The organism is Allochromatium warmingii (assembly GCF_900107145.1).
Classification (GTDB): domain Bacteria; phylum Pseudomonadota; class Gammaproteobacteria; order Chromatiales; family Chromatiaceae; genus Thermochromatium; species Thermochromatium warmingii.
Window position 1 is genome coordinate 114,167 of record NZ_FNOW01000001.1, and the last position, 41,717, is coordinate 155,883.

Sequence of the window (41,717 nt, forward strand, 5' to 3'; positions counted from 1 at the left end):
TCAAAAACTGATCGCCGCTTTTGCCGCGCCAGCCGGCCAAAAAGCCGATGCCCGATCCCGGCGAGGTCTCGTAATTGACGATGAAATCGGGGTAGTTGCGATATTTGCGACTGCCGTCGGCATTGGTGAACGCTGGCAGCTTGAGCCGCGAGCCAAGTTCAACCAGCACCTCTTGAAACGGCTTGCATTCGCCCTTCGGTGGCAGCACTGGAATCCGCACCGAATCAACTGGGCCGTCAAATTCCGAGATCGGGCGGTCGAGCATCGACAGCACATCATGGCGCTCCAGATAGCTGGTATCCGGCAGCACTAAATCGGCAAAGGCGACGGTCTCGGAGGCGAAGGTATCGCACACCACGAGGAATGGAATCTTGTATTCGCCGTTCGGGTGCTTATCGACCAGCATCTTGCGCACCTCGACCGTGTTCATGGTCGAGTTCCACGCCATATTCGCCATAAACAGCAACAGCGTATCAATTGGATAGGGATCGCCGCGCCAGGCATTGGTAATGACGTTGTGCATCAGGCCATGCACCGACAGCGGATATTCCCACGAAAATGCTTTATCCAGCCGCAGTGGTTCGCCCGCTTCATCGACGAACAGATCTTCCGGCTTCGATGGCCAGCCGAGCGGCATGCCGTCGAGCGGGGTATTCGGCTGCACTGCTTCCGGGCCGTGCGGTGGTTTTGGGCACGGTGGAATCGGGCGCGGATAGGGCGCTTTATGCCGAAAACCGCCCGGACGGTCGATGGTGCCGAGCACGGTCATCAACACGCCGAGGGCGCGGATGGTCTGAAAACCGTTAGAGTGCGCCGCCAGTCCGCGCATCGCATGAAACGCGACCGGATTGCCAGTCACGGATTCGTGTTCATCATCCCAGCAATCCGTCCACTTGATCGGCAGTTCGATTTTCTGATCGCGGGCGGTCACGCCCATTTCATGCGCCAAGCGGCGGATGGTCTCAGCCGGAATGCCGGTAATCGGTGCCGCCCACTCCGGGGTATATTGCTCCAGACGTTCCTTGAGCAATTGGAACGACGGTTTGACCGGCGTGCCGTCGGGTAGAACATAGCTGCCCATCAGGCGCGGATCGACGCCGGGCGTATGGGTACTGATCGGGCCGTCGATGTCACGATCCCACCACAGCTTGTTCTGCGGATCGAAGCAATCCGGCTCAACGTGCATCTCGGCGCGATAAAACAGGCCATGATCGTCGCGGCTCGGATCGTCGATCACCAGCTCGGCGGCATTGGTGTAACGCACCAGAAAATCGCGGTCGAACAAGCCTTTATCGAGAATTTCGCGGGTGATAGCTAAAATCAGCGCCCCGTCGGTGCCGGGCTTGATCGGCACCCATTCGTCGGCGATGGCTGAATAGCCAGTGCGCACCGGATTGATCGAAATAAACCGCCCGCCGCGCCGTTTGAACTCAGAAATAGCGATTTTGAGCGGATTAGAATGATGATCTTCAGCGGTGCCGATCATCACGAACAGCTTGGCGCGTTCCAGATCCGGGCCGCCGAACTCCCAGAACGAACCGCCGATGGTGTAAATCAGCCCGGCGGCCATATTGACCGAGCAAAAGCCGCCATGCGCGGCATAGTTGGGCGTGCCGTACTGCTTGGCGAACAGACCGGTGAGCGCCTGCATCTGGTCGCGGCCGGTAAAGAGGGCGAATTTTTTCGGATCTTCAGCGCGTAATTTGGCCAGCCGCTCTTCGAGCAGCTTAAAAGCGTCATCCCACGAGATCACCTCAAAGGCACTCTCGCCGCGTTCGGCATTGGCCTTGCGGCGCAGCGGTTGCGTGAGCCGCCCGGGGGAATACTGCTTCATAATCCCCGAACTGCCTTTGGCGCAGATCACGCCCTTATTGAGCGGATGCTTGGGGTTGCCGTCGATATAGCGCACCTCGCCATCACGCAGATGCACGCGGATCCCACAGCGGCACGCGCACATATAACAGGTCGTCTCCTTGACCTCGACGCGACCGACGAGGCTATCCGAATGACTGGCTGGATCCTGCATGGGGGGCACCTTTCGCGGGGAATGACGGAAAGACAATCACAGCATTCTAATCGCCACTGGCCCGCGCTTTCAAACCCGTTCAATGCTCTGCATTAAGAATTCGCAATAAAAAGGCCGCGCATGGCGGCCTGTTTCGAGCAGAGCAGAGCGAAGCGGGAGAGCAGATCAGGCGGCGCGGTACTCGACCGGCAGCCAGGCGCTCAGACGCTCGCGCTCCTGCTTGACATCGACAGTAAAAAAGTGATTGAGGACTTCGAGTGCTTCCGTCAAATCCTGACACGGCCACTCGCTGGTGACGGTGCGGCAGTTCCAATCTTCGACATGGAAGCAGTAGTGACCGCCTTTTGCGGCTCCTTCGACGTCAAAACGGAGTTGATAACCGGTAGAGGTTTCGGGATCCCATTTATAGCGGATCGTATTAGCGTTGGACTCGAACATATCCTGGCCTGCAATAGATAAAATGAATGATGAAATGCGGTCGATGGCGGCTAACCAGAGGCGTTAACTCGAAGATGAGTCATACGCGCAACAGCGTTTGTCTCATTTCGTCTGCATATAGCCGTCTTATGGCTGTATTCTAGTACATGGATGCAACATACAACAACTGTTGTTGGTGCGAATTTTGTGCAAAAAACGTGATCTCTTGGGCAATTCTGAAAATCGGCACGCGCTGTGGGGGATTTGTCGTGTGCCGACGCGGGGCGGTGTGCCTGTGCGATTTGCACAACATCGTACAGACAGGGCTGATTATCGCGAGCAGATTAGCTGTGGTAGAAAGCGGACGCTTGCGGGGGTGGGTTTCAAGCTCAAGAAGTTGGTGCTTCGTGACTAGAAAAAACCGCCCCTCGGAGAGCTATCAGATAGTGTTAAATTTTTTGGTAGTGCCCTGATTCGTAGGATCAATTGAGCCAGTGGATGGCTATCTAGCTAAATTGAACGCATCTTAAATCCTTTAGATTGGGGCATTACCCCCAAGCGCATTGAAACCATTTTTGACCAGTTGTTTAGCGTAGCAGTTTGGACAATGCATTGAGACAAACCTCTTGAGCGTCAGATTTGATACAGTCTATCGCAATCAATAATTCCTATCGATTAAGGCACTACCAAAATTCGCTGATGAACACCTCCCCTCTACTTGCCTCACTCAACGCTGCCCAACGCGAAGCCGTTGCCGCTGCACCCGGTCATCTGCTGATTCTCGCTGGTGCGGGATCGGGCAAAACCCGCGTTCTCGTGCATCGCATCGCGTGGTTGATGCAGGAACAACAGCTGCCAGCCGGATCGATTTTGGCCGTCACCTTCACTAATAAAGCCGCCCGCGAGATGCGAGCGCGGCTCGATGCCATGCTCGGCGCTCCAGTCAGTGGGATGTGGGTCGGCACCTTTCACGGTCTCACCCATCGCTTATTACGTGCCCATTGGCGCGAAGCGCGGCTGCCGCAACAATTCCAAATTCTCGATTCCGACGATCAGGTGCGACTGATTAAACGCTTGCTGAAAGACCTACAACTTGATGAAGCGCGTTTTCCACCGCGTCAGATTCAGGGCTTTATCAATCGGCATAAAGATAATGGCTTACGCCCGCAACATCTGACCGAAACCGGTGATTTTGTTGGCGACCGAATGCTCGCGGTTTATCGTGAATACGAAGCAGCCAGAACGCGCACAGGTTCACTCGATTTTGCTGATTTATTGTTGTGTGCGCTAGAATTACTCCGCGACCGTGCCGATCTGCTTGAGTATTATCAGCATCGCTTTCGGCATATTCTGGTTGATGAATTTCAGGACACCAACGCGATTCAATATGCGTGGTTGCGATTGCTCGCCGGTCAACACAATGATTTATTTGTCGTTGGTGACGACGATCAATCAATTTATGGCTGGCGCGGAGCGAAGGTCGAAAATATTCAATCCTTTCAAATTGATTATCCGACAACCCGCACGATTCGCTTAGAACAAAATTATCGCTCAACCGGCACCATTCTCGCCGCTGCCAATGCGCTGATTGCGAATAATCCGACCCGCTTAGGAAAACAGCTATGGACGCAGGATGGTGCGGGCGAGCCAATTTGCGTTTACACCGCATTTAATGAAGTCGATGAAGCGCGATTTGTCGTCGAGCGTATTCGTCAATTTATTGCGACTGGGCAGCGGCGCGATGCGTGCGCGATTCTGTATCGCACGACGGCGCAATCGCGGCTTTTTGAAGAGGCGTTGATTCAAGCTGCTATTCCATATCGTGTTTATGGTGGATTGCGCTTTTTTGAACGCGCTGAAATCCGCGATGCGCTGGCGTATCTGCGCTTGATGGCCAATCCCGACGATGACGCGGCGTTTGAGCGTGTGGTCAATTTGCCGACACGCGGTATCGGTGAACGCACCGTCGATTTGCTCCGCGAGCAAGCGCGGGCGGCGGGTGTTTCGCTGTGGCGAGCGGCGCAGGAACTCAGTAGCAGCGGCGCACTCAGCCCCCGCGCCAGCACTGCGCTACGCGGCTTTTTGACCCTGATTGACGCGCAGCGCACCGCCCGCGCTGGGCAGTCGTTGAGTGCATTGACTGAGGGCGTGATTGCGGCGATTGGCTTGATTGAGCATTTCAAGCACAGCAAGGACGGCAAGGGTCAGGATCGTATTGAGAACCTAGAGCAGCTCATCGAGACGGTTGCGCGGTTTGAGCAGGATCTACGCGACGATGACGGCGATCCGCTCGGCATCTTTCTCGCTCATGCGGCGCTGGAGGCCGGTGACGCTGAGGCCGATCCGTTCGAGGACAGTGTGCAACTGATGACGCTACACAGTGCGAAAGGGCTGGAATTTCCGCTGGTATTTTTGGCGGGATTGGAAGATGGACTGTTTCCGCATAGTCTGTCACTCGATGATCCGGCGCGGCTGGAGGAAGAGCGGCGGCTGTGTTATGTCGGCATGACCCGCGCTATGCGGCAACTCTATCTCACGCACGCCGAAAGTCGGCGGCTGTATGGACGCGAGGAATACACCACGCCGTCGCGGTTTTTGCGCGAAGTTCCAGCGGAGTTGCTGGAGAATGTGCGCGGCGGTGGCGTCGCTCGCCGGTCGTTCACCGCTCCGGCTAAAACTGCGCCCGCGTCGATCACTGACCCGCCGCGTCGTCAACATCCGACCGCCGCGAAAGCGCCCGACGGCTTCACCCTCGGCCAGCGTGTGCGGCATCCGAAATTCGGCATCGGTGTCGTGCGCAACAGCGAGGGACGCGGCGCCCAGACGCGCATTGAAATCGAGTTTTCCGGCGGGATTGGCAAAAAATGGCTGGTATTGGCCTATGCGCGGCTGGAAGCGGTTTAACTGCGGTCAGCGTCTCAGGGGCCACCCGCAACAATGGCGTATAATGCCCGTCTCACCTTTCGCTCGATAGCGAGCGGCGCGTTTCTCTCACCTTGCGAACGAATCAAGATCCCATGACCTACGACTCCACGAACATCAAAGTGCTGCGCGGACTGGATGCAGTGCGCAAGCGTCCGGGCATGTACATCGGCGATACCGACGATGGCACCGGCCTGCATCACATGGTTTTCGAGGTTGTGGATAATTCCATTGACGAGGCGCTCGCCGGTTACTGCACTACCGTCTCAGTAACGTTGCACGCCGATGGCTCCGTCTCGGTGCTCGATGACGGGCGCGGCATTCCGGTCGATATTCACGCCGAAGAGAACCGCTCCGCCGCTGAGGTTATTCTCACCGTGCTCCACGCGGGCGGTAAGTTCGATGACAATTCGTATAAAGTCTCGGGCGGTCTGCATGGCGTCGGTGTTTCTGTCGTCAACGCGCTTTCCGAACGGTTGTATTTGCGCATCCGCCGTGGTGGTCATCTTTATGAGCAGGAATATCATCTCGGCGAGCCGCTCTATCCGCTGCGCGTCATCGGCGAGGCTGCAACAACCGGCACCGAGATTCGCTTTTATCCGTCGGGTGAGATTTTCACCAATCTCGATTTCCATTACGACATTCTGGCCAAGCGTCTGCGCGAGCTGTCATTTTTAAATTCTGGCGTGCGCATCGCGCTCACCGATGAAGCCAGCGGGCGGCAGGATGTGTTCGAGTACGAGGGCGGCATTCGCGCCTTTGTCGAGAATCTCAATCAGAATAAAGAGCCGGTTCATCCGACGGTGATTTATTTCAGCACTGAGCGGCAGGATATCGGCGTTGAGCTGGCGATTCAGTGGAACAGCAGCTATCAGGAAACCATTTTTTGCTACACCAATACCATTCCGCAGCGCGATGGCGGCACGCATTTAGCCGGTTTGCGGGCGGCGTTGACGCGCACGCTCAACGGTTATATCGAGCGTGAGGGGCTGGATAAAAACCAGAAGGTTCGTCCCATCGGCGACGATGCCCGCGAAGGGTTGACGGCGGTGCTGTCAGTGAAGGTGCCGGATCCGAAGTTTTCCTCGCAGACGAAAGATAAGCTGGTGTCCTCGGAGGTTAAGGGCGTCGTCGAGTCGCTGGTGGTCGAGCAGTTGAGCACCTTTTTGGAAGAGCAGCCCAACGAGGCGAAGGTCATCGCTAACAAGATGCTCGAAGCGGCGCGGGCGCGTGAGGCAGCGCGTAAAGCGCGTGAGATGACGCGGCGCAAGGGTGTGCTCGATATCGCCGGTTTGCCGGGCAAGCTCGCCGATTGTCAGGAAAAAGATCCCGCTAAATCCGAGTTGTATCTGGTCGAGGGTGATTCGGCAGGCGGTTCAGCAAAGCAGGGCCGCGACCGCGCATTTCAGGCGATTTTGCCGCTCAAGGGCAAGATTCTGAATGTCGAAAAAGCGCGGTTTGACAAGATGCTGGCGTCGGCTGAGGTCGGCACGCTGATTACCGCGCTCGGCTGTGGCATCGGGCGCGAGGAATATAACCCGGATAATCTGCGTTATCATCGCGTGATTATTATGAGCGTTGACGCGGAAGAGCATGTTTTTGTGCGCGATCCGGGCGGTCAGGTGCGCATGACCCGTATTGGGGATTTTATCGACGCGGCGCTCCCCGAATCCGCCGCTGAGGATTATTGCAAACGCGCCGATGCCGAGTTAGGCGAGGTGTTGTGTTTCGGCATGGCGGATCGGCTGACTCGGTTTCGTCCGATCAAGGCCGTGATCCGGCATCCGCTCCACGAGCCACTGTTTGAGGTCAAATCCGCCTATGGTCGTTCGGTGCGGGTGACGGCTAGTCACAGCGTTTTTGTCTATGAAAATCAGCAGATTCAGCTTAAACGCGGCGATGAATTGCGCGAAGGTGATCGGATTGTCGCCCCGCGTTCGCTGGCATTTCCGGTGACTGCGCCGGAGCGTTTGGATGTTTTAACAGCATTGCACGCGATTCCAGATGCGGCGGTGCAGAGCTGGGCGCGTGATGTAGCAGTCGCTGAGGACGCCAAATGCGTCGCGCTGCCGGTTGCGGTCGGGGCCGAGATCGCGCAAGCCGCACGGATGCCCTACGCTGACCGAGGCATGACCCGCTTTATCACAGTCAATGCCGATCTGCTCTGGTTGCTGGGCTTTTATCTGGCTGAAGGTTCGTGTTCTGAGCGCGGCGGTATCCGCTTTGCCATCGGTGCCCGCAATCAGACTATCTTGCCGGAACTGCGCCGCGTGTTAGAGCAAACCTTTGGTCTGCAAGCACAGGTGTATACCAGTCACAATCGTGTCACCGAATTGCGGCTAACCAATCGCGTCGCGGTGCTGGCGTGGCGGCATCTGTTCGATTTCACGAATATCAACGCGATTGATAAAGCGATTCCCGATCTGGTGTTCAATGTCGCTGAACCGCTGCGCCTAGCCTTTATTCGTGGCTATTTGATGGGCGACGGCACGCTCGCCAGCGGACGGCTCGGCTTTGCCACTTCGTCGCGTGAGATCGCCAGCGGCTTGTCTTATCTGTTGTCGTCATTCGGTGTTGTGGCCTCGATGTCGCACTATGAACCGGATGGTGTAGTGCGCGAGATTCGCGGTCAGCCGTGTGTGACCCGTCATCCGCACTGGACGCTGACTGTCAGCGCCCGCGAGGATTTAGCGCGGTTGCGGGCAGTTTGGGCCGATCTGCCGGGTGCTGCGGCGTTGGAAGCACGCTTGCTCAGTACCGCGCCCTCGGTCAATCGCCGTTTCGAGACGCTCGACGGCGATCTGATCGCGCTGCCGATTGAGTCGATCACGCCGGTGGCCGCTAGTAACGGTCAGGTTTATGACTTTTCGGTTGAACATGATGAGAATTTCATCGCCGGTTTGGGTGGACTCTGTTGTCACAATACCGACGCCGACGTAGACGGAGCGCATATCCGTACCCTGCTTCTGACTTTCTTTTACCGTCAAATGCCGGAATTGGTCGAGCGCGGGCATATTTATATCGCCCAGCCGCCGCTGTATAAGCTCAAAAAAGGCAAGCAAGAAGATTATTTGCTCGATGAAGCGGCGCTGAATGCGGCCATGCTGCAAGCGGCGCTCGATGGGGCAGAATTGCATGTCACCGCTGATGCTCCGCCATTAGCGGCTACCGCGTTGGAAGCATTGGCGAAAGATTATCAACTCACCGTCAATATCGGGCGGCGGCTGGCTTCGCGTTATGACGCAAGCTTTTTGGATGAGCTGGTGCGTACGCCGCCGCTCGATGTCGCAATGTTGAGCGATGTCGAGCGGCTCACCGCTTGGTGTCAGGTGATGGAAGCGCGGCTGAATGCGGCTGAATCGGTCTCGCTACATTATGTGTTGCGTGTCAGTGCGGCGACCGAAGGCCAGTCACGCGGCTTGGAATTGATCCGGTTGATTCATGGCATCCCCGAGACGCGCCGGATTCCGCTCGATTTCTTTCAGACCGCTGATTATGCCCGTCTGCGTGAGTTTGGTTTGAAGCTTGATGGGTTGATTCAGTCTGGTGCGTTTATTCAGCGCGGCGAGAAGCGTAAGGAGATTAACGATCTTGGTGAAGGGATTCGCTGGTTGCTCGCTGAAGCGCAGCGCGGGTATAGCATTCAGCGTTATAAAGGCTTGGGTGAGATGAATCCTGAGCAGTTGTGGGAGACGACGATGAATCCTGAGATGCGCCGTTTGTTGAAGGTGACGATTGAGGATGCAGTCGCCGCCGATCAGATTTTTACGACGCTGATGGGCGATCAAGTCGAGCCGCGCCGCGAGTTTATTGAACGCAATGCGCTGAATGTCGGCAATCTTGATATTTGAATCTGCGGTCGTTTTAATCAGCCGCTGAAAACGCGGAATGACGCTGAAAATAAAACAACAATAAAAAATAGGCGCTTCCATCAGTGTTGTATTTAATCTATCAGTCTCATGGAGCTGGTTATGATGCGTGTGTTAGTGCCGCTTGCTCAGGGCTGCGAAGAACTCGAAGCCGTGACGATCATCGATCTATTGCGCCGCGCTGAGATTGAAGTCGTCACCGCCGGGTTGACCGATGGGCCAGTCACCGCCAGTCGCGGCACTGTGTTGGTGCCGGATACGACGCTGGCCGCTGTCGTCGATCAGATGTTCGAGATGATCGTGCTGCCCGGTGGTCTGCCGGGGGCGCAGTATCTCGAAGAGGATTCCCGTCTGTACACGATGCTCCGCCGTCATGCCGAGCAGGGCGCGTACACTGCGGCGATCTGTGCGGCCCCGAAGGTTTTAGCCGTTGCCGGAGTGCTCGATGATCGGCAGGCGACCTGTTATCCGGGCTGTGTCGCGCCGGATGCCTTTCCGCGTCTGACGCTGATTGATGCACCAGTCGTCACGGATGGGCGCGTGATTACCGGACGCGGCCCGGGCGCAGCAATGGATTTTGCCCTTGAACTCATCGCCGCGCTGGTCGGGCCGGAGCGCCGTGATCAGGTCGAAGCGGCGCTGATTCGCTCGCACTGAGTCGCGGCGCATGGCGATAGCGGCGCTGCTGACCAGTGTCGGAGCGAGCTTGTTCGCGCTGGCGCTCAGTTTGAGCCTAACGCGCTGGTTAGCCTCCCGCGCTGGCTCAACCCTCGGGCCGCTCGATCATCCTAACGCCCGTTCGCTCCATAACACGCCGGTGCCGCGTTCCGGTGGGCTGGGTGTGCTCGCTGGGGTCGCGCTGGTGTGGCTGGTCGCGCTGCTTTGGGGCGATGCCAGCGCGGAATTGATCTGGATCGGCGCGGCCTTGTTGGTCGTCGCGGTGGTATCGTTTCTCGACGATCTGCGCACGCTGTCACCGCTGACACGTCTCGCAGTGCATGGACTCGCCGCCGGATTGTTAATCAGCGGCGGTCTGCGCTGGACACAGTTCGATCTGCCTGGTTTATTTTGGACGCTGCCGACGGCGCTGGCACTGCTACTGACACTGCTATTCGTGGTGTGGATGATTAACCTCTATAACTTCATGGACGGCATAGACGGACTGGCCGGCGGTATGGCGGTCTGCGGATTTCTGGCGCTCGCTTGGCTGGGCTGGCGCGGAGATGCGCCGCTCTATACCGCGATCTGTCTTGGCGTGGCGGCAGCGGCTGCGGGGTTTTTGGTCAGCAATCTGCCACCGGCCCGCATCTTTTTAGGCGATGTCGGCTCATCAAGCTTAGGGTTTTTAGCAGCGGCGCTGGCGCTCTGGGGCGTAAAACTCGGCCTCTTTGCGCTCTGGGTAGCATGGTTGATCTTCTCGCCGTTTATTGTCGATGCGACTTGGACGCTGCTGGCGCGGCTGGCACGCGGCGAACGGGTGTGGGAAGCGCATCGCTCGCATCATTATCAGCGCGTGATTCTCGCCGGCTGGACACAACGCGAAACCTTGACACGCGCCTATGCGCTCATGGGCGCAGTGACTGTATGCGCGGTCTCGGCTCCGCGTCTCACCGTCATCGAACAATGGGGACTGTTAGCAGGTTGGGCGGTGGTGTATGGGTTGATTCATGTCAAGGTGATGCGACTCGAACGCGAACCCTAGCCGGAGTGTATTCATGCGCCGATCCCGCCATACCGATATTCCCTACCACAGTCTGAAACCACTGTTATGGCTATTGTTTTTATCCAGCTTGGGATTAACACTCTGGAGTCACTGGAAAAAAGATCAATTCCCGCCGCCCGCATTTTATGACCTCGAACGGCTAATTGAGCCGCGCCAAACCCGTACCCTCACCGATCCATTTGAAATCGAAGCCGAAGGCATCCGCTATCAAATTACGCCACAGTTTGATTATGAACTCGACGGCGTCGTCGTCAGCCTGCATGACAGTGATGTTTTTTGGGATATTTACCATACCAAGGATTGGCAAGACTTTATCAATATCCGCGATCTCTGCGTCGTATGGGGCAAAAATATCGCCAGCGATGCCTTTCGCGCCATGCACTATAAAAACACCACCTGGACTTGCTGGATTGCCACCGATAATCAACAGGCAGCACAGGCATTTACTTGGAATCAGCTTTCTAATAATCATCTGCTCAGTCATGTTGAATACGTGCAGCGAGCAATTAAATCAGCCGAAATCGGCGATCAAATTTATCTGCGCGGTCAACTCGCGCACTACGCGCACGGCGGCGGATTTCAACGTGGCACCAGCATCACTCGCAACGATACCGGAAACGGTGCGTGCGAAACGATTCATGTCGAAGATTTTCAAATCGTGCGCAAAGCGAATACCGGTTGGCGATTAACGTATCGGCTGGCATTCGCTGCAACGGCGATTAGTTTGCTCGGTTTAATAGGGATGTTTTTGTTTGCACCATATCGGCGCGGATGATTTATCTCTAGTGTGTTTGACCAGATAACAATATGCACAATGCAAAGCATCTCCCAATAGCTTAACGAGGATCACCTAATGGACTTAAAACGCGCCCTAGAGCAATTACTTAATGCGTTGGTTGAAAAAAAAGGTTCCGACCTTTTTATTACCGCTGGCTGGCCACCAACAATCAAAATTAACGGCACACTTTATCCAGCCACCAAACAACCGCTCACCACCGACCAAACACGCGGCATGGCCTATGAAATTATGAATGAGCGCCAACGCGCCGAATTTGACGATACTAAAGAATGTCAATTTGCCCTCGACCGCGCTCCAGTCGGACGGTTTCGCGTGAGTGCCTTTGTGCAGCGCGATGCGGTTGGTATGGTGCTTCGACGCATTGAAACTCGCATCCCGACACTTGAAGAATTAAAACTGCCTTCCACACTGCGCGATCTCGCTATGACGAAACGCGGATTAGTGGTGTTTGTTGGCGCGACCGGCACTGGCAAATCCACTTCACTCGCCGCTTTAATCGGCTATCGCAATCACCACAGTTCAGGACATATCATCACAGTTGAAGATCCGATTGAATATATTCACGATCATGACGGCTGCATTATTACGCAACGCGAAGTTGGCGTTGATACAGAATCGTTTGAAGTTGCCTTGCGCAATACCCTGCGCCAAGCACCGGATGTGATTTTGATTGGCGAAATTCGCACCCGTCAAACAATGGAATATGCGATCAACTTTGCCGAAACAGGCCACTTGGTGTTAGCGACTCTGCACGCTAATAATGCTAATCAAGCGATGGATCGGATTATCAACTTTTTCCCTGAAGAATCGCGGAATCAATTGCTGATGGATTTATCGCTGAATCTCAAGGGTATTGTCGCGCAACAACTGATTCCACGCAAAAACGGTCAAGGTCGTCGCGCCGTGATTGAAGTGCTGCTTAATACGCCGCTTGCTGCCGATTTGATTCGCACCGGCGAAGTCAATAAGCTCAAGGATTTAATGAAACGTTCGGGTGAGCAAGGCATGATTACCTTCGATCAGGCATTGTATAACCTGTATCAGGAAGGTGAAATCAGTTATGAAGATGCGCTGAAATATGCTGATTCAGCGAATGAAGTGCGGCTGATGATTAAATTGCAGGAATCGATGGCACCGCAAGCGGATGATGAGGATATGACGAGCGGGATGAGTTTAGTGCGGAATGATGATCGGCCTAAGCGTTAGTAGTTTTTATGTTGAACCGCGCAGGCGCACAGGACGCAAAGTGATTGAATGCTTTAAGAATTAGACAGGATTAACAGGATATTTCAGGATTAACAAGATTATTTAATAAATGTTATAATTAATAATTTTTTCAGTAAATAATCTTAAAATCTTGTTAATTCTAAAACATCCTGTTAATCCTGTCTAAATATTTAAAAAACTGTGTGTTCTTTGCGCCTTTGCGGTTCAAACTCTAACACTGCAACATTAAACCGGCGGATCGGCAAAGCGTTCGCGGATATGTAAAATCTCTGGCACCAGCCCTAAAAACACTTCCGTTAAACGCGGATCAAAATGCTTGCCCGCTTGTGTTCTAATCCAATCCAGCGCCGCATTCACGTCCCACGCTGGTTTATAGGGACGCACCGATGTCAGCGCATCAAATACATCTGCCAGCGCCACAATGCGCCCCGATTCGGGAATCTCTTCCGCCACTAAACCCAGCGGATAACCGCTGCCATCCCATTTTTCATGATGGGACAGCGCAATTTCACGCGCCAGCTTAAGCAATTCTGAATCATCGCCGCTCAAAATATCGCCGCCAATGGTGCTATGCGTTTGCATGATTTTCCATTCATCCGGCGTCAGCGGCCCGGGTTTCAGCAATATGCTATCAGGAATCCCAATTTTGCCTAAATCGTGCATAGGACTGGCGTGTAACATAATTTCGCATTGCTCATCCGACCAGCCGACATGCTTGGCCAGCAACGTCGAAGTGTGACTCATGCGCAAAATATGCTGTCCCGTTTCATTATCGCGATATTCCGCCGCTCGGCCTAAACGCTGCACCACCTGTAATCGCGTTTCGCGGATTTCACGAGTGCGTTCATAAACAATTTGTTCGAGCACATCTTTTTGATCATGCGCCATGCGATGCGCTAATTGCACATCGAGCATATTGCGCACGCGGGCCGCAACCTCAGCTTGATCGAATGGCTTGCCGATAAAATCACTGGCTCCAGCTTCTAATGCTCTGAGGCGACAATCACGGGTACGTAGTGAGGTTAATACCAAAATCGGCGGCGTGAGTGGATCTTGTAGCGCCGCTAATTGCTCAATCAGCTCAAATCCAGTGATGCCCGGCATTTCAATATCAAGCAAAATTAAATCCGTCGGTGCTTGACGATAAATCGCCATAAATTGCTGCGGATCTTGAATCAGCACGATATTGGCGTAGCCGGATGCTTGAAGCAGGCGCTCCATTAAGATGAGACTGACGCGCTCATCATCGACCACCAGAATGCGTGCGGTTTTGCGGCACAGCGTGTCAACTCTTGCCATAGGCTGCGGCATCCCATAGAGAGAAGAAAAAGGCGTCGGCATCATCGGCTACTCTAGGGTTTTGACTGGTGGCAGAGAACGCTGATATCAAGTGGTAATTCCATCACCGCGACATCATCGGTTGGTTCGGTGCCGACGCAGTGGGTATCAAAGGCGTCCATGAGCGTCGGCAAAATCGCCGCGCCATGTTGCCACTGTTGGAGGCAGGTGCTAAAACCAGCTTCAATAAACATCTGGCCAGCCGTGTCAGGTGCTTCCAGCAGGCCGTCGCTCATCAGCAACAGTCGATCACCGGCCGTGATTGGTAACGCCCGCAAACTGACATCTTGCAGCTCGGGCACAATACCGAGCGGCAGTCCAAAAGACGATAATTCAACCCGTTCCGTTGCGGTGCGCACATAAGCTGTCGGCATCCCGCCATTCCACCACCACAGCGTATGACCCGATGATGGCAGCGAAATTAAATACGCTGCCATAAACCGCTCAGTGGGCAGAAAATGATAGAGCTTTAAATTGATTTCAGTTAGCAATTCGCTGTCGCTAAAGCCTTTCGTTGTCATGGCATGAAAGGTCTCAGAAACCGGCAGTGTGCCAATGGTGGCCGATAAGCCATGCCCAGTAAAATCACCTAATAAAATGCGCAATCCGCCATCAGGTAAATAGCCAATCAGCACTAAATCGCCATTAAAAATGGTCGCAGGTCGTTCAATTAAACCAATTGCCGGAATCTGCGCATTGTGATGCTTCACCGCTTGCGTCCACACGCGCTCGGCGAGTTGTTTTTCTTCTTGATCGCGTTCTAACAGGGTTTCAAGCATGGTTTGCTTGGCAGCAAGTGCGCGTTGCAAATTGCGCACCCGTTCCATCGCCAAAATCCGCGCTTTGAGCCGCGTGACGCTAAACGGCTTGGCAAGAAAATCATCGCCACCTGCTTCAATGCAGCGCAACAGCGCTTGCTCGTCTTTGAGCGCGGTGAGAAAGATCACCGGAATAAAGGTGTCGCCGATACGTTGCTTGATCTGAAGCGTCGCCTCCAGTCCGTCCATTTCGGGCATGACCACATCCATGAACACAATGTCCGGCTGTTCACGATCAAACAGCTCCAGCGCCTCACAGCCGTTGCTGGCTTCCTGCGTGCGGAAACCTTCGCGGATCAGCATCAAACTGAGCAGTCGCCGATTCGATGGCTCGTCATCGACAATCAGCGCCAACCCACGTTCGCCCACGCTCATCGGCGTGGTGGCGAACGCGAGCGCGGCGCGTTCGGATGCGGGTTGGCTCACAATCCGACCTGCGTTGACGGTGCAACATGCGCCTCACGCAGCTGGAATGCGACTAAAATTCTGCCCATTCGTCATTATCCGTCGCCGGGAGTGGTGGCTTGGCTGACCCGCTTTTGGGCCGCTGTTGGCTGGTGGGTTTGTGGCTTGATTTCGCCCCGCTCGAGGACTTATGCGCGGGTGCAGCAGCACGCGCCGGCAGACGTGCAGTTCCGACTCCGGCCCCTTCGGAACCGACCTTGAATACCGACACCACACCGGCCAGCGTCCGCGCCTGATCTTCCAGTGCTTCCGCCGCCGCTGCCGCTTCTTCGACCAAGGCCGCGTTTTGCTGCGTAACCTCGTCCATCTGGGTGATGGCCTGATTGACCTGTTCAATGCCGGTGGACTGTTCAACCGACGCGGCGGAAATCTCCGCCATGATGCTGGTCACACGGTTGATCGACTCAACGATCTCGGTCATGCGCATTCCAGCTTCATTGACCTGCGCCGTGCCCGAATCAACTTTCGACACGCTATCGGTAATCAGCGTCTTGATCTCTTTTGCGGCATTCGCCGAGCGTTGCGCCAAACTGCGTACCTCAGCAGCAACCACCGCAAAGCCGCGCCCTTGCTCACCAGCGCGGGCCGCTTCAACCGCCGCATTAAGCGCAAGAATATTGGTCTGGAAAGCGATCCCGTCTATGACCCCAATGATGTCGGCAATCTTCTTACTCGACTCAGAAATATCGGCCATCGTTTGCACCGACGCCCCGACCACCGCGCCACCTTTGACGGCAACATCAGCGGCAGAAATCGCCAGTTGATTGGCCTGCCGCGCATTGTCCGCATTCTGCTTAACGGTGCTGGTTAGCTCTTCCATCGAGCTGGCGGTTTCTTCCAATGAGCTGGCCTGTTCTTCGGTACGCTGGCTTAAATCCTGATTGCCGGTCGCAATTTCACCCGAAGCGGTATTGATGGTATCGACCGCTTCGCGGATGCGGAATACTAAATCTTTTAGATTATTGACGGTCGCATTAACACCGGCTTTGGTCTCGCCAAATAACCCAGGATAGTCTTTCGTAATCGTCTGGGTTAAATCGCCATCAGCAAGGGCTTGCGAGACGCGCATCACATCTTTTAAGCCAGTCTCAGTGGTATCAGAAAGCTGATTGAGCAATTGCCCGATATCGCGGGCAAATCCCTGTTTGCTATTCAGATCCAGCTTGATGCTGAAATCACCGCGATTGGCAGCATCAACAATGCGGCGGATTTCATCAACCACGTTTGTCAGTGCTTTAACGGTGCCATTGACGCCGTTTTTGGTCTCACCAAATAATCCGGGATAATCGCGGGTGATGGCTTGCGATAGATCACCAGCCGCGAGCGCATTCGCCACGCGGGTGACATCTTTGAGACCAATTTCCGTGACTTCGGCTAATTGATTTAAGCCAGTGCCAATGTCTTTGCCAAATCCCTGTTTGCCATTCAGATCAATGCGACGACTGAAATCACCGCGATTGGCTGCTTGAACGATAGTGGCAATTTCACCGACTAACTGCTTGAGCGTCTCTTGCATGGTTTTGAGTGATGCCAGCAGACTAGTTTGATCGCCGGATTCCGTTTTAATTGTGTGTCCTAAATCGCCACTGGCCACCGCCAGCACCATCGCTGCCGCATAATCCGGCTCACCACCAAGCTGACGCAGCAGACTGCGAGCAATCCAGAAGCCAACACCAATCCCCATCAACAGCGCCAGCAGCGTGAGTAACACTAATTGCCAGGTTGCCGCATCCGCTGTTTTACCAGCTTGATCGCCATTTTTGTTCATTAACTCGACTTGAAAATCAATCAGCGCATTGACCACTTTAAAATAAGCGATTTGACGTTCGCGCACTGATCCGAGTAATAGGGCTTTTGCCTCGCTTTGGCGACCTTCACTAATTAAGGTAATGAAATTAGTTTGCAGCGCAATATAGGCTGTACGCGCATCTTTAACAGCCGTTAGACGTTCAATCCCTTGCGGAGAGCGAATAGTTTTTTCGAGTTCATTGATCGCATTGAGAATCGCAACTCGCGCCTGTTCAACACGTTCGACTTCAGCACGAATAGAATTAACATCATCAAGAATCAGCATATTGCGCATAGCACGCGCAATAATACCTAGATTATCAATGATATGATTTGCCTGAACGGTCTTGGGGAAATTATCCTCAACGACGGTATGAATCGCTGTATTGATTTGGTTGATCCGAAGTACCCCAATCAGCGCAACCACCCCTAACAGTACCAAAACAGCGCCAAACCCTAATCCCAGTCGTGTCGAAACCTTCAAATTGCCCATAGTATTATTCTCGGCGAGTGTGTGGATTCGGTCATGCGTTACGCACTGAACGCAGCGTTATGGATGCGGCATCCAGTCAAGCAAAAGGGTCTGCAACCCGGCAAATTCTTGCTCCATGCACTGCGTTAGGCGCTCGGCTTCCGCCGTCGCGTCGGCGCACTCAGCAATGTCTTCGAGCTTGGCCGCCAACCCGTGCAGACGAGGTGCCGAGACATTGGCCGCCAAGCCCGCCAAACTATGCGCTTTGCGCCGCACGCTCACGCGGTCAGCGGCAGTGAGCGCGGCGCGTAACTCGCGCAACCGCTCGGCGGCGTCAAGTTGAAATTGCGCAATCACCTCGCAGGCAATACTGCGCTCGCCCATGACGCGCCCGAGCATATCTTCGGCATCAAACGACACGAGCGCGGTTTCAATTTCAGCCGCTTCAGCAGTGTCGAATGCTGCGAATCCCTCGGCCTCGGGTAGCGACGATAGCCGCTGCCCCTCAGTGCTGGCAGCGCGTGCGTGATCGTTCCGCCGCAACTGCTCGGCGATAATCTGGCGTAATTCCTGAGGTCGAACGGGTTTAGAAATATAGGCATCCATCCCCGCTTCCAGACAGCGGCGCACATCGCCTGGCATCACCAGTGCCGTCATCGCAATGATGGGAACCTGCCGATCAAGCACCCCAACAGCACCATCGCGGATGAAACGTGCGGTTTCAAATCCGTCGAGTTCCGGCATCTGACCGTCCATTAGCACTAAATCATAGCGTGTGCGAGCGAGTGCCTCCAACGCCTCTAAACCATTGCTGGCGACATCTGGAGTAGGATAACCGAGTTTTTCGAGGATGCCACGCGCAACAATTTGATTTGTCGCGTTATCGTCCACAAGCAAAATACGCGCCTGTGGATATTCTAACGGCTGAGCATCAAGCCAGGGATCGGCAACAACCGGCAGCGCGGGCGCGGCAGCGCGTCCGAGTAACCGCTGCAAACAGGCCCGTAGCAGATGCTGGCGCAGTGGTTTGGTGACATAGCCGGTAAAATCAGCCGATTCCAGACGCGCCGCATCTTCGCGCTTGGCTAACGCTGTGAGCAACACTAACTGCGTGTCACGAATCGTCCATTCTTGCTTAATCAGCCGCGCCAGTTGCAAACCATTGGGGTCAGGCATCCGCAAGTCGATCAGCGCCACATCAAAGGGCGCACCGGCTTGCGCCGCTTGATGCAAGACGCGCAGCGCATCGCCGGCTCGCGCTGCAACCGCCACCTGACAGCCCCATGAGCGCAGCAAGGTTGCGGCCTGAGTGCGATTATCAGAATGGTCATCGACGACCAACACCTTCAGTCGCGCCAAATCATCGCTTTGCTTGGCGGGCAATGTGAGCGCCAACCGCTCCAATTCAGCGGTAAACCAAAAGCGCGACCCCTTGCCCGGCTGACTTTCTAAGCCAATCTCACCGTTCATCAATTCGGCTAATTGTTTGGCAATCACCAACCCCAGTCCGGTGCCACCAAAACGGCGCGTCGTCGAACTGTCCACCTGATTAAAAGCCGTGAATAGCTTATTGATTTTATCTTGCGCAATGCCAATGCCGCTGTCGTGAACTTCAAAGCGAATCAAGACCCGCTCAGCTTCAGCTCGCATCAATGATAATTGGATCCCGACCTCGCCCTGACTGGTGAATTTGATCGCATTGCCCATCAAATTAATAATCACTTGGCGTAAATAACGCGGATCGCCGCGCACCGCTGTTGGCACATTGGGCGCGATGCAATACGTCAGCTCTAAGTCTTTTTCATGGGCATTAAACGCCATCATTTCGAGCACTTCTTCGATCAGCAATCGCAAATCGAACTCCAAATGCTCCAGCTCCAATTTGCCGGCTTCGATCTTAGAAAAATCGAGAATATCGTTAATCAGCGTGAGTAAATTCTCGCCACTATCACGCACAATCTCGGCTAAACGGCGCTGTTCGGCGTCAAGATTGGTGTCGAGCAACAGGCGCGTAATACCAATCACGCCGTTCATTGGAGTACGAATCTCATGGCTCATATTCGCCAAAAACTGACTTTTTGCTTGGGTCGAAGCTTCCGCCTGCGCTAATGCTTGATCGAGTTCGTGATTTTGCAATTCCATGCGGCGGGCATATTGCTGCAACTGCTGCTCGGCGAGTTTACGTTCGCCGATATCTTTTACACCGCCATAGAGCCGCCGCGCTCCGCATTCATCTACCAGACATTGATTGATGAGTTCAACCCACGCATTGCCCCCATCGCGGCGACGTAACCGTAGCTGACAACTGGAAATCGACTCTTCTTGCAATTCGGCCTGATGCTGGTCAAATAGTGGGCGATCATCCAGCACAACTAAGCGCCGCCAAGTGCCCATTGATAAAATCGCTTCGCGGGTGTGACCAGTAATGGTTTCCACCGCGCCATTGACCCAATCGAGCTTAAACCGATTCGGCGTAACCTCAATGCACGAATACACAATATCCGACATCAACATCGATAAGCGTCGAAACCGCGCTTCATTTAAACGCAAGGCTTGTTCGGCTCGCCGCTGACGCACGGTGCGCCAAATTGAATTAGCAATCAATTGCACGCTTTCGACATCTAATTCACTATAATCAGTCGCTTTATTGCCGACACCAGCTAACATGCGCACCAAACCGCCTTCAATCACTGGAATAGTTAAAAAGCGATGTAAAGGTGCATGATTGGGTGGCAATCCGGCTTTACCCAAATACTGCGGATAATCATTGCAGGTAATCGGAGACCGCTGACGCAGTGCATCCGCCCATGCACCCGCCTGACTGATGGAATAATGAATCGCATTCGGCGGTAATTGACAGCCGCCCGTTTCGACTGTCGCTTGTGACCAAGCAACTAATTCAATCGTTTCTTGATCGGAGTTAACCAGATGAATAAAGCCAATGAGACTGCCAGTCAGCGATTCAGCGCACAGTAGGCCGCGCTGCATAAATTCGACTTCATCGAATTGATCCGCGACTTGCGGCAATTCTAACAGCGCCTCAGCGCGACGCTGCTGTAAATCCATCAGTAATTCACTGTGCTTGCGCTCAGTAATATCGCGATTGACGCCGCGCCGCCCTTGATACGTCCCATCGACATCATAGACCGGACGACAACTATGCTCAATCCAGCATAGCGATCCATCAGGCCGCTGCAAACGCAACTGTAATTGACTATGCGGCGCTGGATCGCAACTGCCCTGAATATCGCATTGATGATCGAGCCACAAATCATAATCATCGGGATGCAGCAAGCAATTCATCAGCTCGGAATCGGCAAGAAAATCCTCCGGCGCATAGCCGCAAATCGGTTCGCAGGCCGGTGAAACATAGAGATAACGGCCATCCGGCCCCATCCAATAATCCCAATCTGCTGAATAATCAGCCAACATTCTATAGCGCGTTTCGCTGTCACGCAGTCGCGCATAGGCGGCATGGATTTCTGCTTCATGTTGGAGATGCGCGGTTAAATCAATAATTGAGCAAACAAGATTATATTGATTTTCTTCATCTTCAGACGGCACGCGCATCACATGCAATTCACCGATAAAATTCCCGCCATTAGTGGTTAAAAAATGTACTTCATCACAATGTGCCTCACCATCTACCCAAGCGCGTTGCAGCGTATCATCGAGCACCATATCGGATTGACGCGCAACCAAACGTGGCAAATAATGCTGACGCTTATGTTTTTCGCGTAGGGCAAACAGCCGATCACCGGCATGATTCGACACCAGAATTAACCCATGTCGATCAACCACTAAAATCGGTTGCGGCACACCATAAAATAGCGCCGAATAACGATTAGCAATTCGCTCAACAGCGGCTTGTGTCTCACGTAATTCGATATTTTGTAATTCTAATTCTGCCTGATAAATCAGCAGATTTTCGGTCAATTCCGATAAGCCAATTTCACCCCGCGCCAAGCGCCGCTCAGCCCATTCAAGATCGCCGCGATCCAATGCTTTACGCGCCCGCGCACGCACTTCGGGGAGTTCAGAGGGTTTTGGCGGGTTGGTGTGAGCGGCCATGGCGAGATCCTAAACAGGTAAGCTGAACGGCAACTAGCTTCCCGGCGCTTAACGTCGGGCTGGCGGCTGGGCGTTATTAACCAAGTATTAAGTTTAGAACAAGCGGGCGCTGGGTGGCTGTAGCATAGTTGCCCAGCGAATACGATAGGTGTTTACAGGGCGTGACGCCACAACGCGGAGAACAACCGCCGTGATGCTGTGAGCGTAGCAGATCGGGTACGACGGTTGAGATTGGGTCAGTGATCAGCTTCCAGCAATCGCTGCTGGAAGCTGGTAGCTAAAAAACTACGGCATTTGATCTAAACCGATCTTCGATGAATCGCGCATAACAGTCGCGCCCGATTTCAGCGCCATCGGCACCACGATCACCAACGCCCCGACCAATAGCAGGATTTCCAGTCCATACACGACGATATAGCCCACTTCCGGCCCAGTCAGCGTCGGCCCAAATGCACCACTGGTTGCCATGCTCGAAATCGCATCGCGCAGACTGCCGCCCAGCGCCATCGCCAAACCGTTAGCGGTTGCCTGCACCGCGCCCCACGCCCCCAGCGCCAGACCACTATGTAGACCGCCGTGCTCGCCGCCAGCCATATCCATCGCAGCGGTCAACGTGCCAACGGCGAAAAACCCGCCGCCAAATCCAATCAACGCTGTGCCAGCGCGAAACAGCGTCACTGATCCCGAACTTGCGGCAAAAATCACTGCCGCAAATGCCAGCAGCCCGCACAGCACGCCAATCAGCGTCAACCGATAGGTATTGCCGCCCTGCCCGAGCCAGTAGCCCGAAAGCACAAAGGCCGCCAGCGTGCCGGTCGCCCAGAGCGCGGTGAGCGCCGTCGTTTGCGACACGCTCATCCCCAACACCTGACCGCCATAGGGTTCGAGTAAAATATCCTGCATCGTAAACCCAGCCGTACCCAAACCGACGACAATCAACAGCCGACTCGCCTGACCGCCGGTAGCAAACTCGCGCCACGTATCCAAAAATGGCGGGCGCTTGGTTGGATTCGCCGCACGGACAGAATCAATCGCTTCTTGCTTCCACAGCGCAACCAGATTGAGCGCAATCGTGGCCACCGCCGCGCCCTGAATCAGTTGGATTAACAACTGTTGCGAAAAATTGGTCAGCAACTGCCCAAACAGCAGCGCACTGAGCACCATGCCAATCAACAATGTGACATACAGCAGCGCCACCACTCGCGGACGCTTATCGTGCGGTGCGAGATCCATCGCCAGCGCCAAACCAGCCGTTTGCGTGGTGTGCAAACCGGCACCGACCATCAAAAAGGCCAAGCCAGCGCCGATCTTGCCCAAAATATTCAGACTGTTTGACGCATCCCCAAGCAACAGCAGCGCAAACGGCATGATGGCAAAACCGCCGAACTGCAACATGCTCCCGAACCAGATATAGGGCACCCGACGCAACCCGAATGCCGAATGATGATAGTCCGAGCGATGCCCGATCAACGCCCGAAACGGTGCAAAGATCAACGGCAGCGCCAACATGGTGGCTACGAGCCAAGTCGGAACCCCGAGTTCCACGACCATGACGCGATTGAGCGTGCCGGTTAGCAGCACCATCGCAATGGCAATCGACACCTGAAACAGCGACAGGCGCAGCAAGCGCGACAACGGTAAATCTGGGGTCGCTACATCCGCAAACGGCAGCAATTGCCGGACAAGCTGACGCCACGCGAGTAATCGCGGATCAATGGGTTGACTCATGCCAATATTTTCTCCGATCTGATACAGAAACAGCGCCACCTGACGGCACGCTTAACGCAGGACAGACGCCCGTTATTGCAAAGCGGCGATGGTACGCTTTCGCTGATATGAGGGAAAGTTACAGGGCGGACGCCAGAGCGTGCGACAGCGGAGAGGCAGTGGGAGGAGGTGCTCAAAAAACCACACGGCGGCTGGAATGAACCTAAGGATTAGGTCTTCCATCCGCCGTGCAACGTACAGTGCTGTACGTCTGGAATCGATGTCACCGTCACCGCGAGGCGACAGCTATCGATTAGCCTGCGATCACTGGAAGCCGATGCCGACCGAGAAGAGCACTGCGTGGACAGCGATAGCCAGAAGCAGCAGCGCGTAGAAAATCGGCATCAGCCAGTTAGCCGGATTGACAACCAGCCAAATTTTCCAATCTTCTTCGGGGTTCTTCGGCTTTGCGACGTCGCTCATTGTATGTTCCTCTGTAGAAAGAGAGAATTAAAACCGGCTTACCACCAAGGATTGGCGGCGATCACGAACAGGTGAGCCAGGGCGGCCAGACCGACGAATGCGGTGTAGGTTACCTTGAACTGCTCGTGGAATTCCTTCGCCTGCTGCTCGGTCAGACCCGACAGGGATTGCTCGGCCATCGTTTGATCTCCCAAAGGGATGAATTTAAGTGTCTCTTGGAGGTATTCCAGAGAACCAGGGATTCCACCGCGACTCGTTTCGCTGAATATTTGATCCGCGTCGCGACGAGATAAATTCGCTACTTACTGTGCAGCTGGAGCGGCTGCTTCAACCGCTGCCGGAGCCGGTGCGTGCCAGCCCTGACCTTCCAGATCGAACGCCACAATGTGAACCAGTACCGCAGTCACCGCCAGCGCGATGAAGGTCGGGATCAGCCACGTGGACGGATTAACGACCAGCCAGAACTTGTAGTCGTTTTCGAGAGGCTTGTAACCCATGAATTCGATTGCCATTTCTCAATACCTCTCAATTACCACCAAGGATTCGCCGCGATGACGAACAGATGTGCCAGAGCGGCCAGACCCACAAATGCGGTGTAGGTCACCTTGAACTGCTCGTGGAATTCTTTCGCTTGCTGCTCGGTCAGACCCGACAGACTCTTCATATCAGCCATTGTTGGCCTCCGTTGATACTGGATATCGTCACGACGATGCCGAGAGGGGCGATGCCACCATGACACCGCAGTGCGGAACTGACACACCCCAGTCGGTTTTTGATACCTCAGGATCCCTTCGAGATCCTGTGTGTCATCTTAGCTTGACACGCGCATATGTCAAGCCTTTTAGACACTCATTCTTGATCTAGGTCAGGTATTCGTGTGATTTCGGGTGGTGAGCCGTCAGCGGCCAGCTTTGAACCGCCTGCAAGATGTTTGACTGGTGACGAAGCTCCGGCTTCGTGACCAGAGACCAGATAAGCCGCGTGCTCGCCTTGCTGGAAGCTGAAAGCGGGTCGCTCAAAACAAAAAACCGGATCAAGCCCAAAAGCTTGATCCGGTTTTTTTTGCTTGGCTCCAGAACCGAAGTTCTGGATCAGCTGTTCACGCTATTATGCGTGCCAGCCCAGACCAACTGCAAACACAACCCAGTGTACTGCAATTGCAACACCTAGGACGGCCAGCAGGTAAGGCATCAGCCAAGTAGCCGGGTTCACAACCAGCCAGATCTTCCAATCGTCTTCGGGGTTCTTCGGCTTTGCGACGTCGCTCATTGTATGTTCCTCTGTAGAAAGAGAGAATTAAAACCGGCTTACCACCAAGGATTGGCGGCGATCACGAACAGGTGAGCCAGGGCGGCCAGACCGACGAATGCGGTGTAGGTTACCTTGAACTGCTCGTGGAATTCCTTCGCCTGCTGCTCGGTCAGACCCGACAGGGATTGCTCGGCCATCGTTTGATCTCCCAAAGGGATGAATTTAAGTGTCTCTTGGAGGTATTCCAGAGAACCAGGGATTCCACCGCGACTCGTTTCGCTGAATATTTGATCCGCGTCGCGACGAGATAAATTCGCTACTTACTGTGCAGCTGGAGCGGCTGCTTCAACCGCTGCCGGAGCCGGTGCGTGCCAGCCCTGACCTTCCAGATCGAACGCCACAATGTGAACCAGTACCGCAGTCACCGCCAGCGCGATGAAGGTCGGGATCAGCCACGTGGACGGATTAACGACCAGCCAGAACTTGTAGTCGTTTTCGAGAGGCTTGTAACCCATGAATTCGATTGCCATTTCTCAATACCTCTCAATTACCACCAAGGATTCGCCGCGATGACGAACAGATGTGCCAGAGCGGCCAGACCCACAAATGCGGTGTAGGTCACCTTGAACTGCTCGTGGAATTCTTTCGCTTGCTGCTCGGTCAGACCCGACAGACTCTTCATATCAGCCATTGTTGGCCTCCGTACTCTGGATATGTGATGTCGCCATTCGCACCGCAGCGGATCTCGAACACACTGACCGCCGGATGCACACCATGTCCAACTTCTCGGACTCGAAATCTTTAGGATCCTGTGTGATCCTGGGTGTCATCTTAGCTTGACACCGGCAGATGTCAAGTCTGTTTTACATGAGAATTTGCATTCGACTGTCAGGTGTACTGTTGGGCCAGACACGCGCTGACGCAATCACTCCAAAAACCGCCGTAATGCTGAGATGCCAACGGCCATGAGCGCGATGCCGGCGGTGGCGATGAAGGCGACCTTGCCCATATAAAAGACCATCGAGATGACCGGGCTGAGATTGGGCATTCCCACCGGCGCAGCTTCTTCATCGTCGGCAGGTGTTTTGGTTTCGGCGATGGTGGCGCTTTCGGGCGCGGCGCTGCTGCGTGCGGTCGCCGGTTCGAGCTGATAGGGATTGACGGCGGCGACGCGGAAGTAGTGTGCCGTTTGGTCAGCGCCGTCTTTGCACATGACGACAAATTCGGTGTCAACCGTCAACTGTTCGAGCGTAGCAAATTCGGAGGCGAACGCTTGGGCGTCGTTTGCCTCGTCTTGATGCTCCCAGGTGGCGGCCTTGTCAGGCCAAGTTCTTTTAGCCGCAAACTTCACGTGCAATTCCTCGCTTAAGATTCGGGTCAACGAAAGAGCCTTGACACAATGCTGCACGGACTGTTGCGTAATCACAGTCTGCAACGCTGTGTGAGGGGAGACTGCGCCGGACAGCGCCGTTAGTGATCCATCCGTGATTCAAGCGGAGTTGAGCCGCAGATTGCGTCGATTGTATTGCTTCATTGCTTGACTTGCTACGGTCACGGCAGCGCACGCGCTTGCAAGGTGTTTGCACGCTGTCGGTGCAGAATGGGTGTGATGCGCCTTTCCATTCATTCCAAAGTTTTTTTAACGCTGCTGCTGGCCTGCGTCGTGGTGCTGGCTGGCTCGCTTGCGTTTGTGCAGTGGTCGTTTCAGCGCGGATTAGTCGAGTTTGCTGATGCGCGTGAGCAGGAACGTATTGCGCGGATCAGTGAACGATTGATTGACATTCATCAGCGTGAAGGCTCGTGGCGGGCATTGATCGCGGATCGGCAACTGTGGCTATATGCGCTACATGGCGGACGCGAGCGCCGCCCGGATGCGACGGGTGCGAGCGAACGCGGCCCACACGGCATGCGTGATCTGGGCGCTAATCAGCGGGTCTGGCCGCCGCAGCGGTGGCTTGATCGCTTGCAGCAGCGCGAGCGGCCAGCGCCGCTGGAACTGCGGTTGATGCTGCTCGATGCGCAGGGCGATGTGCTCTATGGTCGTCCTGAACTGCTGGCTGATACGCGCCGCTATCCGTTGCTGATCGATGGGCGGCGCATCGGTGAGCTGGCATTACGGCCCGGTTCGCCGGTGCCTGAATCGGCGGAATTGCGTTTTCGCGCTACGTTGGTTGATCGGCTCTGGATTATTGCATTGGCGATGTTGCTGCTCGCGGCGGCGCTGGCCTATCCGCTCTCCAGTCGGCTGGTGCGGCCAGTGCGTGATTTTCAGGATGTCGCACGCCGACTAGCCGCCGGAGATTTTAGCGCCCGCGTCCCGGCGCATGGTGGCGATGAGTTGGCGCGATTAGGTCAGGATATCAATGCGTTAGCCGCTGCACTGGAGCGCAATGAACAGGCGCGGCGGCGCTGGGCGGCGGATATTTCGCATGAATTGCGCACGCCGCTGGCGCTGTTACGGGCTGAACTGGAGGCGCTACAAGATGGCGTGCGCCCGTTCAACCGCGAAGCACTGGATGCACTGCATGGCGATCTGGTGCGGCTGAGTCGGCTGGTTGATGATCTGTATGAATTGACGACCACTGATATGGGCGCACTCGGTTATCGCTTTGCGGCGACTGATATGGCCGAACTGCTGGGCGGTGATGTTGACGCTTTTGCGCGGGCATTTCACGACGCGGGGCTGACGCTTGAATACACCAATGCGCTCGAAGCGCCTGTGTTCATTCAAGCCGATGCGCAGCGCCTGTCGCAATTATTTCGGAATCTACTGGGCAATAGCCTGAAATACACGGACGCTGGCGGCGGGCTGTGGATTCAGCTTGGGCGCGAGGCGGGATTGCTCGTCATCGACTTTCAGGACAGCGCCCCGGCGGTGCCGGCGGAGTCGTTACCGCGTTTGTTTGAGCGGCTCTATCGGGTCGAGGGATCGCGCAATCGGCACACGGGTGGGGCGGGTTTAGGCTTGGCGATTGCGTGTAATGTCGTCGAAGCGCATGGCGGCAGCATCACGGCGGCTGCCGCACCGCAGGGCGGATTGTGGATTCGGGTGATGGTGCCGGTGGGGTGTTAGGCGTGAATTATCAATCCGCCACCGGCTTCGCTAACCGCGCCAAGCGTTGCAGGGTTGCGCGTAGATGTGGGTCGGATTGCTGCGCGGCGGCCTCGAGTAAATGATGTGCTGCGGTCTCTGAGAGGTGCGCACGCGGGCGGCGTGGTGCGATCTGTGGATCCGGTTCTGGCAGTTTGACCTGAAATCGAACCTCCTCGACGTGGTAAGATTTTAGCGATGTCAAAATGTCACCCACTAAAAAGCGGGCGCGTGTCAGCCAAGCTGTGGAATCGAAAAACAGCGTTAAACGGCCATTGGACAGGGTTAAGTCCAGACAGTGTGCGCCCAACGCATCTGGCAACTGGGCACGCATGGCGGCAAGGTGCGCGGCTTGATCGAGCTGTGCGCGTGCCTCAGCGTGCTGCTGTAGATGATCGCGGATATGTTGAAAACGCTGTCTCATCGCCGCTCCCGTTGTCATTGTTTTTTCACCCCGCCCGCGCTTCCCGAGACCGATCCGCTGCATCGCCCGCCCCATTGGGGTTGGACGGGACTCGGGGCCACGCCCGCTCCCCATATCTGCTAGTGCAGATGGCGGGCTTGACCAGAGCATAGAGATCCAGCCATGCCCCATATCGCTCGCACGAAGACGCCACGCGGCCAGAACCTGATTGTGTTCTCGGCTGTTTCTAGTTTTGCGCTCGCCGGAATCGGTTTCGGTTTTTGGATTGGTGATCGCATCCAGAGCGCATCCGATGACTTTAGCATTGCGGCTGAAATCGGATCCGTCAACCTGCCGCTAACTGATTCGGCCACGGTCGGCGACATTGCTGCCCATTTGGGGAGGATGCAAGCCGAATTGCTGCGGATCAACGCACTCGGTGAACGCTTGGTGCAGCACGCCGGTCTTGATCCGCAGGAGTTTGATTTTATCAATGCTCCGCCGCGTGGTGGCCCGGAGACGGGTCGCACCCGCGATTACACGATTAAAGAATTAGCCGATGAATTATCGACACTGGTGGTGTTGGTGCAAGATCGGGAATACAAACTTGATCAGCTTGCCGATCAAATTCTCGATGCGCGTCCGCGTTCGGCTAGTACGCAACTGAGTGGCTGGCCGGTGCGCTCGGGGTATATCACTTCGGGTTATGGCTATCGGATTCATCCGGTGTATAACAAACGGCAGTTTCATTCGGGCGTTGATTTTGCCAGTCCGCGTGGTGCGCCGGTGCAGGCGGTTGCTGATGGGCTGGTTGTGTTCAGCGGACGGCGCAATGGTTACGGTAATGTGGTCGATATTCGTCATCGTGATGGATTGGTGACGCGCTATGCGCATAACTCGACCAATCTGGTGCAAGAAGGCGATTTTGTGCGTCAAGGCCAGAAAATCGCTGCTGTTGGGGCAACCGGCACGGCGACTGGGCCGCATGTGCATTTTGAAGTAATCCGCAATGGTCAAGCTGTCAATCCGATGCCCTATTTGCGGGCACGTCCGACCCAACGCTTGGCCAGCCTTGACGACGACAGCCGAGGTTAAGTCCGGCTTCGGTGTTTGTGTTTCTAAGGCCGCGTACCCCGCGCACGCGGTCTGGGACGAAATCCGCTATCATCCGCCGTTTTCCGCGTCAGGCTCTCTACAAGAATCCCGCGATGTTCAATCCATTCAAGAAGCTCTTCGGCAGTCGCAACGAGCGGCTGGTTAAATCCCTGATGAAGACTGTGGCGCGGATTAACGCGCTTGAACCTGAGCTGGCGGCGCTCTCAGATGCGGCGCTGGCGGCGAAAACTGCTGAGTTTCGCGCACGATTAGCCGCCGGTACGCCGCTGGATGAGCTGTTGCCGGATGCGTTTGGCGTGGTGCGCGAGGCGGGGCGGCGCGTGCTCGGAATGCGGCACTTTGATGTCCAGCTTGTCGGCGGCATGGTGTTACATAGCGGCAAGATTGCTGAGATGCGCACTGGTGAGGGCAAGACGCTGGTGGCGACGCTGGCGGCCTATCTCAACGCCCTGCCCGGTAAGGGTGTGCATGTTGTGACGGTCAATGATTATCTGGCGCGGCGCGATGCGGCCTGGATGGGGCGGCTCTATCACGCACTGGGGCTATCGGTTGGGGTGATTAACTCGTCGGGCGGATTGGGGCCGGATATGGCCTCATACGTGTTTGATCCTAATTTCGAGCCGGAAGCTGGAGCGGGCTATCGTCATCTACGCCCGTGTACGCGCCGTGAGACCTATGCCGCCGACATCACTTACGGCACCAATAACGAATACGGCTTTGATTATCTGCGCGATAACATGGCTTTTACGCCGGAACAGCGCGTCCAGCGCGACCCGTTTTATGCCATTGTCGATGAAGTTGATTCGATCCTGATTGATGAAGCCCGCACGCCGCTGATTATTTCGGGGCCATCTGAGGGCAATACGGATCTATATAAACAGATCAATCAATTGATCCCACGTCTGAGCCGCCAAGCACCGATTACCAATGAAGAAGGTCAAGCGGATTTTGGCCCAGGTGATTATTCGGTTGATGAAAAGGTACGTCAGGTTTATTTGAGCGAAGATGGTCACGAACACGTCGAGCAGATGCTGGTCGAGATCGGACTGCTTGATGAGGGCGCGGGCCTGTACGATCCGGGGAACATTGTGCTGATGCACCATGTTTACGCGGCACTGCGGGCGCACACGCTGTTTCAGAAGAATGTCGAATATATCGTGCGTGATGGTCAGGTCATCATTGTTGATGAATTTACTGGCCGCACCATGCCTGGGCGACGCTGGTCGGAAGGCTTGCATCAGGCGATTGAGGCGAAAGAAGGGGTGGCGATCCAGCCGGAAAATCAGACGCTGGCCTCGATCACCTTCCAAAATCTGTTCCGACTCTATCCCAAGCTGGCGGGCATGACCGGCACGGCGGATACCGAAGCCTATGAATTTCAACAGATTTATGGGTTAGAAGTCGTCGTCATTCCGACGAATCAGCCGATGGTGCGCGATGATCGCGGCGATCTGGTCTATCTGACCCCAGAGGAAAAATACGAGGCGATCATCGCCGATGTGCAGGACTGCGTGCTACGCGGTCAGCCGGTGCTGGTTGGCACGGCGTCGATTGAGACCTCGGAACTGGTTTCGGGGTTGCTCAAACAGGCGGGCATCGCACACGAAGTGCTCAATGCCAAGAATCACGAGCGTGAGGCGGGCATCATCGCGCAAGCCGGACGTCCGGGCGCGGTGACGATTGCGACCAATATGGCCGGTCGCGGAACGGATATTGTGCTCGGCGGCAATCTGGAAGCCGAGTTAGATGAGGCTGGCCCACACACTCATCCTGACGCCCTGCGTGAGGCATGGGCGATTCGGCATGAGCGGGTGATTCAGGCGGGTGGTCTGCATGTGATCGGAACCGAGCGGCATGAGTCGCGGCGCATTGACAATCAGTTGCGCGGACGTTCGGGACGGCAGGGCGACCCGGGATCGTCACGGTTTTATCTGTCGCTGCAAGATAATTTGATGCGCATTTTTGCCTCAGATCGCGTTGGCAAGATGATGCAGCGGCTCGGAATGCAGCGCGGCGAAGCGATTGAACATCCTTGGGTGACGAAAGCAATTGAGAACGCGCAGCGCAAGGTTGAGGGCCGTAACTTCGATATTCGTAAGCAATTGCTCGAATATGACGATGTGGCTAACGATCAACGCAAGGTGATCTATCGGCAGCGCCGCGATCTAATGGATGCGCTTGATGTGTCTGAGACGGTTGAGGCGATGCGGGCTGATACGCTCAAAGGATTGATTGATGGCTATATTCCGCCCGAGAGTTTGGAAGAACAGTGGAATGTGCCCGGACTGTCGGCGGCGCTGGTTGAACAATTTGGCGGCGAGTGGCCGCTTCAGCAGTGGCTCGACAGCGATCACACTTTACACGAGGAGACGTTGCGGCGACGTATTCAGGATACGCTGGTGCAGCGGTATCAGGAACGCGAACAGGTGATCGGGGCGACCAATCTGCGCCAGATTGAAAAGGCGGTGATGCTGCAAGTGCTGGATAGTCATTGGAAAGATCATCTGGCGGCGATGGATTATCTGCGTCAAGGCATTCATTTGCGCGGCTATGCGCAGAAAAATCCAAAGCAGGAATATAAGCGCGAGGCGTTCGAGATGTTCTCGGCGATGCTTGATGGCATTAAGCAAGATGTGGTGATGACGCTGGCCAAGCTGGAGATTCAGGCCGGTGATGGGCTGGGTTTGATGCCGCCGCGTTTGCCGGAGGTCGCGCCGCAGGGATTTGAATTCAAGCATGAGGCATTTGAAGGTTTTGGCGCGGGCGAGTCTGAGACCGATCAGGACGGTGACGCGGCAGCGCGGCAGGCGGTCAGTGAGTCAGCGCATAAACCGCATGTCCGTGATGGGCGCAAGATCGGGCGCAATGAACTCTGTCCCTGTGGTTCGGGCAAAAAGTACAAGCAGTGTTGCGGGCGGATTGATTAGAAATACCGTGCTCGTGATTTGGTGACGATGCTCCGGCTTCGTCATCTGTATAGAACAGTCAAATAGCATCAGCGCACTCATGGCTAACACTGAACTTGCTTTTCTTCCGGTGGCGGGCATCCGGTTGGCGACCATTGGGGCCGGAATCCGCTATCAAGGGCGTGACGATCTGCTGGCGCTGGAACTGGCCCCGGGATCGACAACGGCGGCGGTATTCACGCGCAATGCTTTTTGCGCCGCGCCGGTGACGTTAGCGCGGCATCATCTCAGTCAAACCGCGCCGCGTTATCTGCTTATCAACTCCGGCAACGCCAATGCGGGCACGGGTGCGCATGGACTGGATGCGGCTCGCGCCTGCTGTGCGGCGTTGGCGACGGTTGCGGACTGTCGTCCCGAGGAAATCTTGCCGTTCTCGACGGGTGTGATCGGCGAACCGTTGCCGGTGGAGCGATTGACGGCGGCGCTACCTGCGTTGCTGGAACGGCTCGATGCGGATGCGTGGCCGGTGGCGGCGCGGGCGATTATGACGACGGACACGGTGCCGAAACTTGGTTCGCGCACGTTTGAAATCGGCGGTCAGACTGCGACCGTCACCGGCATTGCGAAGGGCGCGGGCATGATCTGCCCCAATATGGCGACGATGCTGGCGTTCATCGCCACCGATGCAGCGGTTGCGCCGGAGGTGTTACGCGCCTGTCTGACGGCGGCGGCGGATCGGTCATTTAATGCCATCACTATCGATGGGGACACATCGACGAATGATGCGTGTGTGCTGGTGGCAAGCGGTGCGCTGGGCAATGCGCCTATCGTCGATCTGACGAGCGCCGAGTCGGTGGCGCTACACGCGGCGGTTGAATCGCTCTGTGTTGAGTTGGCGACGGCGATTGTGCGCGACGGTGAGGGCGCAACCAAGCTGGTGACGGTGCGCGTCGAGCAAGCGCGGGATCGGGATGAGGCACGGCGCGTGGCTTATACCATCGCGCATTCACCGTTGGTTAAAACGGCGCTGTTTGCTTCGGATCCGAACTGGGGGCGGATTCTCGCTGCTGTTGGACGGGCGGGCGTTGAGGAGTTGGTGATTGAGGATGTCAATATTTGGCTCGGCGCGGTGCAGATTGTCACGGCGGGCGGGCGGGCGGCGGATTACACCGAGGCGGCGGGTGCGGCGGTGATGGCTGAGGCGGAGATTGTGATTCGGGTTGCGTTGGGACGCGGCGCGGTCGCTGCTGAGGTGCTGACCTGTGATTTTTCGTATGACTATGTGCGTATTAATGCGGAATATCGCAGTTGAGCGTGCGTCCGATTATTCACGTTATGGTTGGGGCGCTTGCCGATGCCGACGGGCGCATTCTCGTCACTCAGCGTCCGGCGCATGTGCATCAGGGTGGGCTGTGGGAATTTCCAGGTGGCAAGCTGGAACCACAGGAAATGCCCGAACAGGGCTTGGCGCGGGAGTTGGCTGAAGAACTTGGTATTGAGGTTCGTGCGAGTCGTCCGTTGATTCGGATTCATCATGATTATGGTGATCGGCGTGTTTTGCTGGATGTGCGGCGCGTCATCGACTACAGCGGCACCGCTCACGGGCGCGAAGGTCAGCCGTTGGCGTGGTTGGCACCTGAGGAGATGGATTCGGCGCGGTTTCCGGCAGCGGATCGCCCGATTATCAGTGCGTTGCGATTGCCGTCGTTGTTGTTGATTACTGGGGCCGATCCGCGTCAGGCAGATGATTTTTTGGTGCGTTTAGAGCAATCGTTGGCGTGTGGTGTGCGGTTGGTGCAACTGCGGGCGCATGAGCTGTCAGCGGCGGCGTATGCACAGTTGGCGGATGCGGCGTTTGAGCGGTGTGAACGGGTCGGGGCTAAGTTGTTGCTGAATCGGGATCCGGCTGAGGTTGCTGATTGCGCTCGACATGGGTTGCATTTGGGGAGTAGGCAGTTGATGGCGTGTGCGACGCGCCCGGGTTGTGCGACTGATTTGATTGGGGCGTCGTGCCATGATCCGGCGCAACTGGCGCACGCGGCAGCATTGAGGGTGGATTACGCGCTGCTTTCGCCGGTCAAGGTGACCGCGACCCATCCGGAGGCGTCGCCGCTGGGATGGTCGCGGTTTGCGGAGTGGGTTGAGGCGGCGCAAGTGCCGGTGTATGCGCTCGGTGGATTGACGGCGGATGATTTGCCTGAAGCGATTGAGCACGGGGCGCAGGGCATAGCGGCGATTCAGGGTTTATGGAATAAAAATAATTGCCGCTGAAAACGCAGAAAAACGCGGAATTATTTTTATAATAAATTATTTTCAGCGTCTTTCCGCGTTTTCAGCGGCAAAATAAATTAAAGTACATGAATGAAATATTGTTCGTCGATGAGACCTACGCCATCCGAGGCGCTATCTTTGAAGTCTACAAAGAAATGGGGCCAGGCTTCTTAGAAGCAGTGTACCAAGAATGCCTAACCCAAGAGTTTACTTACCGCAACATCCCATTCGTTGCGCAACCCCAATTACATATCACTTACAAAGAACAACCACTCAAACACATCTATATCCCAGATTTTATCTGTTTTGAGAAAATTATCGTCGAGATCAAAGGCATCAAGACCGTCACCCCCGAACACAAAGCCCAATTACTCAATTACCTCAAAGCCACTGGCCTAAAGCTTGGATTGCTCGTTAATTTCGGCCATTACCCTCAAGTAGAAATCGTCAGAATGGCACGCTCCAGTTAATCCAATATCAATCATCACACAAACACCAAATCACCGACCGCCGGAAGACTAATAACAATGAACGACACCATACTCGACCCACAGGATACCGGCCCCTCAAAAGGACTCGACACCATCTCGCTTCTCAGCAGCGATACCCGCTTACAAGGCCGCCCCAAGCTCTGTAGCGACTGCGGACTATGCGACAGTGCGCTCAAAAACCGCATGTCCTCAGCCTGTATTTTCGTGCGTAATCAAACCGCCGACATCGAGCAACGCTTACACGGTCGCACCCGCCGCCCTGACGACGAACAGCTATTTGGCATCCACCGCGCCCAATATGTCGCCCGAATGCGCCGCCCCAATCCGCACGCACAGTGGAGCGGCATCGTCACCTCACTCGCCGCACGCCTCCTCGAACAAGGCCAAGTCGAAGCCGTCATCACCACCGGCGCAGCAGCAGGAACGCGCTTCCAGTCCGAACCAATTCTCGCCCGCACCCCCGCCGAAGTGCTCGCCACAGCAGGCAATAAACCCTGTCTCTCACCCAATCTACGCTTACTCGACACCGTGCGCGAACAGGGAATTAAACGGCTCGCGTTTATTGGTACCAGTTGCCAAGTTCACATGCTCCGCGCTATCGAAGCTGAATTAGGACTCGATAAGCTCTATATTATCGGCATCCCCTGTAGCGATAATGTCACCTATCCCGACCTAGAATATTTTTTAACGCAAGTCTCACGCTCACCACAGACCATTGTGCATTATGAATTTATGCAGGATTTTAGCCTGTGGATGCGCCACGAAAATGGCCAAACTGAGCGCATCAATTACATCGATTTCCCGATGGATAAACTACACGGCATTTTCCCCTCATCCTGTTTATCCTGCTTTGATTATCCCAACACGCTCGCCGATTTAACCGTTGGTTATATGGGCGCACCGCTCGGTTGGCAATGGGTTTTAGCCCGCACCGCCATTGGTGAAGAATTATTCGAGCTGATTCGCCCAGAATTAGAACTCGGCGACTTAATCTCCAGCGGTGACCGCACTCGAGGAATGCCGCATTATATCGCCCGCTTAAATCAACCACCGGGTGCGAAAAAACCGCCGTTTTTAGTGCGCAAGCTCGTTGCATACATGCAGCGCAAAAAAGGCTCAAAAGGGCTGGAATTTGCCCGCGCCATTATCGAAATGAAGCTCCTGCGCAACCTCAATTATGTGCGCAGCAAATTTCCGCGCTTTGAAGCCCGTGTCGTGCCCGAGCATGTCTATCACACGCTCGCACCCTATGCCGATCACTATCAGGCCGTTTTCGGGCGTCCGCTCACTCCGCCCCGTGAGTCCGCATCCTGAGTCATGCGACTGATCCGCAGTTTGCACAATCTGCGTCCAACGGATCGCGGGTGCGTAGCAACCATCGGCAATTTCGATGGGGTACATCTCGGGCATCGCGCCGTGTTTCAGCGCCTACGAGCACGCGGTCATGAACTCGGCTTGCCCGCAACCGTCATTACTTTTGAGCCACAACCGCTAGAAGTCTTCGCGCCCGAAGCCGCCCCAGCGCGGCTCACGCGCTTGCGCGAAAAACTCAGCGCCCTGCGTGCTTGCGGTATCGAGCGTGTGATGCTGCTCGAATTTGGGCCACGGCTGGCCGCCATGCCCGCGCCTGAGTTCGTGCAGCGACTCTTGATCGACGGGCTAGGCGTGCGTTTTTTGCTCGTTGGCGATGATTTTCGCTTCGGCTGGAAACGAATGGGCGATTTTGCGCTATTGCGCAAGCTGGGTCAGGCGGCAACCGTCAATGGGGTCGGATTCACAGTCGAGAATCTGCACACCATCACCCACGGTGCCGAGCGCATCAGCAGCACGCGAGTACGTGAGGCGCTGGCGCGTGGCGATCTGGAACAGGCGCGGCATCTATTGGGCCGACCCTATTGTTTAGCGGGGCGCGTCGTACACGGCGATAAACGTGGGCGGATGTTGGGCTTTCCGACCGCCAATATCGCCCTCCATCGGCGCGTCAGTCCGGTACGCGGTGTGTTTGCAGTACGGGTGCATGGACTCAGCGCGATGGCCCATCCGGGCGTAGCCAATATCGGCACACGCCCGACAGTTGCGGGCACTAGTGCGCGGCTTGAAATCCATTTATTTGATTTTGAACAAGATATCTACGGACAACATTTGGAAGTCGAGCTGGTGTTACGGTTGCGTGATGAGCAGCGTTTTGAATCATTCACGGCATTGCAAGCGCAAATTCAACGCGATGCGGAGACTGCGCGAGCGGTTTTAGCTGCAACACATCAAATTTCATCAATAAACGATTAGCGCCTAGCTTCGCAAGATAGGCTCTTGGTTATTGAGCACGTCCAAAAATTCACCCGCTACTTAAGGTTGTCAAGGGCTTTCTGTAGAAAGCAAAACGGTAACTTTACTACTACTATCTAATAGCTCTACACGCCTCATGACACCTGATGTAACGCTCGACCCGAATGCGCTGAATTTTTCCGGCGGCCCCGGCGCATTGCCCGCTGTGGTGCTGGCTGCGACCCAACAGGCTATTCACGCGGTGCCGGAAGTCGGATTGTCGATTCTGGGCATCAGCCATCGCTCTGATTGGTTTGCTGAACTGCTGGCCACCACCGAACGCGATATTCGTACCCTATTGAACCTGCCTGATAGCTATGCCGTGCTATTTTTGCAGGGTGGCGCAACACTGCAATTCTCGATGATCCCGATGCTGCTGCTACGCGGCTCGGGGCGCGTTGCTGAATATCTGCGCACCGGCTATTGGAGCGCCAAATCCATTCCGCCCGCACAGTTAGAGGGCGCGGTGCGCGTGCTGTGGGACGGCGAAGCGAGCGGCTTTCGACGGCTGCCGACTGCCGACGAACTGCATTACGCGCCCGATGCCGCCTATTTACACTATGTCTCTAATGAAACCGTTGAGGGCGTGCAATTTCATCAGTGCGTCGGACGCGACGAGGTGCGGCGTATCTGTGATATGTCGTCGGATTTTCTCTCGCGCCCCTTTGATCCAGAACGGTTCGATCTGGTTTACGCACATGCGCAGAAAAATCTTGGGCCAGCCGGTGTGACGCTGGTGGTGATTCGCCGCTCGCTGCTCGATCAGGTGCCGCCCGATCTGCCCGAAATCCTCGATTATCGCGCCCATCTGCGGGCGCATTCGATCTACAACACCCCGCCGGTATTAGCGATCTATGTCGTTGCGCAGGTGGTGCGCTGGCTGTTAGAGGACATCGGCGGTTTGGCGGCGATGGATGCGCTCAATCAGCGCAAGGCCGCGACCCTATATCGCGTCATCGACCAATATCCTGATGTGTATGAAGGCTGGGCCGCGCCTGAGCATCGCTCGCTGATGAATGTCGTGTTTCGGCTGGCGACGGCAGAGCAGGAAGCCGCATTTTTACAGCACGCGGCGGCTGCCGGATGCAGCGGACTGCGCGGGCATCGGGCGTTAGGTGGGATTCGAGCGTCGATTTATAACGGCTTACCGCTCGCATCCGTGGAGCGGCTCGCGGAGGTGATGGAAGCGTTCGCGGGCGGTTGAGACTACGCCGACTTAAGAAGCGCGGCGCAACTGTTCGGGGATGCCGTCCCAACCGGCTTTGATTTCGCGCAACAATCCGGCGACTTCTTCGAGAATATTGGCATCATTGCGGGCATTACCCGTGACCAGTCGCCGAATCATATAGTCATAAAGTGCGTCGAGATTAGCCGCGATCTCGCCGCCGCGCTGAAGGTCGAGCGCCCCGCGCAGTGCGCCGATAATATCCATCGCCTGATTGATTTTCTGACCCTTGAGGGCGACGTTATTTTGCGCCATCGCGCCGCGTGCCACGGCGATGCGCTCCAGTGCCCCTTCAAACAGCATCTGGGTCAGACGATGTGGATCGGCCACGGCGATTTCAGCAATTGGGCCGGCTTGACGGTATTGATTAAGTTCTTTGCGCATCGCGTACATGGCCTGCCTCGACAACGTGTATTAAGGATGTCGGTCGTTGAAAAAATCGAGCACAACGCTGGTTACTCAGTGGTCGCGCTCTCGTTGTTGAAGTTAACGGCCAAGTTAGGAAGTTCTTGAGAGTCATCGTATTGTATTTGTTTCGTGTTCTTCCTAGTCACGAAGCTCCCCCCTCTCTTCGTGACCTAAAATGCAGCAAGAAAACCAAAAAATTTTCTGCGTATTCCGCGCTTTCAGCGGCAAAAAGACATGACAAAGCCGGAGCTTCGTCACGAGAAAAATACACCAGCTCAATCAGCGGCAGCCGTGAACATCAAGCCACTCACGGATCGCCCACAGGGAATCAAGGCAAGCTAATGGTTTACAGGCCAGTAGTCGTTCAGGTGTATGAACACCGTGACAAACAGCGAGTGATCGCACACCAGCTTGATTAGCCATCTGCAAATCATATTCGGTATCGCCGATCATAAGCGTTTCATCTGCGCGAGCACCGAGTTCATCCATTAATTCGAGCAACATTTGTGGATGTGGTTTAGAAAAGGTTTCATCAGCGGTGCGCGTAGCATGAAAAACGCCGTGTAGATTCGTTTCAGTCAGTGCTTTATTCAGTCCAACGCGACTTTTGCCGGTTGCGACCGCCAACCGATAACCCTGTGCGGTCATCCAGTCGAGTATTTCGCGTGCGTCCGGAAATAATTCCGATGGAATCTGCGTATCACCCAAAAAATAACGGCGATATTGCTGTGCAATTTCAGCGCGCACTGCGGCTGTACCTGCGGGTAATAGCCGTTGCATGGCTTCATCAAGTCCTAGCCCAATAACATCGCGTGCTTGTTCGCGTGTCGGTTCTGGATAATTAAGTTCACGAAACGCCCATTGCAAACAGGTAACGATTCGTGCTTCGGAATCCATCAAGGTTCCATCCCAATCAAAGACGATCAGTTCAATATTCACGGTAGTTATTAAGTTCCAGTGATGTAGGTATCGACGCAAATCAGCATCTGCGCAACCGATGATAGAGCGCATACAGCCCAGTGAGGCTGCCCATCCAAAGCGCCGCCAGCCAGCCAATCGTGCCGTCGTAGTCGCCAACAAGAAACGCGAACGGTGCGTCGGGATTCAGATCCGTGAGGCGACGATTGATCTGAATCACCAGCACCCAACCGGCATGTAGCCCAATACACCAACCGATGTGGCCAGTGGTCTCGCGCACCAGCCCCAAAAATAGCCCGACCATCAACAGCGCGGCGAGGGTATCCAGATGCGACCAGTCGAATAGTTCGAGGAACACCTGCGCAAAGAGCCACCAAGCCGCCGCGCTATCAAAGGTGAGCGTATCTGGCCACGCGCCGGGTTTCATCAGATGCAGCACGGCATACAGTGCTGCACTCCAAAACAGCGCCGCCCACACACCGTCGCGCTGCCGAATCGCTGCATAGAGCGCCCCACGAAAAAAGCTCTCTTCCAGCACGCCGATGAGTAATCCGCCGAGCACGGCTTGCAGCGCACGTCCAGCGAGTTGCAGCCCAGCATCGGGCGTCGGATCCGGTACACGAATCTCCAGTTCCAGCAGCGCCAGCACCAGCATCAGCAAAATCAGCACACCCAGCGCCCAGCCATCGCGGATCGCCAGTTTCATCACCGACCAGCCAACGCCAAAGCCCAATGCGGCGCGATTGGCCAAGCCCTGCCAGCGCAAAAATGGCCAGATGCCCAGCAAAATAAAGAGTTGCGCCAAACGCCCCATCACGCGATGCGGGGCAATATCAAGCCAGCCGGTCGCCATCAATGGCGGCGTGAGCAGCGTCGCCAGAACCAAGCAGGCGAGTAAATAGAGAAAAAAGCGCAGCGTTATGAACATGAACAGAAGTCGCCGTTTTAGAGACTGTCTAAAAACTAAACTATTGATTTTGAAGTAGATTTTTTCGAGAATATGGCAAATTTTGCGAGTTAATTAACCCCACTCATATCGTGAATATGACTTCAGAAAAAAACTCTTCGCCAAAATACCCAAGCGATATCTCCGATGAAGAATGGGAGATTGTCGAAAAAATCTTCGAAGAACTCGAGCCTTATACAACAGGCCGCCCAAGATCAAGTGATCTACGCGAAATCTTGAA

35 protein-coding genes (1 of these 35 cut by a window edge) are annotated in these 41,717 nt (G+C 55.3%); 15 read left to right on the top strand and 20 right to left on the bottom strand.

Going from position 1 to position 41,717, the window contains the following annotated elements; genetic code table 11:
- Both soeA and BLW10_RS00565 read right to left on the bottom strand, forming a co-directional pair.
- Positions 1 to 2,026 carry the 5' portion of a sulfite dehydrogenase subunit SoeA gene (gene soeA, locus BLW10_RS00560; RefSeq protein ID WP_091331455.1) on the bottom strand. 872 nt of this gene lie to the left of the window's left edge, so only the first 2,026 of its 2,898 coding nucleotides appear in the window; it begins with the start codon at positions 2,024 to 2,026; its stop codon lies off the left edge, out of view.
- Between the two features lie 165 nt (positions 2,027 to 2,191).
- On the bottom strand, positions 2,192 to 2,464 hold the full coding sequence (locus BLW10_RS00565) for a hypothetical protein (RefSeq protein ID WP_091331457.1): 273 nt from the start codon (positions 2,462 to 2,464) through the stop codon (positions 2,192 to 2,194).
- Positions 2,465 to 3,142: 678 nt separating this feature from the next.
- On the opposite strand from BLW10_RS00565, the gene uvrD reads away from it, so the two are divergent.
- The 6 genes from uvrD (at position 3,143) to BLW10_RS00595 (ending at position 12,962) form a co-directional block, all read left to right on the top strand.
- Positions 3,143 to 5,347, top strand: coding sequence for a DNA helicase II (uvrD, locus tag BLW10_RS00570; protein WP_091331458.1), 2,205 nt, complete (start codon positions 3,143 to 3,145; stop codon positions 5,345 to 5,347).
- 113 nt (positions 5,348 to 5,460) lie between these two features.
- Positions 5,461 to 9,216 carry a DNA gyrase subunit B gene (locus BLW10_RS00575; RefSeq protein WP_091331460.1) on the top strand — a complete coding sequence of 1,252 codons (3,756 nt, stop codon included), beginning with the start codon at positions 5,461 to 5,463 and terminating at the stop codon, positions 9,214 to 9,216.
- Between the two features lie 120 nt (positions 9,217 to 9,336).
- Positions 9,337 to 9,891, top strand: a complete 555-nt coding sequence (locus BLW10_RS00580; RefSeq protein ID WP_091331524.1) for a DJ-1 family glyoxalase III — start codon at positions 9,337 to 9,339, stop codon at positions 9,889 to 9,891.
- Positions 9,892 to 9,901: 10 nt separating this feature from the next.
- Complete coding sequence (locus BLW10_RS00585; RefSeq protein ID WP_091331462.1) at positions 9,902 to 10,936, top strand: MraY family glycosyltransferase; 1,035 nt, start codon at positions 9,902 to 9,904, stop codon at positions 10,934 to 10,936.
- Between the two features lie 13 nt (positions 10,937 to 10,949).
- A complete protein-coding gene (locus tag BLW10_RS00590; RefSeq protein WP_177168950.1) occupies positions 10,950 to 11,732 on the top strand; it encodes a hypothetical protein in 783 nt (260 codons plus the stop codon).
- Between the two features lie 78 nt (positions 11,733 to 11,810).
- Positions 11,811 to 12,962 (top strand): PilT/PilU family type 4a pilus ATPase, encoded by a 1,152-nt coding sequence (locus BLW10_RS00595; protein WP_091331464.1) that lies wholly within the window; start codon positions 11,811 to 11,813, stop codon positions 12,960 to 12,962.
- 246 nt (positions 12,963 to 13,208) lie between these two features.
- On the opposite strand, the gene BLW10_RS00600 is transcribed toward BLW10_RS00595, so the two are convergent.
- The 14 genes from BLW10_RS00600 to BLW10_RS00665 form a co-directional block, all read right to left on the bottom strand.
- Positions 13,209 to 14,282: an HD domain-containing phosphohydrolase gene (locus BLW10_RS00600; protein WP_091331466.1), complete on the bottom strand. Its 1,074-nt coding sequence runs from the start codon at positions 14,280 to 14,282 to the stop codon at positions 13,209 to 13,211.
- 53 nt (positions 14,283 to 14,335) lie between these two features.
- A complete protein-coding gene (locus BLW10_RS00605) occupies positions 14,336 to 15,565 on the bottom strand; it encodes a PP2C family protein-serine/threonine phosphatase (protein WP_245709036.1) in 1,230 nt (409 codons plus the stop codon).
- A gap of 52 nt (positions 15,566 to 15,617) precedes the next feature.
- Positions 15,618 to 17,885, bottom strand: coding sequence for a methyl-accepting chemotaxis protein (locus tag BLW10_RS00610; RefSeq protein WP_091331469.1), 2,268 nt, complete (start codon positions 17,883 to 17,885; stop codon positions 15,618 to 15,620).
- Between the two features lie 57 nt (positions 17,886 to 17,942).
- Entirely contained in the window at positions 17,943 to 21,935 is a 3,993-nt protein-coding gene (locus BLW10_RS00615; protein WP_091331471.1) for a response regulator, read from the bottom strand.
- Positions 21,936 to 22,220: 285 nt separating this feature from the next.
- Positions 22,221 to 23,663, bottom strand: coding sequence for a BCD family MFS transporter (locus tag BLW10_RS00620; RefSeq protein WP_091331527.1), 1,443 nt, complete (start codon positions 23,661 to 23,663; stop codon positions 22,221 to 22,223).
- A 303-nt stretch (positions 23,664 to 23,966) separates the two neighbouring features.
- A complete protein-coding gene (gene pufA, locus BLW10_RS00625) occupies positions 23,967 to 24,125 on the bottom strand; it encodes a light-harvesting antenna LH1, alpha subunit (protein ID WP_091331472.1) in 159 nt (52 codons plus the stop codon).
- Positions 24,126 to 24,163: 38 nt separating this feature from the next.
- The gene (gene pufB / locus BLW10_RS00630) at positions 24,164 to 24,304 is read right to left on the bottom strand and encodes a light-harvesting antenna LH1, beta subunit (protein ID WP_012971756.1); all 141 of its coding nucleotides are present in this window, start codon (positions 24,302 to 24,304) and stop codon (positions 24,164 to 24,166) included.
- Between the two features lie 123 nt (positions 24,305 to 24,427).
- Positions 24,428 to 24,637 carry a light-harvesting antenna LH1, alpha subunit gene (pufA, locus tag BLW10_RS00635; RefSeq protein WP_091331474.1) on the bottom strand — a complete coding sequence of 70 codons (210 nt, stop codon included), beginning with the start codon at positions 24,635 to 24,637 and terminating at the stop codon, positions 24,428 to 24,430.
- A 17-nt stretch (positions 24,638 to 24,654) separates the two neighbouring features.
- Positions 24,655 to 24,798 (bottom strand): light-harvesting antenna LH1, beta subunit, encoded by a 144-nt coding sequence (gene pufB / locus BLW10_RS00640; protein ID WP_007042216.1) that lies wholly within the window; start codon positions 24,796 to 24,798, stop codon positions 24,655 to 24,657.
- Between the two features lie 434 nt (positions 24,799 to 25,232).
- A complete protein-coding gene (gene pufA, locus BLW10_RS00645; RefSeq protein WP_091331476.1) occupies positions 25,233 to 25,394 on the bottom strand; it encodes a light-harvesting antenna LH1, alpha subunit in 162 nt (53 codons plus the stop codon).
- A 38-nt stretch (positions 25,395 to 25,432) separates the two neighbouring features.
- Positions 25,433 to 25,573 (bottom strand): light-harvesting antenna LH1, beta subunit, encoded by a 141-nt coding sequence (gene pufB / locus BLW10_RS00650; RefSeq protein WP_012971756.1) that lies wholly within the window; start codon positions 25,571 to 25,573, stop codon positions 25,433 to 25,435.
- Positions 25,574 to 25,696: 123 nt separating this feature from the next.
- Entirely contained in the window at positions 25,697 to 25,906 is a 210-nt protein-coding gene (gene pufA / locus BLW10_RS00655) for a light-harvesting antenna LH1, alpha subunit (protein ID WP_091331474.1), read from the bottom strand.
- Positions 25,907 to 25,923: 17 nt separating this feature from the next.
- Complete coding sequence (gene pufB / locus BLW10_RS00660) at positions 25,924 to 26,067, bottom strand: light-harvesting antenna LH1, beta subunit (RefSeq protein WP_007042216.1); 144 nt, start codon at positions 26,065 to 26,067, stop codon at positions 25,924 to 25,926.
- Between the two features lie 234 nt (positions 26,068 to 26,301).
- Positions 26,302 to 26,727 (bottom strand): hypothetical protein, encoded by a 426-nt coding sequence (locus tag BLW10_RS00665; RefSeq protein ID WP_091331478.1) that lies wholly within the window; start codon positions 26,725 to 26,727, stop codon positions 26,302 to 26,304.
- A gap of 258 nt (positions 26,728 to 26,985) precedes the next feature.
- Here BLW10_RS00665 and BLW10_RS00670 point away from each other — a divergent pair, with 258 nt between their 5' ends.
- Complete coding sequence (locus tag BLW10_RS00670) at positions 26,986 to 28,449, top strand: ATP-binding protein (protein ID WP_091331529.1); 1,464 nt, start codon at positions 26,986 to 26,988, stop codon at positions 28,447 to 28,449.
- Between the two features lie 10 nt (positions 28,450 to 28,459).
- Here the strand turns inward: BLW10_RS00670 and BLW10_RS00675 are convergent, their stop codons facing one another.
- Positions 28,460 to 28,891 (bottom strand): DciA family protein, encoded by a 432-nt coding sequence (locus BLW10_RS00675; protein WP_177168951.1) that lies wholly within the window; start codon positions 28,889 to 28,891, stop codon positions 28,460 to 28,462.
- Positions 28,892 to 29,053: 162 nt separating this feature from the next.
- Here BLW10_RS00675 and BLW10_RS00680 point away from each other — a divergent pair, with 162 nt between their 5' ends.
- The 8 genes from BLW10_RS00680 (at position 29,054) to BLW10_RS00715 (ending at position 39,183) form a co-directional block, all read left to right on the top strand.
- Entirely contained in the window at positions 29,054 to 29,965 is a 912-nt protein-coding gene (locus tag BLW10_RS00680) for a M23 family metallopeptidase (RefSeq protein WP_091331482.1), read from the top strand.
- 113 nt (positions 29,966 to 30,078) lie between these two features.
- Positions 30,079 to 32,913, top strand: coding sequence for a preprotein translocase subunit SecA (gene secA, locus BLW10_RS00685; RefSeq protein WP_091331484.1), 2,835 nt, complete (start codon positions 30,079 to 30,081; stop codon positions 32,911 to 32,913).
- A 79-nt stretch (positions 32,914 to 32,992) separates the two neighbouring features.
- Positions 32,993 to 34,204, top strand: a complete 1,212-nt coding sequence (gene argJ / locus BLW10_RS00690) for a bifunctional glutamate N-acetyltransferase/amino-acid acetyltransferase ArgJ (protein ID WP_091331486.1) — start codon at positions 32,993 to 32,995, stop codon at positions 34,202 to 34,204.
- The gene (locus tag BLW10_RS00695) at positions 34,201 to 35,163 is read left to right on the top strand and encodes a Nudix family hydrolase (protein ID WP_425425868.1); all 963 of its coding nucleotides are present in this window, start codon (positions 34,201 to 34,203) and stop codon (positions 35,161 to 35,163) included. The genes argJ and BLW10_RS00695 overlap by 4 nt, the downstream gene beginning before the upstream one ends.
- An 86-nt stretch (positions 35,164 to 35,249) precedes the next feature.
- Entirely contained in the window at positions 35,250 to 35,633 is a 384-nt protein-coding gene (locus tag BLW10_RS00700) for a GxxExxY protein (protein WP_091331488.1), read from the top strand.
- Positions 35,634 to 35,690: 57 nt separating this feature from the next.
- Complete coding sequence (locus tag BLW10_RS00705) at positions 35,691 to 36,968, top strand: Coenzyme F420 hydrogenase/dehydrogenase, beta subunit C-terminal domain (protein WP_091331490.1); 1,278 nt, start codon at positions 35,691 to 35,693, stop codon at positions 36,966 to 36,968.
- 3 nt (positions 36,969 to 36,971) lie between these two features.
- Positions 36,972 to 37,940, top strand: coding sequence for a bifunctional riboflavin kinase/FAD synthetase (gene ribF / locus BLW10_RS00710; RefSeq protein WP_091331492.1), 969 nt, complete (start codon positions 36,972 to 36,974; stop codon positions 37,938 to 37,940).
- Between the two features lie 136 nt (positions 37,941 to 38,076).
- Entirely contained in the window at positions 38,077 to 39,183 is a 1,107-nt protein-coding gene (locus BLW10_RS00715) for a phosphoserine transaminase (protein ID WP_091331494.1), read from the top strand.
- Between the two features lie 12 nt (positions 39,184 to 39,195).
- On the opposite strand, the gene fliS is transcribed toward BLW10_RS00715, so the two are convergent.
- The 3 genes from fliS to BLW10_RS00730 all read right to left on the bottom strand — a co-directional run bounded on the left by fliS (position 39,196) and on the right by BLW10_RS00730 (position 41,458).
- Positions 39,196 to 39,597 carry a flagellar export chaperone FliS gene (fliS, locus tag BLW10_RS00720; RefSeq protein WP_091331495.1) on the bottom strand — a complete coding sequence of 134 codons (402 nt, stop codon included), beginning with the start codon at positions 39,595 to 39,597 and terminating at the stop codon, positions 39,196 to 39,198.
- A gap of 294 nt (positions 39,598 to 39,891) precedes the next feature.
- On the bottom strand, positions 39,892 to 40,551 hold the full coding sequence (locus BLW10_RS00725; protein WP_091331497.1) for an HAD-IA family hydrolase: 660 nt from the start codon (positions 40,549 to 40,551) through the stop codon (positions 39,892 to 39,894).
- 40 nt (positions 40,552 to 40,591) lie between these two features.
- Positions 40,592 to 41,458 carry a CPBP family intramembrane glutamic endopeptidase gene (locus tag BLW10_RS00730; protein WP_091331498.1) on the bottom strand — a complete coding sequence of 289 codons (867 nt, stop codon included), beginning with the start codon at positions 41,456 to 41,458 and terminating at the stop codon, positions 40,592 to 40,594.
- Positions 41,459 to 41,717 lie beyond the last annotated feature (259 nt).

Coding starts and splice junctions, on each gene's coding strand:
- BLW10_RS00715 (WP_091331494.1), top strand. CDS start 38,077: ATGACACCTGATGTAACGCTCGACCCGAATGCGCTGAATTTTTCCGGC.
- BLW10_RS00610 (WP_091331469.1), bottom strand. CDS start 17,885: ATGGGCAATTTGAAGGTTTCGACACGACTGGGATTAGGGTTTGGCGCT.
- pufB (WP_007042216.1), bottom strand. CDS start 24,798: ATGGCTGATATGAAGAGTCTGTCGGGTCTGACCGAGCAGCAAGCGAAA.
- BLW10_RS00585 (WP_091331462.1), top strand. CDS start 9,902: ATGGCGATAGCGGCGCTGCTGACCAGTGTCGGAGCGAGCTTGTTCGCG.
- BLW10_RS00595 (WP_091331464.1), top strand. CDS start 11,811: ATGGACTTAAAACGCGCCCTAGAGCAATTACTTAATGCGTTGGTTGAA.
- pufA (WP_091331476.1), bottom strand. CDS start 25,394: ATGAGCGACGTCGCAAAGCCGAAGAACCCCGAAGACGATTGGAAGATC.
- BLW10_RS00575 (WP_091331460.1), top strand. CDS start 5,461: ATGACCTACGACTCCACGAACATCAAAGTGCTGCGCGGACTGGATGCA.
- BLW10_RS00600 (WP_091331466.1), bottom strand. CDS start 14,282: ATGGCAAGAGTTGACACGCTGTGCCGCAAAACCGCACGCATTCTGGTG.
- BLW10_RS00680 (WP_091331482.1), top strand. CDS start 29,054: ATGCCCCATATCGCTCGCACGAAGACGCCACGCGGCCAGAACCTGATT.
- ribF (WP_091331492.1), top strand. CDS start 36,972: ATGCGACTGATCCGCAGTTTGCACAATCTGCGTCCAACGGATCGCGGG.
- BLW10_RS00730 (WP_091331498.1), bottom strand. CDS start 41,458: ATGTTCATAACGCTGCGCTTTTTTCTCTATTTACTCGCCTGCTTGGTT.
- pufB (WP_007042216.1), bottom strand. CDS start 26,067: ATGGCTGATATGAAGAGTCTGTCGGGTCTGACCGAGCAGCAAGCGAAA.
- argJ (WP_091331486.1), top strand. CDS start 32,993: ATGGCTAACACTGAACTTGCTTTTCTTCCGGTGGCGGGCATCCGGTTG.
- BLW10_RS00590 (WP_177168950.1), top strand. CDS start 10,950: ATGCGCCGATCCCGCCATACCGATATTCCCTACCACAGTCTGAAACCA.
- pufA (WP_091331474.1), bottom strand. CDS start 25,906: ATGGCAATCGAATTCATGGGTTACAAGCCTCTCGAAAACGACTACAAG.
- secA (WP_091331484.1), top strand. CDS start 30,079: ATGTTCAATCCATTCAAGAAGCTCTTCGGCAGTCGCAACGAGCGGCTG.
- BLW10_RS00705 (WP_091331490.1), top strand. CDS start 35,691: ATGAACGACACCATACTCGACCCACAGGATACCGGCCCCTCAAAAGGA.
- uvrD (WP_091331458.1), top strand. CDS start 3,143: ATGAACACCTCCCCTCTACTTGCCTCACTCAACGCTGCCCAACGCGAA.
- pufB (WP_012971756.1), bottom strand. CDS start 24,304: ATGGCCGAGCAATCCCTGTCGGGTCTGACCGAGCAGCAGGCGAAGGAA.
- BLW10_RS00675 (WP_177168951.1), bottom strand. CDS start 28,891: ATGAGACAGCGTTTTCAACATATCCGCGATCATCTACAGCAGCACGCT.
- BLW10_RS00565 (WP_091331457.1), bottom strand. CDS start 2,464: ATGTTCGAGTCCAACGCTAATACGATCCGCTATAAATGGGATCCCGAA.
- BLW10_RS00615 (WP_091331471.1), bottom strand. CDS start 21,935: ATGGCCGCTCACACCAACCCGCCAAAACCCTCTGAACTCCCCGAAGTG.
- BLW10_RS00580 (WP_091331524.1), top strand. CDS start 9,337: ATGATGCGTGTGTTAGTGCCGCTTGCTCAGGGCTGCGAAGAACTCGAA.
- BLW10_RS00670 (WP_091331529.1), top strand. CDS start 26,986: ATGCGCCTTTCCATTCATTCCAAAGTTTTTTTAACGCTGCTGCTGGCC.
- pufA (WP_091331474.1), bottom strand. CDS start 24,637: ATGGCAATCGAATTCATGGGTTACAAGCCTCTCGAAAACGACTACAAG.
- fliS (WP_091331495.1), bottom strand. CDS start 39,597: ATGTACGCGATGCGCAAAGAACTTAATCAATACCGTCAAGCCGGCCCA.
- pufB (WP_012971756.1), bottom strand. CDS start 25,573: ATGGCCGAGCAATCCCTGTCGGGTCTGACCGAGCAGCAGGCGAAGGAA.
- pufA (WP_091331472.1), bottom strand. CDS start 24,125: ATGAGCGACGTCGCAAAGCCGAAGAACCCCGAAGAAGATTGGAAAATT.
- BLW10_RS00700 (WP_091331488.1), top strand. CDS start 35,250: ATGAATGAAATATTGTTCGTCGATGAGACCTACGCCATCCGAGGCGCT.
- BLW10_RS00620 (WP_091331527.1), bottom strand. CDS start 23,663: ATGAGTCAACCCATTGATCCGCGATTACTCGCGTGGCGTCAGCTTGTC.